General features: G+C 46.9%; 63 protein-coding genes, 1 riboswitch and 1 other annotated feature (2 of these 65 running past the window's edge). Of the genes, 46 read left to right on the forward strand and 17 right to left on the reverse strand.

The window, feature by feature from the left end; genetic code table 11:
• The 11 genes from DRW41_RS17465 to DRW41_RS17515 all read left to right on the forward strand — a co-directional run.
• On the forward strand, window positions 1–485 hold the 3' portion of the coding sequence (locus DRW41_RS17465) for a DNA topology modulation protein (protein ID WP_115453311.1). 40 nt of this gene lie to the left of the window's left edge; only the last 485 of its 525 coding nucleotides appear in the window; its start codon lies off the left edge, out of view; its stop codon occupies window positions 483–485.
• A gap of 97 nt (window positions 486–582) precedes the next feature.
• Window positions 583–669, forward strand: a riboswitch (cyclic di-GMP riboswitch).
• A 100-nt stretch (window positions 670–769) separates the two neighbouring features.
• Entirely contained in the window at window positions 770–1,102 is a 333-nt protein-coding gene (locus tag DRW41_RS17470) for a DUF192 domain-containing protein (protein WP_245959486.1), read from the forward strand.
• Window positions 1,103–1,138: 36 nt separating this feature from the next.
• Window positions 1,139–1,321 (forward strand): Flp family type IVb pilin, encoded by a 183-nt coding sequence (locus DRW41_RS17475; protein WP_115453313.1) that lies wholly within the window; start codon window positions 1,139–1,141, stop codon window positions 1,319–1,321.
• A gap of 295 nt (window positions 1,322–1,616) precedes the next feature.
• On the forward strand, window positions 1,617–2,132 hold the full coding sequence (locus DRW41_RS17480) for an A24 family peptidase (RefSeq protein ID WP_115453430.1): 516 nt from the start codon (window positions 1,617–1,619) through the stop codon (window positions 2,130–2,132).
• Window positions 2,129–2,512 (forward strand): TadE/TadG family type IV pilus assembly protein, encoded by a 384-nt coding sequence (locus DRW41_RS17485; RefSeq protein WP_115453314.1) that lies wholly within the window; start codon window positions 2,129–2,131, stop codon window positions 2,510–2,512. The genes DRW41_RS17480 and DRW41_RS17485 overlap by 4 nt, the downstream gene beginning before the upstream one ends.
• Before the next feature lie 12 nt (window positions 2,513–2,524).
• Complete coding sequence (locus DRW41_RS17490) at window positions 2,525–3,430, forward strand: pilus assembly protein TadG-related protein (RefSeq protein ID WP_115453315.1); 906 nt, start codon at window positions 2,525–2,527, stop codon at window positions 3,428–3,430.
• 10 nt (window positions 3,431–3,440) lie between these two features.
• Window positions 3,441–4,148 carry a Flp pilus assembly protein CpaB gene (cpaB, locus tag DRW41_RS17495; RefSeq protein ID WP_115453316.1) on the forward strand — a complete coding sequence of 236 codons (708 nt, stop codon included), beginning with the start codon at window positions 3,441–3,443 and terminating at the stop codon, window positions 4,146–4,148.
• Window positions 4,149–4,167: 19 nt separating this feature from the next.
• Window positions 4,168–5,025 carry a CpaE/TadZ family protein gene (locus DRW41_RS17500; RefSeq protein ID WP_115453317.1) on the forward strand — a complete coding sequence of 286 codons (858 nt, stop codon included), beginning with the start codon at window positions 4,168–4,170 and terminating at the stop codon, window positions 5,023–5,025.
• The gene (locus DRW41_RS17505; protein WP_115453318.1) at window positions 5,022–6,449 is read left to right on the forward strand and encodes a TadA family conjugal transfer-associated ATPase; all 1,428 of its coding nucleotides are present in this window, start codon (window positions 5,022–5,024) and stop codon (window positions 6,447–6,449) included. The genes DRW41_RS17500 and DRW41_RS17505 overlap by 4 nt, the downstream gene beginning before the upstream one ends.
• A 2-nt stretch (window positions 6,450–6,451) precedes the next feature.
• Complete coding sequence (locus DRW41_RS17510; RefSeq protein WP_115453319.1) at window positions 6,452–7,414, forward strand: type II secretion system F family protein; 963 nt, start codon at window positions 6,452–6,454, stop codon at window positions 7,412–7,414.
• A gap of 3 nt (window positions 7,415–7,417) precedes the next feature.
• Complete coding sequence (locus tag DRW41_RS17515) at window positions 7,418–8,335, forward strand: type II secretion system F family protein (protein ID WP_115453320.1); 918 nt, start codon at window positions 7,418–7,420, stop codon at window positions 8,333–8,335.
• On the opposite strand, the gene DRW41_RS23110 is transcribed toward DRW41_RS17515, so the two are convergent.
• Window positions 8,322–8,468, reverse strand: coding sequence for a hypothetical protein (locus DRW41_RS23110; RefSeq protein WP_181884623.1), 147 nt, complete (start codon window positions 8,466–8,468; stop codon window positions 8,322–8,324). The two genes, DRW41_RS17515 and DRW41_RS23110, sit on opposite strands and share 14 nt — an antisense overlap.
• 19 nt (window positions 8,469–8,487) lie before the next feature.
• Between DRW41_RS23110 and DRW41_RS17520 the strand changes: the two genes are divergently transcribed.
• On the forward strand, window positions 8,488–9,399 hold the full coding sequence (locus DRW41_RS17520; protein ID WP_115453321.1) for a fumarylacetoacetate hydrolase family protein: 912 nt from the start codon (window positions 8,488–8,490) through the stop codon (window positions 9,397–9,399).
• Window positions 9,400–9,490: 91 nt separating this feature from the next.
• A complete protein-coding gene (locus DRW41_RS17525) occupies window positions 9,491–9,847 on the forward strand; it encodes a YisL family protein (protein WP_115453322.1) in 357 nt (118 codons plus the stop codon).
• Between the two features lie 119 nt (window positions 9,848–9,966).
• Here the strand turns inward: DRW41_RS17525 and DRW41_RS17530 are convergent, their stop codons facing one another.
• Window positions 9,967–10,533 carry a DUF2777 domain-containing protein gene (locus DRW41_RS17530; RefSeq protein ID WP_115453323.1) on the reverse strand — a complete coding sequence of 189 codons (567 nt, stop codon included), beginning with the start codon at window positions 10,531–10,533 and terminating at the stop codon, window positions 9,967–9,969.
• Between the two features lie 276 nt (window positions 10,534–10,809).
• Entirely contained in the window at window positions 10,810–12,582 is a 1,773-nt protein-coding gene (locus tag DRW41_RS17535) for an alpha-glycosidase (protein ID WP_115453324.1), read from the reverse strand.
• A gap of 177 nt (window positions 12,583–12,759) precedes the next feature.
• On the opposite strand from DRW41_RS17535, the gene DRW41_RS17540 reads away from it, so the two are divergent.
• On the forward strand, window positions 12,760–14,298 hold the full coding sequence (locus DRW41_RS17540) for an alpha-amylase family glycosyl hydrolase (protein ID WP_115453325.1): 1,539 nt from the start codon (window positions 12,760–12,762) through the stop codon (window positions 14,296–14,298).
• A gap of 156 nt (window positions 14,299–14,454) precedes the next feature.
• Here DRW41_RS17540 and DRW41_RS17545 read toward each other — a convergent pair whose 3' ends face one another.
• Both DRW41_RS17545 and DRW41_RS17550 read right to left on the reverse strand, forming a co-directional pair.
• Window positions 14,455–15,324 carry an SDR family oxidoreductase gene (locus tag DRW41_RS17545; protein WP_115453326.1) on the reverse strand — a complete coding sequence of 290 codons (870 nt, stop codon included), beginning with the start codon at window positions 15,322–15,324 and terminating at the stop codon, window positions 14,455–14,457.
• Between the two features lie 331 nt (window positions 15,325–15,655).
• A complete protein-coding gene (locus tag DRW41_RS17550) occupies window positions 15,656–16,147 on the reverse strand; it encodes a YajQ family cyclic di-GMP-binding protein (RefSeq protein WP_115453327.1) in 492 nt (163 codons plus the stop codon).
• A 159-nt stretch (window positions 16,148–16,306) separates the two neighbouring features.
• Here DRW41_RS17550 and DRW41_RS17555 point away from each other — a divergent pair, with 159 nt between their 5' ends.
• Entirely contained in the window at window positions 16,307–17,170 is an 864-nt protein-coding gene (locus DRW41_RS17555) for a CvfB family protein (protein ID WP_115453328.1), read from the forward strand.
• 62 nt (window positions 17,171–17,232) lie between these two features.
• Here DRW41_RS17555 and DRW41_RS17560 read toward each other — a convergent pair whose 3' ends face one another.
• On the reverse strand, window positions 17,233–17,364 hold the full coding sequence (locus DRW41_RS17560; RefSeq protein WP_115453329.1) for a DUF3941 domain-containing protein: 132 nt from the start codon (window positions 17,362–17,364) through the stop codon (window positions 17,233–17,235).
• A 146-nt stretch (window positions 17,365–17,510) separates the two neighbouring features.
• Window positions 17,511–18,371: a DegV family protein gene (locus tag DRW41_RS17565; protein ID WP_115453330.1), complete on the reverse strand. Its 861-nt coding sequence runs from the start codon at window positions 18,369–18,371 to the stop codon at window positions 17,511–17,513.
• A 227-nt stretch (window positions 18,372–18,598) separates the two neighbouring features.
• Between DRW41_RS17565 and DRW41_RS17570 the strand changes: the two genes are divergently transcribed.
• Window positions 18,599–19,441, forward strand: coding sequence for a YitT family protein (locus DRW41_RS17570; RefSeq protein WP_115453331.1), 843 nt, complete (start codon window positions 18,599–18,601; stop codon window positions 19,439–19,441).
• 94 nt (window positions 19,442–19,535) lie between these two features.
• Complete coding sequence (locus DRW41_RS17575) at window positions 19,536–20,342, forward strand: BsuPI-related putative proteinase inhibitor (RefSeq protein WP_115453332.1); 807 nt, start codon at window positions 19,536–19,538, stop codon at window positions 20,340–20,342.
• Window positions 20,343–20,620: 278 nt separating this feature from the next.
• On the opposite strand, the gene DRW41_RS17585 is transcribed toward DRW41_RS17575, so the two are convergent.
• From DRW41_RS17585 to DRW41_RS17590, 3 genes are all read right to left on the reverse strand, one after another.
• Complete coding sequence (locus tag DRW41_RS17585) at window positions 20,621–20,809, reverse strand: DUF3813 domain-containing protein (RefSeq protein ID WP_115453334.1); 189 nt, start codon at window positions 20,807–20,809, stop codon at window positions 20,621–20,623.
• A gap of 2 nt (window positions 20,810–20,811) precedes the next feature.
• Window positions 20,812–20,964, reverse strand: a complete 153-nt coding sequence (locus DRW41_RS23115) for a hypothetical protein (protein ID WP_181884624.1) — start codon at window positions 20,962–20,964, stop codon at window positions 20,812–20,814.
• A 150-nt stretch (window positions 20,965–21,114) separates the two neighbouring features.
• The gene (locus tag DRW41_RS17590; RefSeq protein ID WP_115453335.1) at window positions 21,115–21,939 is read right to left on the reverse strand and encodes a Cof-type HAD-IIB family hydrolase; all 825 of its coding nucleotides are present in this window, start codon (window positions 21,937–21,939) and stop codon (window positions 21,115–21,117) included.
• Window positions 21,940–22,145: 206 nt separating this feature from the next.
• On the opposite strand from DRW41_RS17590, the gene DRW41_RS17595 reads away from it, so the two are divergent.
• The 4 genes from DRW41_RS17595 to DRW41_RS17610 all read left to right on the forward strand — a co-directional run bounded on the left by DRW41_RS17595 (window position 22,146) and on the right by DRW41_RS17610 (window position 25,117).
• The gene (locus DRW41_RS17595) at window positions 22,146–22,958 is read left to right on the forward strand and encodes a prolyl oligopeptidase family serine peptidase (protein WP_115453336.1); all 813 of its coding nucleotides are present in this window, start codon (window positions 22,146–22,148) and stop codon (window positions 22,956–22,958) included.
• Between the two features lie 62 nt (window positions 22,959–23,020).
• Window positions 23,021–23,329 (forward strand): metal-sulfur cluster assembly factor, encoded by a 309-nt coding sequence (locus tag DRW41_RS17600; RefSeq protein ID WP_115453337.1) that lies wholly within the window; start codon window positions 23,021–23,023, stop codon window positions 23,327–23,329.
• A 64-nt stretch (window positions 23,330–23,393) separates the two neighbouring features.
• Entirely contained in the window at window positions 23,394–23,732 is a 339-nt protein-coding gene (locus tag DRW41_RS17605; RefSeq protein ID WP_115453338.1) for a DsrE family protein, read from the forward strand.
• Between the two features lie 227 nt (window positions 23,733–23,959).
• On the forward strand, window positions 23,960–25,117 hold the full coding sequence (locus DRW41_RS17610) for a TIGR04053 family radical SAM/SPASM domain-containing protein (protein WP_245959482.1): 1,158 nt from the start codon (window positions 23,960–23,962) through the stop codon (window positions 25,115–25,117).
• A 370-nt stretch (window positions 25,118–25,487) separates the two neighbouring features.
• Here DRW41_RS17610 and DRW41_RS17615 read toward each other — a convergent pair whose 3' ends face one another.
• Window positions 25,488–26,192 (reverse strand): Crp/Fnr family transcriptional regulator, encoded by a 705-nt coding sequence (locus DRW41_RS17615; protein WP_115453339.1) that lies wholly within the window; start codon window positions 26,190–26,192, stop codon window positions 25,488–25,490.
• 389 nt (window positions 26,193–26,581) lie between these two features.
• Here DRW41_RS17615 and moaA point away from each other — a divergent pair, with 389 nt between their 5' ends.
• Window positions 26,582–27,598 carry a GTP 3',8-cyclase MoaA gene (moaA, locus tag DRW41_RS17620; protein WP_115453340.1) on the forward strand — a complete coding sequence of 339 codons (1,017 nt, stop codon included), beginning with the start codon at window positions 26,582–26,584 and terminating at the stop codon, window positions 27,596–27,598.
• 278 nt (window positions 27,599–27,876) lie between these two features.
• Here moaA and ric read toward each other — a convergent pair whose 3' ends face one another.
• Window positions 27,877–28,572, reverse strand: coding sequence for an iron-sulfur cluster repair di-iron protein (gene ric / locus DRW41_RS17625; protein ID WP_115453341.1), 696 nt, complete (start codon window positions 28,570–28,572; stop codon window positions 27,877–27,879).
• A 224-nt stretch (window positions 28,573–28,796) separates the two neighbouring features.
• Between ric and DRW41_RS17630 the strand changes: the two genes are divergently transcribed.
• The 4 genes from DRW41_RS17630 to DRW41_RS17645 all read left to right on the forward strand — a co-directional run bounded on the left by DRW41_RS17630 (window position 28,797) and on the right by DRW41_RS17645 (window position 32,045).
• Entirely contained in the window at window positions 28,797–30,062 is a 1,266-nt protein-coding gene (locus tag DRW41_RS17630; RefSeq protein WP_115453342.1) for a molybdopterin molybdotransferase MoeA, read from the forward strand.
• Window positions 30,050–30,586, forward strand: coding sequence for a molybdopterin-guanine dinucleotide biosynthesis protein B (gene mobB, locus DRW41_RS17635; RefSeq protein ID WP_245959483.1), 537 nt, complete (start codon window positions 30,050–30,052; stop codon window positions 30,584–30,586). The genes DRW41_RS17630 and mobB overlap by 13 nt, the downstream gene beginning before the upstream one ends.
• A gap of 186 nt (window positions 30,587–30,772) precedes the next feature.
• Window positions 30,773–31,216: a respiratory nitrate reductase subunit gamma gene (locus tag DRW41_RS17640; protein WP_181884625.1), complete on the forward strand. Its 444-nt coding sequence runs from the start codon at window positions 30,773–30,775 to the stop codon at window positions 31,214–31,216.
• Window positions 31,217–31,328: 112 nt separating this feature from the next.
• Complete coding sequence (locus DRW41_RS17645; RefSeq protein ID WP_115453344.1) at window positions 31,329–32,045, forward strand: YwiC-like family protein; 717 nt, start codon at window positions 31,329–31,331, stop codon at window positions 32,043–32,045.
• Between the two features lie 104 nt (window positions 32,046–32,149).
• Here the strand turns inward: DRW41_RS17645 and DRW41_RS17650 are convergent, their stop codons facing one another.
• Window positions 32,150–32,842, reverse strand: coding sequence for a Crp/Fnr family transcriptional regulator (locus DRW41_RS17650; RefSeq protein ID WP_115453345.1), 693 nt, complete (start codon window positions 32,840–32,842; stop codon window positions 32,150–32,152).
• Window positions 32,843–33,072: 230 nt separating this feature from the next.
• Between DRW41_RS17650 and DRW41_RS17655 the strand changes: the two genes are divergently transcribed.
• Window positions 33,073–33,252: a YjzC family protein gene (locus DRW41_RS17655; RefSeq protein WP_115453346.1), complete on the forward strand. Its 180-nt coding sequence runs from the start codon at window positions 33,073–33,075 to the stop codon at window positions 33,250–33,252.
• A gap of 215 nt (window positions 33,253–33,467) precedes the next feature.
• Here DRW41_RS17655 and DRW41_RS17660 read toward each other — a convergent pair whose 3' ends face one another.
• Entirely contained in the window at window positions 33,468–33,650 is a 183-nt protein-coding gene (locus tag DRW41_RS17660; protein WP_115453347.1) for a YjzD family protein, read from the reverse strand.
• Window positions 33,651–33,825: 175 nt separating this feature from the next.
• Between DRW41_RS17660 and DRW41_RS17665 the strand changes: the two genes are divergently transcribed.
• Window positions 33,826–34,557: a hydrolase gene (locus tag DRW41_RS17665; protein ID WP_115453348.1), complete on the forward strand. Its 732-nt coding sequence runs from the start codon at window positions 33,826–33,828 to the stop codon at window positions 34,555–34,557.
• Between the two features lie 78 nt (window positions 34,558–34,635).
• On the forward strand, window positions 34,636–35,271 hold the full coding sequence (locus DRW41_RS17670; protein WP_115453349.1) for a Rossmann-fold NAD(P)-binding domain-containing protein: 636 nt from the start codon (window positions 34,636–34,638) through the stop codon (window positions 35,269–35,271).
• Window positions 35,272–35,325: 54 nt separating this feature from the next.
• Here the strand turns inward: DRW41_RS17670 and DRW41_RS17675 are convergent, their stop codons facing one another.
• Complete coding sequence (locus DRW41_RS17675; protein ID WP_115453350.1) at window positions 35,326–35,589, reverse strand: hypothetical protein; 264 nt, start codon at window positions 35,587–35,589, stop codon at window positions 35,326–35,328.
• A gap of 190 nt (window positions 35,590–35,779) precedes the next feature.
• On the opposite strand from DRW41_RS17675, the gene DRW41_RS17680 reads away from it, so the two are divergent.
• The 10 genes from DRW41_RS17680 (at window position 35,780) to DRW41_RS17725 (ending at window position 46,279) form a co-directional block, all read left to right on the forward strand.
• Window positions 35,780–36,712, forward strand: coding sequence for a beta-ketoacyl-ACP synthase III (locus DRW41_RS17680; protein WP_115453351.1), 933 nt, complete (start codon window positions 35,780–35,782; stop codon window positions 36,710–36,712).
• Between the two features lie 45 nt (window positions 36,713–36,757).
• Window positions 36,758–37,996, forward strand: a complete 1,239-nt coding sequence (gene fabF, locus DRW41_RS17685) for a beta-ketoacyl-ACP synthase II (protein WP_115453352.1) — start codon at window positions 36,758–36,760, stop codon at window positions 37,994–37,996.
• Window positions 37,997–38,146: 150 nt separating this feature from the next.
• The gene (locus DRW41_RS17690) at window positions 38,147–38,917 is read left to right on the forward strand and encodes a DUF2268 domain-containing putative Zn-dependent protease (protein ID WP_115453353.1); all 771 of its coding nucleotides are present in this window, start codon (window positions 38,147–38,149) and stop codon (window positions 38,915–38,917) included.
• 169 nt (window positions 38,918–39,086) lie between these two features.
• On the forward strand, window positions 39,087–40,115 hold the full coding sequence (locus DRW41_RS17695; RefSeq protein ID WP_115453354.1) for an ABC transporter ATP-binding protein: 1,029 nt from the start codon (window positions 39,087–39,089) through the stop codon (window positions 40,113–40,115).
• 26 nt (window positions 40,116–40,141) lie between these two features.
• Window positions 40,142–41,122, forward strand: a complete 981-nt coding sequence (locus tag DRW41_RS17700) for an ABC transporter ATP-binding protein (RefSeq protein WP_115453433.1) — start codon at window positions 40,142–40,144, stop codon at window positions 41,120–41,122.
• 99 nt (window positions 41,123–41,221) lie between these two features.
• Complete coding sequence (opp4A, locus tag DRW41_RS17705) at window positions 41,222–42,925, forward strand: oligopeptide ABC transporter substrate-binding protein (RefSeq protein ID WP_115453355.1); 1,704 nt, start codon at window positions 41,222–41,224, stop codon at window positions 42,923–42,925.
• Between the two features lie 262 nt (window positions 42,926–43,187).
• Window positions 43,188–44,153, forward strand: a complete 966-nt coding sequence (opp4B, locus tag DRW41_RS17710; RefSeq protein ID WP_115453434.1) for an oligopeptide ABC transporter permease — start codon at window positions 43,188–43,190, stop codon at window positions 44,151–44,153.
• Between the two features lie 13 nt (window positions 44,154–44,166).
• The gene (gene opp4C, locus DRW41_RS17715; protein WP_115453356.1) at window positions 44,167–45,078 is read left to right on the forward strand and encodes an oligopeptide ABC transporter permease; all 912 of its coding nucleotides are present in this window, start codon (window positions 44,167–44,169) and stop codon (window positions 45,076–45,078) included.
• A gap of 150 nt (window positions 45,079–45,228) precedes the next feature.
• Window positions 45,229–45,444, forward strand: a complete 216-nt coding sequence (locus tag DRW41_RS17720) for a YuzI family membrane protein (protein WP_181884626.1) — start codon at window positions 45,229–45,231, stop codon at window positions 45,442–45,444.
• A gap of 88 nt (window positions 45,445–45,532) precedes the next feature.
• The gene (locus DRW41_RS17725; protein ID WP_115453357.1) at window positions 45,533–46,279 is read left to right on the forward strand and encodes a YjbA family protein; all 747 of its coding nucleotides are present in this window, start codon (window positions 45,533–45,535) and stop codon (window positions 46,277–46,279) included.
• 234 nt (window positions 46,280–46,513) lie between these two features.
• On the opposite strand, the gene trpS is transcribed toward DRW41_RS17725, so the two are convergent.
• Window positions 46,514–47,503 carry a tryptophan--tRNA ligase gene (trpS, locus tag DRW41_RS17730; protein ID WP_115453358.1) on the reverse strand — a complete coding sequence of 330 codons (990 nt, stop codon included), beginning with the start codon at window positions 47,501–47,503 and terminating at the stop codon, window positions 46,514–46,516.
• Window positions 47,504–47,567: 64 nt separating this feature from the next.
• Window positions 47,568–47,788: a binding site (T-box leader), on the reverse strand.
• 468 nt (window positions 47,789–48,256) lie between these two features.
• On the opposite strand from trpS, the gene DRW41_RS17735 reads away from it, so the two are divergent.
• The 5 genes from DRW41_RS17735 to DRW41_RS17755 all read left to right on the forward strand — a co-directional run bounded on the left by DRW41_RS17735 (window position 48,257) and on the right by DRW41_RS17755 (window position 54,036).
• The gene (locus DRW41_RS17735; RefSeq protein ID WP_115453359.1) at window positions 48,257–49,888 is read left to right on the forward strand and encodes a peptide ABC transporter substrate-binding protein; all 1,632 of its coding nucleotides are present in this window, start codon (window positions 48,257–48,259) and stop codon (window positions 49,886–49,888) included.
• 278 nt (window positions 49,889–50,166) lie between these two features.
• Complete coding sequence (locus DRW41_RS17740) at window positions 50,167–51,102, forward strand: ABC transporter permease (protein WP_115453360.1); 936 nt, start codon at window positions 50,167–50,169, stop codon at window positions 51,100–51,102.
• A gap of 2 nt (window positions 51,103–51,104) precedes the next feature.
• Window positions 51,105–52,019 (forward strand): ABC transporter permease, encoded by a 915-nt coding sequence (locus tag DRW41_RS17745; protein ID WP_115453361.1) that lies wholly within the window; start codon window positions 51,105–51,107, stop codon window positions 52,017–52,019.
• A gap of 13 nt (window positions 52,020–52,032) precedes the next feature.
• Window positions 52,033–53,100: an ABC transporter ATP-binding protein gene (locus DRW41_RS17750; RefSeq protein ID WP_115453362.1), complete on the forward strand. Its 1,068-nt coding sequence runs from the start codon at window positions 52,033–52,035 to the stop codon at window positions 53,098–53,100.
• Entirely contained in the window at window positions 53,101–54,036 is a 936-nt protein-coding gene (locus tag DRW41_RS17755; RefSeq protein ID WP_115453363.1) for an ABC transporter ATP-binding protein, read from the forward strand.
• 156 nt (window positions 54,037–54,192) lie between these two features.
• Here DRW41_RS17755 and DRW41_RS17760 read toward each other — a convergent pair whose 3' ends face one another.
• Entirely contained in the window at window positions 54,193–54,375 is a 183-nt protein-coding gene (locus tag DRW41_RS17760; RefSeq protein WP_115453364.1) for a hypothetical protein, read from the reverse strand.
• A gap of 554 nt (window positions 54,376–54,929) precedes the next feature.
• On the opposite strand from DRW41_RS17760, the gene spxA reads away from it, so the two are divergent.
• Entirely contained in the window at window positions 54,930–55,325 is a 396-nt protein-coding gene (gene spxA, locus DRW41_RS17765; RefSeq protein ID WP_115453365.1) for a transcriptional regulator SpxA, read from the forward strand.
• Between the two features lie 398 nt (window positions 55,326–55,723).
• Window positions 55,724–56,054 carry the 5' portion of an adaptor protein MecA gene (mecA, locus tag DRW41_RS17770; RefSeq protein ID WP_115453366.1) on the forward strand. The gene runs 329 nt beyond the window's last position, so 331 of the gene's 660 nt are visible here — the first part of the coding sequence; it begins with the start codon at window positions 55,724–55,726; its stop codon lies beyond the right edge, outside the window.

Below are 56,054 nucleotides of genomic sequence, written 5' to 3' on the forward strand. Positions count from 1 at the left end.
AAAGCACGTTTGCCAGGAAACTGGGCAAAAAACTTGGTAAAAAGGTTTATCATTTGGACGCCCTCTTTTGGAAGCCGGGCTGGGTTCCGATGGACCGGAACGATTTTCTCCACCTGCAGAATGGCATCATGGAAGGCGACGAATGGATCATTGACGGAAACTTCGGCGGCACGATGGATGCCAGGCTGGAAAAAGCCGATACGGTCATATTCCTCCATTATTCAACAATCCGCTGCCTCTACAGGGTTGTAAAAAGAAGGATTCAATACCAGGGAAGGACAAGACCCGATATGGGCGAAGGCTGTCCAGAAAAATTGGATTTGGAGTTCATTTCCTGGGTCGCCGGGTATAACCGGAAAAAGGCTCCCTTCATACTTGAAAAGCTTGCTGAATTGAAAGGTAAGCAAATTTATATCTTTACCCGTCCTTCGGAGGCCGAAACTTTTTTAAGGGGGTTAAACGATAAAATAATACAAAATAACTAGCGATTTTATGGCAAAATAATACAAAAGCACTATATTCAATCGTATTTAAACATTTTATGATGTGTGTAAGAGAACAGTCGACAATCTGCGCGCTGTATCTCGATAAAGGCAAAGCTGATGAAAATCAGTGACGCAAAGCTACAGGGGCTAAGGCACGTTTGTGCTATGCCAGCCAGTTACCGAAAGATCAGGGTGCATCATAGGTGTGTTTATTTACCAATGACCCCCCTTTCGGTATAGGCGGGGTCATTTTATTTTACAGGAGGTGAAGAAGGTTGAAGGTCGTGAATCTGTCGAACGGGACGGAAATTGCAGATTCGGTAGCAAACGCCGACAGTTTTTTCAAAAGGCTGAAGGGCCTGATGTTTACAAAGGATCTGCCCGCGGGTCACGGCCTTATCATACAACCCTGCCAATCCATCCACACATTCTTCATGAACTATCCAATCGATGTTGTGTATTTGGACGGAAACAGCATCGTCGTGGGCATTGACGAAAAGATATCGCCCGCAAAAATTGGAAAGGTCCGCCGGAAAGCCCGCTCAGTACTAGAATTGCCGGCGGGTACCATACAGAATACGGACTTGAAAGTGGGACATTGTTTATCTATTAAATAATAAAATTAATTTTAATTTAAAAGGAGCTAATCAAACATGATGAATAAAATGAAAGCATTGCTAACTGAAGAACAAGGACAAGGTATGACTGAGTACGGTTTGGTATTGGGAGTTATCGCGATTGGTGTAGTTGGGCTGCTTGTAGCATTCAAAGGAAAAGTTCTTGCTATTTATAAAGAAGTAACTGATGCATTGGGCGTAACTCCTACAAATCCATAAAAAATGTTCGGAAGTACAGGTTGATTGAAGCGGAGGGCACCGACTCCGGCGGGATGCAGCGGCAAGGTGGAGACCCCACAGGCGTTAGCGCCGAGGAGGCTCCACTGACGCCCCGCGGAAAGCGTGTGCCCGGAGCGGAAATCAACCGCAAGGTTTCAGTGGACACTATAACCTTATGATTCAACCTATATAATTCAAAAGAGTGTTTTGTAATGTAGTAGGTAAGCCTTGCGTTTGAGGAGTCAACGTGGGGCTTTTTTCAATCAGAGATTTGCCCGGAAAAGAGGTTTTTAGAGTGATAAATGCCATTTTACTGTTTCTGTTGCTTGCCATTTGCACTGTGACCGATGTGAGGGAGCGGAAAATATACAACAAGGTCCTGCTGCCTTTCCTGCTCGTGTCGCTCGCGGTAAATGGGGTGGCAGGCGGGCTTGAAGGATTGACGAACTCCGTGCTCGGTCTCCTCGCCGGCTTCTGCATCCTTCTTATCCCTTACTTGCTGGGGGGGATGGGAGCGGGGGACGTTAAACTCCTCGCTGTGATCGGGGCATTGATGGGAGCGAAATTCGTCGCGTTATCAGCTATTTATATGGCGCTTGTGGGTGGGGTTTTCGCATTATTCCTGATCGTGTTCCGCAAAAGCGCCAAGCAATTGCTTAAAGGCGTTTTTTATTCACTAATCGGATTGATGAACGGACTAAAAATCCCGCTGATGTACGATAACGATGCGATGAAACAGACATATCCTTATGGAGTCGCAATCGCGATTGGCGCCGCCATTCAATTTTTCCGGGCCGGGATGATTTTATGAGGAAGAGTGAATCAGGCCAATCACTCGTGGAGACAGCACTTGTCCTGCCCCTTTTATTGTTATTGGTAATCGGGATCCTGGATTTCGGCAGAGTAACATATTCGTATGCCCACCTCCACATGGCCGCTCAGGAAACAGTCCGAAAAGGCGGATTGGGGAAATCCGACACGGAAATTGCAACTTTTGCAAAAAATTATGTAAAACTTGGGGATTCAAGCAAATTAATCGTGGAAATCACCCCGCCCGGGTCATTAAGGAAATCCGGTGATTATGTGAAGGTAAAATTAAAATATCCAATTAAACTATATACCCCGTTTTTATCAAGTCTCTTTCCAGCCCCGCTTTATGCCCAGACTGATTCTACAATCCGAGTTGAGTAGGGGGGACGGAGCATGGGGAATTTTTTAAAAGAAGAAAAAGGAGTCGCCATAATCTACGTCGCGCTGTCAATGGTTGCACTGCTTTTCATCACGGGGCTCGCCCTTGACGGCGGAATGCTCTATATGACGAAAAGCAAGCTTCAAAAGGCCGCGAACGCCGCTGTACTGTCCGGCGCTCAGGAACTGAACAATTCAAATGAACAAGTTAATAAAATCGTGAATAGGATCCTCGCCGACCATGGCGAATCGGGGTCACGGGAAAGCCTGCAAATTGTGAAGGAGAAAAAAGTGCGTGTCGGCCTTCTAAAAAAGGTGAAACCGGCCTTCGTGGGATTGTTCGGGTTTGAAACAGTCGATGTCAGGGCTTCGGCGGCTGCCTCGCTCGCCCCAATGGGCAGGGCTGCTGGAGTCGCGCCGCTTGGCGTGCACGAAGATACCCCGCTAAATTATGGCGCAGTTGTAAAATTAAAAACAGATGCATCTGGATCTTCCAGCGGGGTTTTCGGCGTCCTGGCCCTAAATGGCCCAGGTGCCAAAACGTATGAAGAAAACCTTCGCTACGGGTATCAGCAGGAAATCAAGGTGGGGGAAATCATCCCAACCGAAACAGGTAATATTGCCGGTAAGACGAGAACGGTTGTTCAGGAATTGATTAATGGATGCACATCCGCTATCGGGGATTTATCCGACCGGGATTGCTCCAGGGTTATCCTCATTCCGGTTTACAAACCATATCAATTCGATTCGAATCAGTTGAAAACAATTCAAGTAACCGGGTTTGCCTATTTTTATATCACGGAACCAATGAGCAGTACTGATACATCGATCACAGGGATGTTCATCAAGTGGCCAGGAACCGGTTTTTACGAGGAAGGCAGTATTGACCGAGGCGCGTATGTTATCAGGCTGACAGAGTAGGTGGGAAAAAATGCGTTCGAAAATGGTGTTAATACTGGCCCTTGCCATGGGGATGATTACAACAGTCTTGTTCTACCAATACATGGCGAAGTTTGACAAAAAGGAAACGACTTCCGCGCCGACGATTGAAATCGTCGTCGCAAAAGAAAGAATCGAGAAGAACGAAAAAATCACGGCGGAGAAACTTGATGTCATCCAGATTCCTGAAGAAAGCGCCTTGCCACAGACGCTCTCCTCCATTTCACAGGCTGAAGGAAAGCTTGCTGACGCCATGATTGAAAAAGGCGAACCAATTCTTGGCCACAGGCTCGTTTCCCAAAAAGAAGAAACGGTGTATGTTTCCCGCAAGGTGAGGGAGGGGTACCGTGCTGTATCGGTTTCCTTTAACCTGCCCCAGTCCGTTACGAATTTAGTCGAACCTGAAGATGAGGTTGACGTGATTTTTTCAAAAGAAGATAAAAAAGCAGTCGATGTGCCCGATTTCAGGGCGAGTATTTTGCTTGAAAAAGCGAGGGTATTGGCTGTCGGCAGGAAATTCACATTTCCTGAAAATACCAAGGAACCTTATGTGGAATATACGGCTGTCACGCTTGAACTAATGCCTGCAGATGCTGTGAAGCTTGTCAAGGCATCCCAAGATGGGAGTCTTCATTTAATGCTGCGCACAAGGCCGATTATGAAGGCGGATGCGAACCCTTCGGAAGGAAATGAGAGTTAAGTGATGGAAGGTGATGGAGATGGCGGGGTTTGATGAAAAGACAACAAGAGAGGGCGGCACTCCGGAAACCCGCGGAAAAATGATTGCCGTCTGCAGCGCCAAAGGCGGGATTGGCAGGACGATCCTCTCCGTCAATCTGGCTGTCTCATTATCGAAACGAAATCACTCCGTTGCTGTTTTGGATGGCGATTTTCAGTTCGGGGATGTTTCGCTGGCAATGGATTTGCAGCACACATTCACGATAAAAGAAGCGATGGACGGAATTGGATCACTTGATGAACATCGACTTGAGGATTATTTGAGCGTCCATGGGAGTGGAGTCCGTGTCCTGCCCGCGCCGGAGCGGCCAGAATATGCCGACATCCTTACAAAAGAGGCTGTTTCCAAAATGGCGGATTTTCTATTGATGAAACATGATTTTGTCGTCTGCGATACTGGCGCTGGATTGAATGAACAGACCCTAAACCTGGTTGAGAAGGCGGATGAAATACTAGTTGTCGCAACCCTTGAGATGGCCGCGATGAAAAACACGAAGCTGCTGCTTGAAACGCTTGATATCCTCGGGCTTCGCGATAAAGTCCGTGTTGTTTTGAACCGTGCCAATATGGAAAGTGTTATTAAAGCCGAGGATGGGGCAAGGATTCTTGGGGAGGAAGCGCCCATTTACATCCCGAATGATTTTCAGACATGCTCAAGGTCCCTTAATATGGGAAGCCCATTTGTGATCGCTAATGCGAAATCGGATATCGCCAAGGCTGTTTTTAAAATGGCTGAACTAATTGCATCCAACAAGGCGGGGGAAGGGATTGGGAAAAAGAAGGAAAACCCTTTATCCCTGTTCCCCTGGAAACGTAAGAAAGGGGGAATATCAAAATGAAGCTGCTTGACCGCATCAATGAGAAAACCAAAACAGCAGAGCCAATTCCCAAACCTGCCGCGGAGCAATCCATTCCGGAAAAAGAAATGCAAAGGGCGGAAACACCTGAAATCCCAAAAGCAAAAGAAACTCCCCGTGAGCAGCATATAGAGCCGATCCGCCAAAAACAAGTTGATAAGCAGCAGGAATTGAAAAGCATCCTTCATAAAAAAATCCTCCACGAACTGAAGGATGAAGAAGTGGAAGCAATCATTCCGAAGCTGGATTCAATGGCGATGGAAGTGATCAAAGAAGATGAATCATTCCGGGGGATTGTCGATAGGAAAATCGTTGTTGCCGAACTGACCAATGATTTGACGGGATATGGCCCGATCAATCCGCTGCTCCTCGATGAAGAAGTTTCCGAGGTCATGGTCAACGGGCCGAAGCAGGTTTATTGTGAGCGGAAAGGCAAGCTTGTCTTGACGGATATAACATTCCGCGACAACGAGCATGTGATGAACGTAATCGAGAAAATCGTCGCTCCCATTGGGCGAAGGATTGATGAAAGCTCGCCGATGGTCGACGCCAGGCTGCCTGACGGGTCCAGGGTTAATGCAATTATCCCTCCACTCGCTCTGAACGGCCCGACGATAACGATAAGGAAATTTTCCAAGGATCCTTTTCAAATAGAGGATTTAATCAACTTTGGTACGGTTACGAAAGAAATGGCGGTTTTCCTTGATGCGTGCGTCAAGGCGCGGCTGAACATATTTGTCAGCGGCGGAACGGGTTCGGGAAAAACAACGACCCTGAACGTGCTTTCGAATTTCATCCCGAATGACGAACGGATTGTCACGATCGAGGATGCGGCGGAGCTTCAGCTTGGCCAGGATCATGTTGTTTCACTTGAGTCAAGGCCGCCGAATATTGAAGGGAAAGGCGCGATTACGATCCGCGACCTTGTCAGGAACTCGCTCAGGATGAGGCCGGACCGGGTCGTTATCGGCGAAGTGCGCGGAGCGGAGGCGCTGGATATGCTCCAGGCTATGAACACTGGGCATGACGGGTCGCTTGCGACGGGACACTCCAACTCTCCGAGGGATATGATCTCTAGGCTTGAAACGATGGTACTGCTTGGCGGGGTCGAGCTTCCGGTCAAAGCTATCCGCGAGCAGATTTCCGGTGCGCTTGATGTAATTATCCAGCAATCAAGGCTGAAGGATGGTTCGAGGAAAATTACGAATATTACCGAGGTCCAGGGCATGGAAGGCGATGTGATTGTCCTTCAGGATATATTTGTATATGAGCAGACAGGCGTGGATGCTTCCGGAAAATATATCGGAAAACTCGTCCCGACAGGCGTGCGCCCGAAGTTTTATGAACGGCTCGAGAATTCGGGTATCCATATTCCGCCAAGCGTGTTCATCGAAAGGGAGGGTTAACGGTGAAAGCGGTTCTTCTCCTGCTTTTTCTCTTCTCTTCCTTTCTTTTATTCTATGGGTTACTCCAGCTCTTCTTTTTTCGGAACCAAAGGATTGAAAAAAGGATGGAGAGGTATTTGTCCTCCTCAGCGGAGGTTGAAATCGGAGGCAATGACATTGACCTATTCGCAAGGTACACCGCGGCAAGGAAAAACCTGACCAAAAAGCTTCTTACAAAAAAGAAGAATAATAAACTTGAAACGATGCTCGCCAGGTCCGGGGTGCCTCTAAAGCCGGACGAGTTCATTACATTCCAATGGATCGCGGCGGGTTTATCCGGATTGCTTCTTGTCCTGTTTTTCAGCCACTGGCTATTATTTTTTCCAGGGTTTTTGATTGGGTATTTGATTCCTGGCTTTATCTTAAAAAAGAAAGAAAAAGAGCGGATTGATAAATTCAATGAAGGGCTCGCAGATATGATTACAACCATCATTGGCTCCTTGAGGGCGGGCTTCAGTTTTCCGCAGGCATTAAAATCGGTTGCCGATGAATCGGACTCTCCAATTAAAGAGGAAGTCGAATCCGTAATCAAGTCTATGCAATACGGAAGCAGCATTGAAGATGCGCTGAATGAGCTGAAGGAACGGATGCCGAGTGAAGACCTTGACTTAATGATTCAGGCCATCCTGATTCAGAGGCAGGTGGGAGGGAACCTGGCGACAGTCCTCGAGAAAATCGTTGAAACTATTCGGGACCGGACAAGGATTCAGAGGCAAATCAAAACACTCACCGCCCAGGGGAGGATGTCGGGGGTCGTCATTGCCCTTCTTCCGTTATTCCTTGGAGTGGCGCTTTATTTTATCCAGCCCGATTTTATGAAACCGATGTTTACCCATCCAATCGGAATTGGGATGATTGTGGTGGGGGCGGTATCCTGTATGATTGGTTTTCTGTTCATTAAAAAAATCACGAATATTGAGGTGTAGCAGTTGGTCTACCTCACTTTTTTCCTGGCTGCCACTTTACTGGTGTATGGGATTTTAAACGTTGGAACAAAGAAAAAGGAACATGTGGACAAGCGGGTTTCCGTTTACATCACAGGCGGGCATGATAAAAAAGATCAAATTGAGGAGAAAGGCGAACAGCTTTCCTTTTACGAGCGATTCTTTAAACCCGGCCTGAATGATTTCAAAAAAAGTTTTAAAAAGAGAATGCCTGGCGAAAAGGAAGCGAAGATTGAAAGAAAGCTGGAACGTGCCGGTTTTCCTTTCGGGATGACGCCGGTTGATTTCAGGCTTTTACAGGCGGCGACAAGCATCGTATTCCCAATCATTTTTGCCGGATACAGCATGCTGCTTGGCCTTGGTTCATCCACTGTCTTCTTTGGGGTGCTGGCAGGTATCGCCTTGGGTAATATGTTTCCTCATTTTTATTTAAAACAAAAGACGAAATACCGGGAGAAGATGGCGCTTAGGGAACTCCCTGACACGCTCGACCTTTTAACGGTAAGCCTTGAAGCGGGGCTTGGTTTCGATGCCGCGGTAAGCAAGCTTGTCTCAAAAAAGGAAGGAATCCTCGCGGAAGAGTTCCAGCGTTCGCTTGAAGAAATGAGGCTCGGCAAGCTTCGCCGGGAAGCGCTTGGCGGCGTGAGGGATCGGCTTGAAGGAGTCGATCCTGTTAAAAACTTCATAAGCAGCATCCTTCAGGCGGAAAAACTAGGAATCGGGATGGTGCAGGTCCTGCGGGCCCAATCGATTGAAGTACGTGAACAAAGAAGGCAGCGCGCGGAGGAAGCCGCCATGAAGGCGCCTATCAAAATGCTGTTCCCGCTCGTCCTGTTCATCTTCCCAAGCCTGTTCATCGTCCTCCTCGGCCCCGTTGTCATGCAATTTATTAAAGGTTTTTAAAATAGAGAATCACATCCCAAACGGTATGCCCAAGACGGAAACCAGCCCCAACGGCATTTTGAAAAAATAAAAGATTTGAAAACCTTCCTCTTAAAACGGAAGGTTTTTTTCGATATACTAAAGAAAATGCCATTTTAAGGAGCGCTAACTGTATGAAACTAGCAACTGTCCTGCATGATGAAGAAACGATTCCAGTTCTCGTAAACAAGGACGGACAAACCTTTCTGCCACTGAAAGCCGCGTCTGAAAAACGTTCGGGTGAAGGAGATAGAATCCCGGAAACGGTCCTAGGAATTATCCAGGGAGGTGAGTCGGTTAACGGATACATACAGGAACTTTTGAGTTGGGCTACTGAAGACGGCGATGGCCAAACCATGTGGCTACCTCTGAAGGAAGCGAAACTTTTGGCCCCGATTCCGCGGCCATTAAAGAATGTTTTTTGTGTGGGGAAAAACTATGCCGACCACGCGATTGAAATGGGCGGCCCCGAGGATATCCCTGAGCACATCATGGTCTTCACGAAGCCTCCAACGGCGGTGATTGCTGATAGGGAGGAAATTCCTGTGCATCGTGGCATTACAGAACAACTTGATTATGAAGGCGAACTGGCGATCATCATCGGAAAAACGGGAAAGGCGATTCCCAAAACGGAAGCTCTTGATTATGTGTACGGCTATACAATTGTAAATGATGTCACTGCAAGGGATCTTCAAAAGCGCCACAAACAGTTCTTTATCGGCAAAAGCCTTGATGGCACCTGCCCAATGGGTCCATGGATTGTGACGGCGGATGAGGTCGGTGATGCCGGGAACCTGAATATACGGACCACTGTGAACGGGGAAGTAAGGCAGGATTCCAATACGAAGCATTTTATTTTTTCGATAGAACAAATTATCGAGGATCTATCAAAAGGAATGACCCTCGAGCCGGGGGATATCATTGCGACAGGTACGCCTGCCGGGGTCGGAAAAGGGTTTAATCCTCCTAAATTTCTAAAACCCGGGGACACCATTGAAATCGAAGTTGAGAAAATCGGCGCGCTCCGGAATACTATCTCGGAATAGCCATGGGTTTCCACTTTTGCCATCATATATTTAGGATTTTCATAGCGGCTATGGTATGATAATAGCGAAAATCTTAAAGGAGGCAAAGTTGATGCCACACGCCCATATTACAACCTGGGTATTAGGCGCGATTTTATTTTTCGTCGCCCTATCCATGTACAAAGGCGGGAACCAAAAAGGCGCGAAAATTACCCATATGATTTTAAGGGTTTTTTACCTGTTAATATTGGCAACCGGCTTTATAATGCTATTCTCACTTAGTAAAATTAGTTTGCTTTATGTTTTAAAAGCGGCGGTAGGCCTTTGGATCATCGCCATTATGGAATTTCTTCTGATGAAGACCGGCAAAAGGGAACCGAGGAAAGTCCTCTGGATTCAACTCATTATTGCTTTCATTCTTGTCCTGCTCCTTGGCTTTAGCCTTCCATTGGGGTTTGACTGGTTTTAAAAAGCTGCCATTTGGCAGCTTTTTTAAATAAAGCGGAATGAAGCAGGAGGGGGCCAATGCTTCAGGAACAGGACCACGGCCGCCTTGGTCTTGGCATCTATTCGAAAAACGATTTTCCGCTAAGAGGAGGCAAGTTTCTCGATGATGAGCCTTTTCCCGGTATTCAAAGTAAATTCAAACCGGTCGCTTTCTTTTTCGTAATAGCAAAAATGGTGCTGCACACCGCAAATTTCTTCCTGATTGTCGAAAATCATAAAGTTAACACCGCTTTTCGGGGACTGTTCACCCAGGAAATTAAGGTGGTTGTAGCAATAAAGGCAATCGTATATTGAAAATCCAAGTGAATTCAGCGTTGTGACAAATTGGAAAAAGGCGTCATGATGGATTCGCTCCAAAAGCCTCTCAAGAGAATAAACGAGATGCTTCCTTACCCTTACCCGGTCATTGTCTTTGAGGAACAGGCAATCATCCCCGAAGGAAATCTTCCCCGCTTCGACGAGAATTCCCTTCCTCCAGCGATTCAGCCGGAATAGTTCAATCTCCTGAAGAAGATGCTCCTCAAGCAACGAAGCCTCATCCGTTTCTTTGTCAAAAAATACCCATTGTTCATTAATAAGTTCGATCGATCCTTCCGTATAGGCCCTTGCCTGGGCTTCATACATTTTGTCGCGTTGCTGTCGATTCATCACTTTACCTCCGTGAACGGTGCTACTTCTTTTTTTGACATAAACCTATGGATTTATAACCGCCCGTAAAAAATCAGGAAATCGGGAATCCCTGGAAAAGGAAAAACAACATCCTGTCAATCATGGAGGGGTGGATTAGGGCAGTGCCATGTGCGATCATAGAAAAGCACTTCGTACTATTCTATTCATCCGCCGGACAATCAGATACAGGGCGAAAACCGCAATTTTAACATTGCCGGAAAAATAAAAAACCAGCCTGTGCGGCTGGCCTCTTCCTTAGTTGCTGTTTTCCATTTCGATTATCACGATACCGTTTCCGGATAGGTTTATGGTCATTTCACCGGATTGCGATCCCTGGACTCTCTGCCCAGTGAATAAATCAATGGCGCTGGAAGCAGTATATTCCGCCGGAAGCCGGTATACTGTGGACTGGCTGGAGGTATTTAAAACAATCACGATTGTTATATCGCCTTCCGACCTGGCATACGCAAGGCAGTGATTTTTTTCGCCGGATGGAAGGAAGAACAGCTCTCCGCTATTCGCAAGGATTGGCCTCTCTTTACGCAAGGCGATTAGCTTTTTAATGTGTTCCGCCAAATCGCGGTTTTGCAGGCCCGGGTTCCATTCCATGCATTTTCGGCAGCCTGGGTCAAGTTCTCCGTCCAGCCCGATTTCATCACCATAATATATGCAAGGCGTCCCAGTGAACGTCAGCATCAAAGTGAAGATTTGTTTCACTTTATGAATATCCCCGCCACATTCGGTCAGAATCCTCGGTGTATCGTGGCTTCCCACCAAATTGAAGGAGACGGCGTTCACATTTGCCGGATACATGTGAAGGACCCTGGTCATATCTTCAGCGAAGGTTTTGGGAGTTATCGTTCCTTTTGCGAAAAGGTTCAGGACATTCGTTGTAAAAGGATAATTCATGACCGCGTCGAATTGGTCGCCCCGCAGCCATGGCATGGAATCGTGCCAGATTTCACCCAGTATATATAAATCCGGTTTTATCGCTTTTAGTTCAGCGTGGAACCTGCGCCAAAAAGCGGGGCTTACTTCGTTGGCGACGTCAAGCCTCCAGCCGTCAATATCGAATTCTTCCAGCCAGTAGCGCCCTACCTTTATCAAAAAATCAGCGACCTCGGGGTGGTCGGTGTTGAGCTTTGGCATTGAAGGGAAAAATCCGAACGTATCATAGTTTGGCTTAGGTTCCGTTACAACGGGAAAATTCCAAATATGGAACCAGTCTTTATAAATTGATTGCTCGCCTTTTTCCAATACATCCTGAAACTGTGGAAAGTAATATCCGCTATGATTGAATACAGCATCAAGCATAACCCGTATCCCGTTCTTATGGCACGTTTCCACAAGTTCCTTCAATGTTTCTTTCGTACCAAATGAAGGGTCGATTTCAAAATAGTCGATGGTGTCGTATTTATGGTTCGAATACGCTTTAAAAATAGGTGTCAGGTAGATTCCGTTGATGCCGAGGTCCTTCAAGTAATCAATATTTTCTATAATGCCCCGCAGATCCCCGCCAAAAAAATTATCAACCTCTGGGTCAGCGCTTCCCCATTCTAGCGTTCCATCCGGGTCGTTGGTTTTATCGCCATTGGCGAAACGTTCAGGGAAAATCTGGTACCAGATTGTATCCTTCACCCAGCCGGGAGGTTTGAACACTGCTGATGAGTGAACATAAGGAATGGCAAAATAAAATGCAACGTTTTCCGGTGCCTCATCAGCGTATCCTTGCTCCCCATATACAAACGTTTCACGCCCATCGCTCAGTTTGAATCCGTAGCGGAGCCTTCTGTAGGGAGGTGAAACCACCGCGGACCAATAGTCGAATAAGGTATCCGTCCCAGTTTTTTTCATCCCTGTTTCCGTATACTGCCAGGCGCCATCTTCAATTGCATAGGGGTCGCCATGCAAGAGAAGGACAGAAGTGGCATCCTCCTTCTTCGTTCGAATCCGGATATGTAGTTCCTCCTTTCCGGATGGATACGCAAAGTGGTCCGTCGGGCGATGGAAAATGGCTTCTTTTAACATCCTGTCAGCTCCCCATTAGATTCTTGGTACGTAATGAGTAGTTACCCACATGCAGAAAAGTCAAACTATTCCAAATGGCCTTCTGAAAAAGAGGACATATGGTACAATACTATGTGGACATAGAAAGGATAATAAAATGGCGGGAATGGTTGCCTGCCAATAGGGGGATGGATCGGCATGAAGGCCAGACTGGCGGCATGCTTCCTGGTTTCTCTCCTTCTTTTCGGCGTATTGCCTGTGCACGCGATTGAAAAGGATGGACGGAAATGGCAGGACGAAACGATATACTTTTTAATGGTTGACCGCTTCAACAACGGCAGCCAGCTGAATGATAAAAATGTGAACGCGAAAGATTCATTGGCATACAATGGCGGCGACTTCCTGGGAATCATCGACCGGCTGGACCACATTAAGGATATGGGCTTTTCGTCCATTATGCTGACACCGGTTTTCGATAATGTGGAAGGAGGCTACCACGGGTATTGGGTGAACGATTTTTATAAAACGGAAGAGCACTTCGGGACGCTGAAGGAGTTTAAAAAGCTTGTCAAGAAAGCCCATGAGTCGGGGCTGAAGGTGCTGATCGACTTCCCGGCCAATAGCGCAGGCCCTGACAGCAAGCTCATGAAAGAAAAAGGGCCGGAATGGTTCCATGAGGAAAGTGCTGTGGTGGGGCTGGACAAGGACGCACGGCTGAATGGCTGGGTTGATGGTCTTCCTGATTTCAACCATGAAAATCCGGAGGTTCGAGCCTACCTCATTGATGCGGCGAAATGGTGGGTCAAGGAAACCGATATTGACGGTTACCGCCTTGATTCTGCTGAACATGTGCCTGCAAGCTTCTGGAAGGAATTTTCCGGAGCAGTGAAAGCTGAAAAGGACGGTTTCTATTTGATTGGGGACCTTGGCCCGGAAAGCCGCAACCTTTACGGAGAATACAAGGATGCTGGGTTTGATACCTTTTACGATTACCCGCTTTTGGATGAACTTCGCAAAGGACTTGTGAAGCCAGACAGAAGTTTTTCAGGGGTTTTGGAAAACTGGGGGGAAAATATGGGCATAGTGGAAAACCCGCATGAAATGGCTGTTTTTTTTGACGACCACAAAATGGCCCGGTTTACGAGGGAAATGGTCAATGTGAAGCAGTTCCCCGGCAGCCAGTGGAAGCAGGCGCTTGCGTATATGTACACAACGCCTGGAATCCCGGTTGTCTATTACGGAACGGAAATTGCGGTTGATGGCGGCGATGCTCCGGATAACAGCCGGCTGATGAATTTTAGGGCCGATAAAGAGCTGATCGACCATATCACCAAGCTAAGCGAGCTGAGGCAGAAGCTGCCATCCCTGACAAGGGGAACGATGGAGAAGCTTTACGAAAAGGATGGGATGGCCGTCTTCAAGCGCGTCTATAAGGGAGAAACAGCTATTATTGCCATCAACAATACGAGCGAGACCCAATATGTCAACTTGTCTCCCGAACAGGTAGACCCCGATGGGAACGAACTCAGAGGGCTTTTGATTGACGAAAAAGCTGAAGGGAAAAAGGATGGATTTACAATTGTCCTTGACCGGGACGAAAGTGAAATATTTGTCCTCGCTGAAAAAATGGGGTTGAACTACCCTTTCATTGCGGCAATAGCGGCAATTTGGATATTCTTCATCTGGTTTTTCATTTTCCTTGCGAAGCGCGGGAAAAAGCAAAACCCTAAGGTATAATGTAATTACAATCAAAAGCCGGACCCGGTTTGAAATTAGGGCCCGGCTTTTATTTTCGGATGCCTGCAGTGCTACAGGCTGAATGAGGAGCAGGAATGAATTCCAGCCCCTGATTATTTTTTGGCCTGGCATTGGCCTCTGCCAGTTCTCCGTTAATTATCCGTTTACGATTTTACCGCCATTCACATGGATCATTTGGCCGCTGACGAAGGAAGACTCATCGGAAGCAAGGAAGACGTAAGCCGGCGCGAGTTCGAATGGCTGGCCGGCGCGTCCCATCGGCGTATCGGTACCGAATTTTTCAACCTTTTCGGCTTCAAATGTCGATGGAATAAGCGGCGTCCAAATCGGGCCTGGCGCAACCCCATTTACCCGGATGCCATCCTTGGCGAGCGACATCGACAGCGAACGGGTGAAAGAGACGATTGCTCCCTTCGTAGCCGAATAATCGATTAACGTTTCATTCCCGGCATAAGCTGTTATCGAAGCCGTGTTAATAATCGACGCGCCTTTTTTCAAATGGGGAAGTGCGGCTTTTGTTAAATGGAACATCGAGAAGATATTCGTGCGGAACGTCTTCTCTAGCTGTTCGGTACTGATATCAAGTAAGCTTTTTTGCGGATGCTGCTCCCCGGCATTGTTGACGAGAACATCGAGTTTCCCGAGCTTTTCAATCGTTTTTTCAATGGCGGATTTGCAAAACGCCTCGTCGCCGACATCGCCTGGGATCAGCAGGCATTTCCTGCCTTCATCCTCGATTTGCCTCCTCGTATCGTCCGCATCGGAATCCTCATCAAGGTAGACGATTGCCACATCGGCCCCTTCCTTCGCGAAGTAAATGGCCGCGGCCTTGCCGATTCCGCTGTCTCCTCCAGTAATCAAAGCTACCTTATTGGAGAGCCTGCCGCTGCCTTTATAATTGGGGTCCACATGAATCGGTTCAGGATTCATTTTGTTTGTGAGCCCGGGCTTTTCCTCCTGATGCTGCGGCGGGAAACCACCCTTTGGCAATTTCTTTTCGTCCATGTTACCTGCCTCCTTTGTTTTAGTCCTACTCCACATAATTCCTTCTTTTGGACAGAAACTAACATGGGAAAATATAGTAGGGTGATTAAGGAGGCGTGGGGCTTGGTTATGGCGAGTTTTCGAGAATGGCGGACAGTTGACGGATTTTGGGCGTGAAAACAGTTTTGGAGGATTTTTAGGAGTGAAAGTGTCTTCATCGGGGTTATGAAGACAGTTTTGAAGGATTATCGTGGTTGGAAGTGTTTTCATCGAAGTTATGAAGACAGTTTAGGCCCGTTGTCCAAACCAAAACTGTCTTCATACATGTAATTTGATGCACTTTTAAAAAAGCTTAGCGGTAGTTCATGAATTGGACGTCGACAGTTAAGTCTGCTTCCTTTACCGCGGAAATGATGCGCTGCAGGTCATCGCGGCTTTTGGCGGTGACGCGGATTTGGTCATCCTGAATCTGGCTTTTCACTTTCAAGCCGCTGTTTTTAATGATGGTGTTGATTTTCTTGGCATTTTCCTTGTCAATTCCCTGGACGAGCTTCGCGCGCTGGCGGACGGTCCCGCCGGATGCGCCTTCCATTTTGCCATAGTCCAAATTCTTGACCGGGACGCCGCGCTTGATCAATTTTCCAAAAAGGACATCCTTCAGCTGTCCCAGCTTGTATTCGTCGTCTGACACAAGGACAAGCTCTTCCTTATCAAGGGTCACCTGGCTTTTCGATCCTTTAAAATCGTAGCGGGTCTGAATCTCTTTCATTGTTGCCGTAACGGCGTTTGTGACTTCTGAAAAATCGACTTTGGATACAATATCGAATGAGCTATCTTTTGACATAGGGAACCTCCCGAACAGTTTTTCATTATTGCTTCCATTATAGTAGAATATAGAAAGCGAAACAACAGATGGCAGCGGTGAGCCATTCTGGAAAAATGCAGCTTATTAAGGAGGGCGTTTTTAGCGCCCAATTCATGATATGGACGGAGGAAGAAAAAAGTGGCATTACTTGAACTAGCAGGGCAGAAGGTTACATTGGAAGTTGCCCGGAAGGCTGCGTATGGCTATTTTTTAACAGATGGCGAGGAAGATGTGCTCCTTCACAGCAATGAAGCTGCAGCAGAGTACGAGGAAGGGGAAAAGGTCGAGGTATTCCTTTATCCAGACGCGCATGGCCGCGTTGCAGCGACATCAAAAATGCCGACGATTACCGCTGGTGAATACGCCTGGCTGAAAGTCGTTGATACAAAGGCCGGGGTGGGAGTGTTCCTGGATATCGGCATCCAGAAGGACATCCTGCTTGGCGAGGAGGATTTGCCGGTACATAAGGAGATATGGCCGACAGTCGGCGATATGGTGTACGCGACGATCCGGGTGAACCGGCAGTACCGCCTTTACGCAAAACTTGCGACTGATCCGGTAATCCAGTCGATCTCGACAAAAGCAACGAGGAAGGACTTTAACAAAAATGTCCAGGGGCCTATTTACCGGACAGCTAAGGTGGGGAGCTGGATTTACACGCTGGAGGGATTCCGCGGCTTCATCCATGAATCACAGCGGGCGGAAGAGCCTCGCCTTGGACAAAAGGTCGAGGGGCGGATCATCGATGTGAAAGAGGATGGAACGGTAAATGTTTCGCTTCTTGCGAGGAAACAGGATGCAGTCGAGGAGGATGCCGCTTCCATCTACGACTACCTGCTTTCCCGGAACGGTGCGATGCCATATAGCGACAAGAGCATGCCCGAGGATATCCAGGAGCGGTTCGGCCTCAGCAAGGGAGCATTCAAACGGGCCATCGGCAAGCTGATGAAGGATGGGAAAGTGTACCAGGAAGGCACTTGGACGTATAAAAAGGAAGAGTAGTCACTCGTGGCTGGAGCGCGATGAAACCCCAGCGTTGTAAAAAAAGGCCCTGATTCGGGCCCTTATAAATGGTCGGTCTTTTTTGAATAGGAATTCTTTCCGGCTTTCCTATTCTTTTCACGCATCATATTTTTTTCATGGCGGAGGGCGTTGTTGTCCTTCGCCTTTTTGTCGTTATCCGAAGTATACGGCATATGGAAAACTCCTTTCCCGAAGATACAGGTATAGCTTCTGTAGTCCGGGAAAGGAGTATTCGGTGAGGCATATTGTAATTTTTGCAAGGACGTGTGAATTCGTTCAATAGAAACTTCTTGCGATATCAAGTTTGGAAGCATCCGAACTACTTCGGTGGTTCGTTCAAAAAGAATATCGCAATTGTGCCCGGGCCGGTATGCGCGCCGATGACTGCGCCAATTTCAGTAATATAGACGTCTCGCGGCGAAAATTCACTGACAATCAGCCGCTTCATTTCCTCGGCGGTTTCCCTGTCATCGGCATGGCTGATGCCAATTTCCTGGGAGGCCAGGCCGTTGCCGCGTTCCTTCATCACTTCGACAATCCTGCGCAAAAGCTTTTTCTTGCCGCGGATTTTTTCTAGTGGAACGAGTTTTCCATCTTCAACATTTAACAGTGGCTTAATATTCAGAAGTCCGCCAAGGAAAGCGGATGCCTTTGAAACACGGCCACCCTTTGCCAAATAATCCAGGTCTTCAACTGTAAACAAAGATTCCATATGCCTGCTTCTGAATGCGACATCCTCGAGGATTTCTTCCTTGGATGCCCCGGCAGCCGCCAGTTTCGCCGCTTCCTTCACTACAAGCCCATAACCTAGCGAGGCACATTTTGTATCAACGATGGTCAGGTTGAAATCAGGATACGATTCCTTTACTTGCTCAAGGATCATTGCCGCTGTTTGATACGTTCCAGAAAGCTCGGATGAAAACGCTATGTAGATGCCATCTTCTTTATTCTTTGCCATTTCGGTGAACGTACTTTCGAAACCGAGTGGAGACGCCTGGGATGTTTTCGGTACCTTCCCGCTGCGTATTGCACTATAAATCGTTTCAGGCGAAATGTCCCGCAAATCCTCGTATTCCTTATCATCCACGTGAACTTTCAATGGGAAAAGGCCAACGTGATTCTCCTCGTAAAATGCAAGCGGCAAATCACATGCGCTGTCGGCAAACAATCTAAATGCCAATACACTCACCCTGCCTTCACAATCTTCTCTTTTTCCCCAGTTTATCGGACTCACCCCAAAAATACAATCATGTAAGGACATAAATGAGAAAAAAGGGGAATTATACAAGTAGACAGTAAAAATGCGAACAGTGCCTGTCACTACCCGAAATTTGTCGAAATGCGAACTGTGCCTGTCACTACCCGAATTTTGTCGAATTGGCAGAGTGGAAGGAAGGGGAGGAATGGATGGTTTGGCTGCATGTGAAGAAGATTGTGGTTGTTTTGATTGGGGCGCTGCTGAATGCGATTGGGTTTAATTTGTTCCTCATCCCGGCGGATGTGTATGCCGGCGGTTTCGCAGGCGTAGCCCAACTTCTCTCCAGGGTCCTGACTGAAGTTACGCCGCTTACCGTATCGACTGGTTTCTTGCTGTTCCTGCTGAACATCCCGGTTACGATTTTGGGCTGGCTGAAGGTAGGAAAGGCGTTCACCGTATACAGTTTCATAAGTGTGGCGTTGATGTCCCTTTTCCTTGAACTCATCCCGGTGATTCACATTTCGAACGATATTCTTTTGAACGCTGTGTTTGGCGGGGTCATTTCGGCGATAGGAGTAGGCATAACATTGAAATGGGGCGCGTCGACCGGCGGACTCGATATCATCGCGATGATTTTGTCCAGGATGAAAGACAAGCCGGTCGGGACGTATTTTTTCGCGCTGAATTCGATCATCACGCTTACGGCTGGGTATTTATTCGGCTGGGAAAAAGCACTCTATACAATGGTAAACCTGTATGCTTCAACGAGGGTTATCGACGCCATCCATACAGGCGCCCAAAAGCTGACCGCTTTGATCGTTTCAAAAAATGCGCCTGAGCTGAAAAAAGCGATTCAAACGAAGCTTTTCCGTGGCATCACATCAATCCAGGCAAAGGGGGCATTCACAAACGAGGACAAAGAATTCTTGATGATCGTCATAACCCGTTATGAACTTTTTGACTTGGAGCGGATCATCAAGCAGACCGATCCCCAGGCGTTTACGAATATTGTGCCGACAACGGCAGTAATTGGTTTCTTTCGGAAGGATTGACGAATGATAAATGAGATGGCAAGGAATTACTTGAACGGTTAGGTCAATGAAGTAAGGGCTGGAGTTGCCAGAAACTTAATTAGGAGGAATCGCAGTGTATCTTACGATTGCAACATGGCTTCTTTTATCGTTTTGGCTGCCCCTCGCGCAAAATGGCCAGGGAAGCACGGATGGGCTGAAACTGAACGTACAGGCGGAGGCAGGCGAGGAGCAGGCGATAATTCAAATACACCTCGTGAACAGTGGCACACAAACGGCGAGGCTGCAGTTTCCGACATCGCAATTTTATGAAATTACCGTGCTTGATGAAAACGGCAGCGAAGTGTTTTTGTTTTCAAAAGGGAGGGCATTCCTCCAGGCGCTGCAGACTGTGACGGTTCCTGCCGGCGGATCGAAGGAGTGGAAGGAAGAATGGGACTACTCGTCTGACGGGATCCGTGTGCCGGCGGGAACCTACAAGGTCATTGTAGAGCTACTGCCGACAAGTATTGACGGAAAGGCTCCCGGACTGGCTGCCTTGAGAGCGGAAACGGCTGTCTCCATTCCAGCACCGAACCAGGATGGAACCCGGGCGGAAGAGCCGGATGAGCAAACCATTTTTATGGAAGTAAAGGCAGAGGGGACAAACGGCAGCTACAAAGTAACAGGCAAGGCCCGCCCCCATTCCGGAGAGTTCTTTTATACTGTCGAGGATGGGCATAGCCAGCTCATTCCCGAGACGAAACTTTCAAGCGGGGCATCGTATCCCGACTGGGCGGAATTTGAAATCGTAATCAAAGTACCGTCTGGAAAACTTCCGAAAAATGGAGCACTGATCCTAAATCTCTATGAAAAGAAAGAAGGCTCCATATTGGGCCAGCCGCTCGCAGTCATTCTTGAACAGTTCCGGGGAGCAGAGTAAGCAGGCCGCTTTCCATAGATAGCTGACACGTAATTCTTACTGTATGGCAACCAAAGATAAATAGACGGACTCAAATCCGTATGAGTGACATTGTTTGGGCGAAAACCGAAAAGGAAGTCACTCAAATCCCGGGCAAGATGGCAGTTTTAAAAAATGAAAAGGCCGGACCCTTGAAGGTGCCGGCCTTTCCGCTGCTCATAAAGTCCATTTTGATAAAAGCGGGAGGCCCGGAATGGAAAACCGGGTTGTCCGTTAGTTAGGAGTTGCTGATTGCGGCTTTAGCCGCCAAGCCCATCGAGCTGCTCCTGCATTTCCGCCAGCTGCTTTTGCTCGGCAAAGGTGGAATTGGCATAGGCGGAGCTGAGCGCGTTTTTCGCTTTTGCGACCGCTTCCTGCCGTTCTCCGGGAGATGATTCCAATGCCTGGGCGGTGTACTTCCTGGCCTGTTGAAAAAGCTGGTTTGCCATCGCTAAATACCTCCGTAAGAGGATTCCCCGGCGTTATCCAGCTTGCGGGCCTCTGCTTCCGCATAGGTGGTATGGTACGGGATGCGCTGACTGTGCCTTGCAACTGCGTCTGCGCCTTGCTTAACAAAGCGTTTCGATTTGGTGCGTCTGCCCATTCGAAATCCCTCCATTTTATGAGCGTTTATTCGAAACAGACTGGCTGCTTCATTGTTTAGTATGCTCGTATCGTAAGGAGGATAAAATGGAAAACCCTTCCGGGCGCGGGGGCCCCGAAGGGAGTTTTTCCAAAAAAGCCGTTAAAAATCCTAGTAAATGCGCTTTTTCAAATTCAGGGTTTCTTCGAGGTAGACGGCGATTCCGTCTTGCTCGTTGGTGAGTGTGATGTCGTTGGCGATGGTTTTGAGCTGGCTGATGGCGTTGCCCATTGCGACGCCGCGGCCAGCGTATTCAATCATTTCCAGGTCGTTGTCTTCGTCGCCGAATGCAATGACGCGCTCGGCGGGGATTCCGAAGTAGTCTGCAACGCGTTTTAGCCCGACGGCTTTGTTCATGCCGCTTTTGACGATTTCGATGACGTGCCAGGGGTCGGCCCAGCGCCTATGGTCGATGACTTCGGCGTGGACGTCGCTTAAGTGCTTGCGGATTGTTTGGACATGTTCCTCGTCGGTATGGATGAGCATGGCCGTCGGCGAGTCCTCGAGGTATTCGGCAAGGTCACCGGAGGTTATCCGCGGGTTGCCGAAGCTGAAGATGTCGAGGAGCTTTTCGTCGTGGTAATGGAAGTATACATCGTCGATGACTTCCGCAATGATATTGTGGAAGGTGAACGAACGGCACGCCTCGACTATATCTTTCGCGACCCTGATATCGAGTGGTGTATGATAGGTGCCCCACGACTTGTCTGTTGGATGATGGACGAAGGCGCCGTTAAAGTTGACGATAGGGGTGTCAAGCTGAAGTTCATGGTAGTATGGTTCGCTTGAGCGATAGGGCCTTCCGGTCGAAATCATGACGATGTGGCCCTGTTCCTTGGCCGCCATTATAGTTTGCTTTGTTTTTTCGGAAATGACTTTATCGTCTGTAAGAAGTGTTCCGTCCAAATCCAGTGCGATTAAGTGTCTATTTGCCATAGTATCTCCTTTTTGGTCGTTATTTCCCTGTCGCCAAGGTATACCTTTATGAAAGCCGCAGCAAAAATGATAAACTAATACTGTACTCATTTTTTGGGCTTACCACAGTTACTATGTTACCAATTATACAGCCTGCCTGTAAAAAAAATCACATTGCCGTTTGTTTAGATTCGGTAAACTTATTATGAAGTTTGGAGGTCTCATCTTTGGTCGTTATCCGCAAAGAGTTTGTAAACAGTATTCCCGTTCTCGAAGTTGTCCAGGAAAAGAAGCTGGCGGAAAAGCTGCCATTGGCGATTTTTGCCCATGGTTTTACGAGCGCCAAGGAAAATAACCTCCATATTGCTTATCTTTTGGCAGAGCGGGGTTTCCGCGCCGTCCTTCCGGATGCCCCCTATCATGGCGAGCGTGATGAGGGTTTTGGTGAGGTTGAGTTGTCGGTAAGGTTTTGGGATATTGTAATAAAAACCATCCATGAAGTAAATACCGTGAAGGACTTTTATGTGGCTGGCGGACTTGCGGCTTCAGGGGAAATCGGCCTGGCTGGCACGTCGATGGGTGGAATTGTCACGCTCGGAGCTTTGACCCAGTACGATTGGATTGGCGCGGCCGTGAGCTTGATGGGTTCGCCTAGCTACCGGGAAATGGCCGGATGGCAGGTGGATGAATTGCGGAAAAGGGGGCATCAGCTTCCGATTTCCGACGAAGATCTGGCGGGCCGGATTGAGGCTCTTGGAGTGTACGATTTAAGCCTCCAGCCTGAAAAAGTCGGGGGGAGGCCATTGCTATTCTGGCATGGGGAAGCGGATACGGTGGTTCCTCACCATTATGCGTGGGAATTTTACGAAAAGCAGCTGAAAGATCAGCAGCGGAACGGCGATATCGCCTTCATTTCCGAAAGGCATGCCGGGCATAAGGTTACCCGAAAAGGGACATACGCCCTTGTGGACTGGTTCGTTAGCCATTTAGGCAGCGGGCGGGAATCAGCGGCCGAAAGGAAAGCAGCGGTTGAGCTTTAAGTAGTGGAGTTTGCGGGAAAGTAGGACTTTTCCGTTTAAAATAAGTAAAGGAGAGATGGAAGATGGATCAGGAATTAAAAGATAATATTATGGGTGCCCTCGAGCTCGTCATTGACCCGGAAATCGGGATTGACATCGTTAATCTTGGGCTCGTTTATGACGTTGAAATGGATGAGGAAGGAAAGGCAACCGTCACGATGACGCTCACTTCTATGGGCTGTCCGCTTGCGGGAACAATTGTGGACCAGGTGAAGCGCGCGCTTGCGGATATTCCAGAAATCAATGATGTCGATGTCAACATCGTGTTTAACCCTCCTTGGTCAAAGGACATGATGTCTCGCTATGCGAAAATCGCGCTTGGCATTAGATAGGAAGCAAAAGACTGGAAGCTCCCGGCATTAAAGGGTCCAGGGGCAGTTCAAGGAGGGAAAACAGTTGAAGAATAAAGTTATTTTGGCAACCTCTACCCAGCTGGGCAGGGGGGACGAGCAGCTTGGCGAGAGCGTGCTTGAAACATTCTTTACACTTCTTAAGCAGAGGGAAGACTTGCCGCGGGCGGTATTTTGCATGAACTCGGGCGTGTATCTGATGACGGACGATTCTTTTGTTTCCGTGCACTTGAAGGAACTTGAGCAGAAAGGTGTGGAAATCCTCGCCTGTAAAACATGCGTGGATCACTATGGCCTTGAAGAAAAGATCACTGTCGGAAAAATCAGCACGATGGGCGATTTCATTAGCCTTGCTTCGGAACACGAGGTCCTCACCATATCCTAAATCAAAAACAGCAGCCGTTGCGCTGCTGTTTTTAATTTGATTTGCAGTAGCCAATGGTATTGAAAGAAGAATGAACAAAAGGATTCATCCCCTAACGTCAGCCCCTTTCACAAAGATGCCATATTATCCGGTTTTGGTGTGACGGATGTCACTTTATGGTCGGGTGGGTGATTTTATAATACTAGTAATAAGGCTAGTGGGAACCAGCCGTTCAGGAGGCGTATGAAATGGCTTTTAACCCGGAAATGATGATGAAGAAGAACCAATATGCGAGGGATTTCAACGAGAATCCATTCATTGTGATTTGGGAGTTGACGCGCGCGTGCCAGCTGAAGTGCCTGCACTGCAGGGCCGAGGCACAGTATATGCGTGATCCGCGAGAACTTTCATTTGAAGAGGGGAAACACCTCATTGATCAAATATATGAAATGCAAAATCCAATGCTTGTGTTTACAGGCGGGGATCCGCTTATGCGCAAGGATGTATTTGACATAGCCAAGTATGCGGTCGAGAAGGGCGTACGGGTATCGATGACCCCGAGCGCGACACCGAATGTTACAAAGGAAGCGATTGAGAAGGCGAAAGAGGTTGGCTTGTCTCGCTGGGCGTTCAGCCTTGACGGGCCAAACGCGGAAATACACGACCATTTCAGAGGGACCGCTGGCTCTTTTGATCTGACGCGCGAACGAATCAAGTATCTGCATGAACTTGAAATACCTATACAAATCAATACAGTTATTTCCCGATATAATATTGATTACCTTGAAGAAATGGCGAACCTGATGGAAGAGCTTGAATGTGTCCTGTGGAGCGTGTTCTTCCTTGTTCCGACAGGCCGCGGGCAGGAGAGCGATATGATTTCCCCTGTCCAGCATGAGCATGTGTTCCGGTGGCTGTATGACTTGAGCAAACGTGTGAAATTCGATATTAAAACGACTGCAGGGCAGCATTACCGCCGCGTCGTCATTCAGCAAAAAAAGCGCGAAGCAAAAGAGCAGCAGGGCAAAATCGAATATTTGAATGCATTGACCGCCCACGGGCTGACCGGCTCAATCGATGGCCTTGGCCGGGCGCCAATGGGAGTAAATGACGGCAACGGTTTTGTATTCATCTCCCATATCGGCGATGTATACCCAAGCGGGCTGCTACCGATTAAGGCGGGGAATGTCAGGGAAACTCCGCTCGCGGAAATTTACCGTGAATCGCCGATTTTCAAATCGCTCCGCAATCCCGATGAATACAAGGGAAAGTGCGGCGTTTGCGAATTCCGCCATGTGTGCGGAGGTTCCCGTTCACGGGCGTACGCGATGACAGGCGATTACCTGGAAAGCGAGCCATTCTGTGTCTATATCCCAAAAGCGATGCGGGAAAAGCAGGTGCAGTAGACTTTTCGAAAATCCTGTCATTGGCAGCTGAGCCGCATTTTAAGTTTTTTAAAAAAACAGTGGTGCCCAGCGCAACGGGCCATCTGTTCATATAAAAACGGCGGCCGGAACGAGATTCTCTCCGGCCGTTTTTTCTTGGAGAGAGGATGGCAGCGCAAGACTAGGTACCCGGAAGGGTTGAAATGAGTCAGGGATGAAGTGCGAAGCTGGTCGTGGCAGCCCCGATTGAAATGAAATCAGGGATGAGGGAGCTTGACGGGGTTACAGCTGCCGGAGGCCAACTGTGTGGGTGCAGGGGGTGTGGAAGCCTGTGGGCCTGGGCCCATTTTTACAAAAGGCAAAAGAAAAAAGGATGGGGGTTCCATCCTTGTTATTCGATGCTGCAGTATACGGCTGGGCAGTTTTCGCAGCCTATTTCGAGCTTTAGGTATTCAAGGTCGTGGATCGTTATTTTGCCTTTTTTGATTGAGATGAGGCCGTCGCGTTTTAGTTCGCTGAGGATCCTGTTTGTGCTTTCGCGGGAGGTGCCGCAGAAGTTGGCGAGGTCCTGGTTGGTGAGCGGCAGGTCGATCAGGATGCCGTCCGGCTTGTGGATGCCGTAGCTGTTGGTCATCCGGATGAGTGTCGAGAACAGGGCGCCGCGTTTTCCGTTTAATACGAGGTCACGGAATTTGGTCTGGGTTTTCCGGAAATGGTCGCTCATCCATTTCATGAATTCGAATGCGAGCGTGCTGTTTTGGAATATCTCGGTTTCAATGACTTCTTTGCGGATCGCGGCGATTTCGCCTTCCTCAAGGACTTTGGCGCTTAGGAGGTATTTGGGGTTGGAGGTGAACAGCGTCAGTTCGCCGCATATGTCATTTTCACCGCAAATCCTCAGGGACAGTTCCCGTCCATCGGAGGTAATTTTGCTGATTTGGACTTTGCCGGAGAGGACGATGTACAGTTCTTCGGCTTCCATTCCTTCCTGGAATAGGTACGTCGAACGTTCGGACCTGAATTTCCTATCGGCGAATCGCAATAGCTCTTTTATTTCAATCGAGTGGGTTGGTTTCATAGCTTTTAAAGCTCCCATTTTGCCACCTCTTTACTGTTTTATTTGGTCAAGGATTGTCTGTGATTTTTGTTACTTTCATTGTATATCAGTTTCATTCATTGGAAAGTTGATAACAATGACAATATAGTGAAAACTGGAAGGAAATATTTTTTGGACAAATAATGAATTTTATTTGAATTCTGCATCCAAGCTTGTCCTCTTCTACCAAAAGAGGGTAAAGGTATGCTAGAATGAATAGATAATAAAGTTAACAATATGTATATGTGGATTATCGGTATGTAGTAGCCTAATAGGCGTCCGCCCAAGTCCGTTGGGTCAGTGTTAGCGGGGCGGTTTCGGAGTGCTGATGGTTTCCTTGAAGACAGGGAAGCGGTGTTGGCTATATCCTGAATATTGGAGTTGATAAAATGGAAAAGTCCATTATTAAAGATAAGTTGAACAGGCCGCTGCGGGATTTGAGGATATCGGTTATCGACCGCTGCAATTTCCGCTGCCAGTACTGCATGCCGGCGGATAAGTTCGGTCCGGACTTTGTTTTCCTGCCAAAAAGCGCATTGCTGACATATGAAGAGCTTGAACGAATCGCAAAGATATTTGTCGGGCTCGGGGTGGAGAAAATCCGCCTGACTGGCGGTGAGCCGCTCTTGCGCAAGGATTTGCCGATTCTCGTAAAAAAACTTTCGCAAATTGAAGGGCTGAAGGATATCGGCCTGACGACGAACGGGGTGCTGCTGCCGAAGTTTGCGGAGCAGTTGAAGGCGGCCGGGCTAATTCGTGTGAATGTTTCGCTCGACAGCCTGAACGATAAGCTGTTCGGTGAGATTAACGGGCGGAATGTCGGCACACAGCCTGTCCTGGATGGAATCGCCGCTGCGCGGAAAGCGGGCCTTGGCGTCAAGGTGAATATGGTTGTGAAAAAAGGACTGAATGACCAGGAAATTCTTCCGATGGCGGAGTATTGCAAGGAGAATGGCTTGCAGCTCCGCTACATTGAATACATGGACGTGGGCAGCACGAACGGCTGGAAGATGGATGATGTTGTTACGAAAAAGCAGATTTACGAGGTTCTTAAAGGGAAGTTCGAGCTTGAGGCGCTTGAGCCGGCTTACTTTGGCGAGGTGGCTAAGCTTTACCGCTATAAAGGGACCGATAGTGATGTAGGTTTCATTACGTCTGTTTCGGAATCGTTCTGCAGCAGCTGCACTCGATCGCGCCTGTCTGCAAACGGGCAAATTTTCACGTGTTTGTTCAACGGGAACGGGCATGACATCCGCAATTTCCTTAGGAATGGGGCGACTGATGAGGAACTTGCCGAACGGATCACTTCGATTTGGCAGGGGCGCGGAGACCGTTACTCGGATGAACGGACAGAGGAGACGGCAGCGACTAGGAAGAAGATTGAAATGTCCTATATTGGAGGATAAATATGAAGAGGCTTGACCCGGCTGCGCGCCGGGCGGCCTCTTTTTTTAAATTTTTTAACGGGGTGCCGTTGAACCGTTATTTATGCCGGATAACCAAGATAATGCCAAACCACGAGTTAATTCTGTCTTAAGGAAAAATTCTTGGAAAATGCATAACAACTTCGAATAATCATCCGCGATTCGGATTGAAGCACCAACCCCGGTTAATAATGATCGTCCAAACAAAAAAGCCTGCCGGCTAATTGGATAGTCGGGCAGGCTTTTATTTTCCCAAAAACTTAAAAATACCTTGGGAACAAGATGTTGTTTTCGAGATGGACGTGTATGAAGGTTTGCCCTTCGAGCATTTCAAGCCGCTTGTAGACGAGGCGGTACGTGCCGCACGCATCGGCCGGAGGTGTGAAATCGGATGTGATTTCGCGAAGCTCTTTTAATATCGCTCCGGCATGGTCGTGTTCTTTTTCAAGCTCTTTGATATAATTGAGCGCCTGTTCACGGTCTTCAACCGTATCGGCGTCGAGCTGCCTGATTAAAGGGAAGACGGTTTCTTCTTCTTTGGCAACGTGCTCGAGCATTTCTTTTTTCAGCTCGTAATAAAGCTCATACACTTTCATCAGTTCCGGGCGGTGGCCGCCATGGACACGGGAAACTTTTGTGACATATGGACTTAGGTTCAAAAATTCCTCACGGAGCGGGTTATGGTATTCGGAAATGACGTGGTCGATGATTGTGTCCGAGGCAGAGTCGGTCCAAACCTTCAGGTCGGTCTCCCCGCCGCTGCTTTTCTCAATCACTTCGGCCAGGTTTGCCATCAGGTTTCCGATATCGACGCCGCCGGCAGCGGCCGCCTCCGCAATCGGCGTTGCACCGCCGCAGCAGAAATCAATCCTTACACTTTTAAATACATCGGCTGTTTTTGGAAATTCATTGACGAGGTCCCTGACAAGAGTTTGTTCTGAGTATGTTTGCAACATATTTTTATATCCTCCTTGTAAAAGGTAATAAATATTTTCTTAACTTTAGAATACGACACTCTTCCAGGTAACATGGTGACGCGCATCACACCTGAGAACTTTTTTCAATGTGAGCTTGATTTTGCCAAAAAACGTCCACATTCCTGATTTGCCATCAATCAGGGTTTCGGCTACCCTTATAATGGAGAAGGAATATGTAGAGAGACGGTGCAGGAGATGATGAGATGGTTGAAATGAGGAGGCCGATTACGATCGGCGAAGCAGTAAAGCGCATTATGGATTGCAAGCCAACGGGTAAAACCGAATTTATATCGATTAATGAAAGCTTTGGGCGCTTCCTATCCGTAGATTTGGCCGCTACAAGCGATGTCCCGCACTTTACAAGGGCACCGTATGATGGTTTTGCGGTCCGGTCTGTGGATACACAGGAAGCTGGGCTTGATCATCCGGTCGAATTCGAGGTGATCGACCATATCGGCGCGGGCCAAACGACCTCGAAAGTGCTCGGTGAGAAGCAGGCGGTCAGGATTATGACAGGGGCGATGATGCCGGAAGGGTCCGATGCGGTCATGATGCTTGAGCTCGCCAAAACTGCCGAGCGCGATGGCAAAAATTATATGACGATCAAACGGAAAATCAAAAAGGGTGAAAATGTTTCCTTTCAAGGGGAGGATGCGAAGGAAGGGGAAGTCCTTGTAAAAAAGGGTACCCTTATTAATCCCGGTATCCAGGCGATGCTTGCAACGTTCGGATATGCAAGCGTGCCTGTCGCGAAAAAGCCTGTGGTCGGCCTTTATGCAACCGGGACGGAACTGCTTGGCGTGGATGAACCACTCGTCCCAGGCAAAATCCGTAACAGCAATTCGTATATGATTGCCGCCCAGATTGAACGTGCCGGTGGGGAAGTGGAATATTTCGGGAGCCTACCGGATGATTTCGATACATGTTTTGAAGCGGTGAAAAACTCGCTTGATAAAGTCGATATGCTTGTAACGACAGGCGGCGTTTCGGTCGGGGATTACGACTACCTGCCGGCCATTTATGAAAAGCTCGGGGCGGAAGTTCTGTTCAATAAGGTAGCGATGCGCCCAGGGAGCGTCACGACCGTTGCTGTCCATAATGGCAAGCTTTTGTTCGGGCTGTCGGGAAACCCGTCCGCATGCTATGTAGGATTCGAACTGTTTACAAGGCCGGTCATTCGGACAATGCTTTGTTCCGAAAACCCGCATTTACGCAAGGAATTGGCGGTGCTGGATACGAATTTCCCAAAGGCAAACCCGTTTACACGATTTGTCCGCAGCACGGTTTTTTTCAGGGAAGGGCGCCTGATTGCAACCCCAAGCGGGCTTGATAAATCGAATATTGTGATGAGCCTGGCGGGGGCGAATTCCCTGATGATTTTACCCGGTGGGACGAGAGGGTTTGAAGCGGGCATGGAGGTCGATGTACTCCTGCTTGAAGACCAGGAAGGAAGCGAATGGCCATGGTAAGGCCATTCGTTTTTCAGGTGGCGGGCTATCAAAACAGCGGGAAAACGACTCTTGCGGAGGAATTGATCCGGCGGCTTAAGGAAGCTGGCGTTGACGTGGCGTCAATCAAGCACCATGGCCACGGAGGCAAGCCCGACATTCCATCGGAGAAGGATTCCAGCAGGCATATCGACGCCGGAGCCTCAGCTGCACTAGTTGAAGGAAATGGCCGGCTTATCCTTCATTCCGAAAAGAACGCGTGGCCGCTTGAGGACCAGATTAGGATCCTTTCCACCTTCGATCCTGAAGCGATTTTGATAGAAGGACATAAATATGCCTCCTATCCGAAAATCGTCCTGATCAGAAACCGTGAAGATGAAAAAGGCTTGCTCGGACTTGAAAACATCATCGCGGCTGCTTACTGGGATACAGAGCCGCAGACCGATGCGGGATTCCCTTTTTTTTCGATAAAAGACAACAGGACCCCTGAAAACCTTACAAAATTAATCCTAGAGCAAATGGAGTGCCAAGCACCGCAGAACTAAAGGTGCCTGGCACTTTTTACTATAAAAATAAGAAGTAAAATGGCAGCTTGGCTAAACTGGCGCTTGCGCTTTTCGTTGTCAAGGGAATTTTTTTTGACATGAGTTACTTTTGTCACTGATTTGTCACGTTTCGTTCGTTAGAATGGGAGATGGTTGTGATCTCAGGGGGAGTGACGACGGATGGAGTTGTTGCACTGGTTAGTATGGCTGGTTTATCCATATACGGTGGCCGCGGTATTGGGAATGGGGATTGTATGGAAATATGATACCCCGGAATATTTCGGGGAAATGCAGCGAAAGTCCGGCCTGATCCTGAACAAAACGGTTAAAGTACTGTGGTTGCTGACAACGGTGACCGGCATCGGCTTGATTGCGTTTTATCGGGCAACAGATGAATTTGCGACTATGTTCGGATGGCTGATCGGCTTTTTGCACTTTAGCCCGGATATGGAACTTTTGAAGCATGCCTCTCTATTGCTGCGAATCCATCTAATTTTGCTGTTTACTTTTTTGTTGTTTTTTTCATTTACGAAATACGTTTCAATCGTGTTTAAGCCAATCCATCTTTTGCAAGCGCTTTCCTCCGGGAAAGGAAGGCGAGGAAATCCTGCCCGATTCCCAAGGGTTTAATTCTTGTTGCCATTTTCGACACTTTTGCACTTCAATATGTGATGCATTTCACTTTCCAGCTATTATCGTTGCCTTATAGTGAAGGTAAGATGCTAAGCAAGAGGTGTTGAAAATGAAACTATTTATGCCAAAGCAGCATGGCGCCTGGGCGATGGTTATCATTCCATTCTGGCTCGGGGCGATTTCGGGAGGTTTTCTGTGGGAGCACATTCCATTCTTTTTTGGGTGGCTGCTGCTTTACTTAGCGACGTACCCGATGCTTCTCCTATTTAAAAAGAAGAAACTTCAATTCCATGCAAAATGGTCGCTTATTTATCTCATTCCAGCTATATTGCTGCTAATGTTCCCGTTAGTTGAACGGCCGTCGGTCACATTGTTTGGTGTGATGATGCTGCCTTTTTTCACAATTAACGCCTTCTTTTCGTCAAAAAACAAAGATAGGGCCCTAATGAACGACTTCAGTGCCGTTTTTGCTTTTTCGCTAGCTGGAATTGCGAGTGCGTATCTGCATTCAGGAAAAGTAACTGAAGAAGCCATTCTCGTTTTTATTGCCTCATCACTGTTCTTTATAGGCAGCACGTTTTTTGTGAAAACGATGATCAGGGAGAAGCGGAGCATCCAGTACAAATGGATATCCTGGTGCTATCATGCCCTAGTCGTGGCGGGATGGCTAGTTTTTGGCCAATGGATAGTCGCGCTCGCATTCATTCCAAGTTTGGCAAGGGCCATCGGCTTTTATGGAAAGAACCTTACTCCGAAACAAATCGGCATTTTTGAAATTATCAACTCGGCGATTTTTTTCATCCTAATCGCAAGTTCGCTCATTTAAAAGTAAGGCATATTAAAGGACAGAGTTGATTTTTAACTGAGGCAAAAATATTTCAACGAACCATACAGCAAGAAAAAGCCAGCCGGGCTCACCCGGCTGGCTTTTTAGTCTATATTGCATATTTCCTTTGGACAGTTTTCACAATCGATTTCCTTTTTTAAATACGGGAGCTGATGGATCGTGATGATTCCTTTATTTATTGAAATGACTCCCTTTTTCCTGAGCTCACTAAGGAGGCGGTTCACAACTTCCCGGGAGGTTCCGCAAAAATTGGCGACTTCCTGGTTTGTAAGGAGAAGGTCAATCATAATTCCGTTATTCGTTTTAACTCCATAACTGTTCGCCATACGAATCAATGTAGAATAAAGCGCTCCCTTTTTTCCATGAAGGACGAGGTCGCGGAATTTTGTTTGCGTCTTCCTGTAATGCTGGCTCATCCATTTCATGAACTCCAATGCCAGAACCTGGTCGCTGGCAAGCTTTGCTTCAAGGGCATCCTTCATGATGACGGCGACTTCCCCGCTTTCGGTAACCTTGGCGCTTAATAAATTTTTTGGGGTCGAGCAAAATATATTCAATTCGCCAATCAAATCACCCTCTGAGCAAATCCGTAAAGTTAGCTCCCTGCCATCAGGGATTATCTTGCTAATTTGGATCAAGCCGCTTAAAAGGATGTAAATCTCTTTCGAAGGGGATCCTTCCTGAAAAAGAAAATGCCCTTTTTCTATCTTTTGGATATGATGGGTTAGCTTAAGCAATTCGGTCAATTTCGCGGGCGCTCCTGCATAGGATTGCATGTTGGCCACCTACCTTCAGCACAAATCGTGCAATTGTTATTTATTACTATAATTATATTGCTAACGAAGGAAAAAAACTATAAACCCGGAGAAAGGTTCATACAAACGTCAAATTCGACAATTATTTCTCGGGAAATAATGACAAAAATTCCCCTTAATCAAGAAAAAACGCAGAGAAATAATAAAGAATAGGGGCAAATGTCCCCTTTAAGCTGAAAGGAGGAAATGAAATGGGGCAGAACCATCAATTTAAACCCGGCCAAAAAGCACCCAACAACGGAACGTATATTGAAATTGGCGATTCGGGAAGCCCAGTGACGAATCCAAGGAAAATCCATCTTAAAAAAGGGCAGCCATTCCCTGAAGCTTCCAACCATGAACGGATCTGGTCTTATACGAGGAAACCGTAGCCCAGAACAGAAAAAAGCCATCCAATTCGGGTGGCTTTATGTCTTTATCAGTATATTTTTCCTATACGGGGTTGAACGCTACTCATCCCGGGTATGGAAAGGTAATGGACAACAGCCTGACGAACAACAAAAAATAAAACATTTGATTACAGACCTGAACCCGCCCCGAATACAAAGTAAAAAGGCCATCCTGTTCGGGATGGCCTTCACCGTTTTTAATGATTGTCCACAGGTTCATTAGGAATGATTGCTGGTACAACTAAGATTAAAATGGTCGTAAGCACACCAAGCAGCGCGGCGTTTTTAAAATCGAACGCAACCCCAATCATAGACGTTACCACATAGGAAAGCATTTCTACTAAAAGCAAAACCCAAAACAGCGTCCAGAAGTATCTCATACCGTCACCTCATACCGTATTATCTTTCTCATCTTATCATATAAGGAAAAAAGAAGAAACGCAAAAAGGACAAAACAAAAGAAAATGGCAGGATGGAATTGAGGAAAGTCCCCATTTCATTCCTTAAGAGTTTACATACACTAATACTGGAAAATGGCAGAAGGAGTTTTTTCGTATGGATTACAGAAGCTTTCAACTGGGGAATCAATGGAGCACCATCTACTATCCTATAAAGCCGTCCGGCTTTGGTGTATTAATTCTTGGAGACGATAGGCACTTTGTAAATGAGGAGACAAGCTTCTGGAATCAAAATACCGGAAAAAGGGAAATCCTTTCGACCCTCCGTGAAGCGGGTTATACACTTTTCACATCGAATCTTTACGGAAAGCATTGGGGCTCGGAAAGGGCTGTCCTGCTTGCTGCCATGCTTTATGAAATTGTGATGAAAAATGAAATCCTGAATACAAAAATCCACATTCTTGCGGAAGGAATGGGCGCTCTGGCCGCCTTGAAGCTCTCCAAGGAATTGAAAGGAAAAATCAGGTCTATAGTCCTAATCAATCCAATCCTGTCTCTCGATTATCACATTGAACTGGAAAAAGAGCAGAAGTTTTTTTACAAAAAGGTTCTTGGAGAAATCGGCGAAGCTTATGGTGTGGATAGGTTAACGGCCGAACGTATGATAAGGGAGGAAGGGCCTCCGGACATTGATCGTGGCGTCCCAATCCGTATTTTCCATATCCTTACTGGCGGGAGAACCTATAAAAATGCCAGGGCATGCAAAAATTTCCTTTCAGGCCTTCAGCCGAAACCGCCTATAACTGAAAGCTATATGCTTCCGGAAAAAGCCGGCCAGCTTGGGATGGAGATTTCGAGATTCATGTCGAGGTATGAAAAGGTTCTTTAACTTGTGAAGAAGGTGGAATTTTTCTCTCGGGCCGCATACGATACAATAAGGCCCGGCTTGCTGGAAGGGAGGAGAGCAATGGAAGGAGCTTTGATCATTGGTGTATTCGAACGGCTTGGTTTCCATCTATGCAAAAAATTGCTGGAGATGGGCTATGAGGTCAGGGGGATATCCTTAAATCCCTCCCCTGATGGAAGCGAGGAAGACATGGAACTTGAAATCGGGAGAAACAGCAATTTTGAAAAACTGCCGATTGAAAGCGCACGGGCACTTTGCGGGAGGGACCAAGCCCTGATTTTCTCACTTTATGACCTTTACACGGAGCGGAAAATTACCCGTCCACATAGTGAACGCCTTGCGGGCGACTTGGAAGAGCTTATCCGGCTGAATGATAAGTGGGATTCAGTCGTGCTGCTGATTCCCGATAGTCTTGGCAGGCAACATCCGGAAGAGTGTGAAATCAATCCCATCGAGAAGGCGGTCGAATTAGCGGAGGGTTCGGCTGAAAGAGTATTACGTGTAATTTTGCCGTCAAATGGCAATACCCGTCCGGTTGAGGAACAATCCGCGAAAAAGAACATCTGTCAAAATGCAGGCCAGACGCCAAGCGAGAGTTGTGAAGGTTCTGATTGGCGGGAAGCCGCGGAACGGATTGCGCTGCTGATTGACCAGGGGGAAACGGGGACAAGGATATTGGAAGGAATTTATAAATAATGTTTGAGCCTTTGGTTCATCTTAATTAAAAGAAACAGCTGCCAAATGAGGCAGCTACTTCTTTTTCCAAAACTGCTGGATAAACGGATAAACTTCCGAAAAAACAGGCTTAAGCTGGTCCGCTAATCCGACCATGCCGTCAATAATCTCCATCAGCTGGATATAATTGATTGGGACTCCACCAGGCTGAGGCTCCTTGGTAGGTATCGGACCTCCCGTGCCTTTTTTTAATTCGCCGCCACCCCATTCACCGCCAAACATCATCCGGCTGAAAGGATCGGATTGGCGCACCCCCTGGTTCTGTTGATTGCCGTCCATTTTACCCCTCCTTAAATCCATCCTTACTCCCACTATATGTTTTCATATGGGAAATGGACGGCCCAATGAATAGGCAATCCGGTAAATAACTATTGCAAAATGAGTTTTTTATTTGCTAAAATTAGTACCAAGTCATAATATTTGATAATAAGTAAAGTTGGATACATTACACTATAAGGAGATGGCCGCGATGCGAGCTGGCATAGTTGGTTTAGGAAAATATGTCCCCCAAAGCGTTGTAACGAATTTTGACCTCGAAAAGAGGATGGATACGTCCGATGAATGGATTCGGACCAGAACAGGAATTGAAGAAAGAAGGATAGCCGGGAATGGTGAGGATACGTCGGATATGGCATATAATGCCGCCCGCATGGCGATTGAGAATGCGGGAATCTCTCCCGCGGACATTGATATGATCCTCGTTGCGACGGTAACTCCCGATAGGCCGTTCCCGTCGGTTTCTTGCATGCTCCAGGAGAAGCTTGGGGCCGTAAACGCAGCCGCGATGGATGTGAGCGCCGCGTGCGCTGGATTCATGTACGGCATTGTTACCGGGAAACAATTCATTGAAACAGGTGTTTATAAACATGTACTGGTCGTCGGGGTTGAGAAACTTTCGAAAATCGTCAATTGGGAAGACCGTAACACGGCTGTCCTTTTCGGCGATGGCGCTGGCGCCGTTATACTCGGCCCTGTATCGGGTGACCGGGGCGTGCTCTCATTCGAACTCGGCGCTGATGGGACAGGCGGAAAACATCTTTACCAGGATGAGGCTATCATAATGAATGGACGCGAAGTGTTCAAGTTCGCGGTCCGCCAAATGGGAGAAAGCAGCGTCAACGTCCTTCATAAAGCGGGTCTGGAAAAAGATGATGTTGATTTTTTGGTCCCTCATCAGGCGAATATCCGGATTATCGAGGCTGCCCGGCAGAGGCTGGAATTGCCCGTGGAAAAAGTATCCTATACAATTAGTAAGTACGGGAACACCTCGGCGGCATCAATCCCAATCTCGTTGGTCGATGAGGTCGAGGCAGGAAAAATCAAAGACGGCGATGTAATCGTCATGGTTGGATTCGGCGGAGGGCTCACATGGGGAGCCATCGCCATCCGCTGGGGTAAATAGTAGTTGCAACGAACATAAATGGTACGGAAAAGGAGTTGGCTTTTCGTGACAAAACGTAGGGTAGTGATTACAGGGATTGGGGCTGTAACCCCACTTGGGCTTGATGCCGAAACAACCTGGAAGAATATCGTCGCAGGCAAATCTGGAATTGGTCCGCTGACCCGTATCAACGCGGACGATTTCCCGGCTAAAGTAGCCGCGCAAATCAATGATTTCAACCCTGAAGAATTTATGGAGAAAAAAGAAGCCAGGAAAATGGACAGGTTCACTCAATACGCTGTTGCCGCTTCCATTATGGCCGTGAAGGATTCCGGGCTTGCAATCGTGGATGAGAATGCCCATCGGGTAGGCGTCTGGATTGGTTCTGGAATCGGCGGGATGGAAACGTTTGAGCAGCAATTCGAAGTTTTCCAGAACAGGGGCTACAGAAGGGTCAGCCCCTTCTTTGTCCCAATGATGATTCCCGATATGGCGGCAGGCCAGGTTTCGATTATGCTGGGAGCGAAGGGATTCAATTCCTGTACCGTGACAGCATGCGCGACAGGGACGAATTCGATTGGGGATGCCTTCAAGGTCATCCAGCGCGGCGATGCGGATGCGATGGTAACCGGAGGAACAGAGGCGCCGATTACAAAGATGGCTGTAGCTGGTTTCTGTGCGAATACGGCACTTTCAACCAATCCGGATCCTGCGACAGCGAGCAGGCCGTTTGATAAAAACAGGGATGGCTTTGTCATGGGCGAAGGCGCCGGCATTGTGGTCCTTGAAGAATTGGAACACGCGAAAGCACGCGGGGCGAAGATTTACGCTGAAGTAGTAGGGTACGCAGCTACAGGCGACGCCTATCATATCACTGCGCCTGCTCCAGGGGGAGAAGGCGGTGTACGCGCAATGAGGATGGCAATCGAGGATGGCGGCCTGAATCCTGAGGACATTGATTATATCAATGCCCATGGTACGAGCACCGACTATAATGACAAGTTTGAAACAAATGCGATAAAAGAAGTCTTCGGGGAACATGCATACAAGCTCGCCGTCAGCTCGACCAAGTCGATGACCGGGCATTTGCTTGGGGCCGCTGGAGGAGTCGAAGCCATTTTCACAGCACTGGCAATCAGGGATTCGGTCCTTCCTCCAACAATTAATTATGAAACCCCAGATCCTGAATGTGATCTTGATTATGTTGTGAATCAATCCAGGCAAGGGGAAATCAAGGCTGCAATCAGCAATTCGCTTGGTTTTGGGGGACATAACGCGACTCTTGCCTTCAAAAAATATGAATAGGCCATGATCTGGCCACCCGAAAATTAAAGTTATATCAAAACCAGTCTGTACATTCGGTTACAGGCTGTTTTTTTTTGTCCATAATGGCTAATTTCCGGATGGGACCCCATAGGATAATAGGAAGCGCGTAATGAGGAGGGATATACCCAGATGGCAATCATTCGGACTGACGAATGGCTTGAAAAGGATTGGCGCCGTCCAGAAGTGTTGTGCGAGCGGCTTGAAGCTTACTTTCCAGGAGGGAAACCAAGGGGGATTTACAGGGAATTGTTGACTTTTGGCATATATAGGCCATCAGCGAACATCGGGAACGAGGTGCGGCGGCTTATTGAAAAGGGCGTATGGGAAAAGGCTGAAGAGCTTTTTAGAAAGTACCGGGCCAAATGGAAGGGCCCCGATATTCCAATCTTCATTTTCCCATCCGCGAAAAAAACGGGATTCCTCCGCAAGTCCGCTCCGCAAAAATCCGGAGTCTCTTATCCTGATAAACTATTTCTCTTCCTCCCGGATTTTGAAGACAATAAAGAATTGGAGGCCCTATTTGTCCATGAATACCATCATACGTGCAGAATCAACGCTATAGGCAAAGATGTCCGGGAAAACACCCTGCTTGAATCCATGGTCATGGAGGGCCTTGCGGAATATGCCGTTAAGCATGAATGCGGTGAACAATACCAGGCCGACTGGTGTTCATTATATAGTGAAAAAGAACTCAACCAATTCTATAAAATATTATTGCAGAATAATCTTAATATAAAAAAGTCAGACAAGGAGCATGATCGGCTCCTCTTTGGAGGGAATGGCATACCAAGACTTTTGGGCTATTGTTATGGTTACTTTTTAGTGAAGAATTATTACAAAAGTCACGGGTTTAGTGTAGAGAATTCTTTCCAAATTAAAGAAACTTCTTTCTTTTTGTAAAAGATTTACCTTTTTTAAAGGAGGAAAATCCTGTAGGAACGGCTTTTCCTCCTTTTCCAGCATCTAGATAAAAAATAACAAAAAACTCTTGCAATTGTAACAAATTTGTAATAGTATTTTATTTAAATATAGTGAATTGACAGAAAATTTCGGAGTAAGAAGGTGTCGTATGAGCACAAAAAACATCCAGCAAAGCGGAACACCATTACTGGAAGTCAAAAACCTGGAAACAGCATTCGATATCGACGGAACGTTTTATAATGCCGTCGACAATGTATCGTTTTCGGTCAAGCCACGCCAGATTGTCGGGGTTGTAGGGGAATCCGGATGCGGGAAGTCAGTCATGAGCCTGTCAATCATGCAGCTTCTTCCCAAAGGAATCGGTAAGATCAAGTCCGGGGAAATCGTCTTCGATGGCATTCACATAGAAAAAATGGACGAGAATCAGGTTAATAAAATACGCGGCAAGGATATCTCGATGATCTTCCAGGAACCAATGACATCATTGAATCCTGTATTCACAATCGGGTCGCAAATACAGGAAGTTCTTTTGAACCACCAGAAAATTTCCAAGAATGATGCCCGTCAAAAAGCAATCGCGCTTTTGAAGAGCGTTGGCATTTCCAGGCCGGAGAAAATCGTTGATGAGTATCCTCACCAGCTGTCGGGCGGGATGAGGCAGCGGGTCATGATTGCGATTGCGATTGCCTGCCAGCCAAAACTCCTGATCGCGGATGAGCCGACAACGGCATTGGATGTAACCGTACAAGCCCAGATCTTGGAGCTTCTCAAAGAAATCCAGGAAGTTAACGACATGTCCATCATCCTCATTACCCATGATCTTGGCGTTGTGGCGGAGATGTGCGATGAGGTCATCGTCATGTATGCCGGCAGGATCGTTGAACAAACCGACGTTGAAACGCTTTTCTACAATCCAAAGCATCCATATACAACACTGCTGCTTGGCGCGATTCCAAAAATGGAAGATGAAGCCGACCGGCTCAGCTCCATCCAGGGGATCGTCCCATCGATTACAAACATGAAAAAGACAGGCTGCAGGTTTGCCAACCGCTGCCCGATGGCTATGCCGGAGTGCCAGACCGTAACGCCGATCCTCGCCGATAACGGCGACGGGCACAAGGTTGCGTGCCTGCTCTTTGAAACCAGCAGGCCAAAGGAAGGAGCGATCAGCCAGTGAGCGGTACAGCAACGGAAGCTAGTAAAATGAATACCGGTGCCGGCAAGGAGAATTTGCTCGAAATCCGGAATCTTAAAACCTATTATCCTGTCAAAGGCGGCTTTTTCAAGAGAACAGTCGGAAACGTCAAGGCGGTCGATGATGTTTCATTTGAAATCAAAAAGGGCGAAACGCTTGGCCTTGTAGGGGAATCCGGCTGTGGGAAGTCTACAGCGGGACGCACGATTCTCAGGCTCCTGAAGCCTACCGACGGAAAAATCATTTTCGACGGGAAGGATATCACCAATGTCAGTGGAAAGACCCTCAGGGAAATCCGCAAGGACCTCCAGATGGTATTCCAGGACCCATACGCATCGCTTAATCCGATGCAGATGGTAGGCGATATTATCGCGGAGCCAATCTATAACTATACGAATAAACCAAAGGAAGAGCTTAAAAAAGAAGTAATGGATCTTCTTGAAAAGGTCGGCCTTCCTGAGGACGCATATTATAAATACGCCCACGAATTCTCCGGTGGGCAAAGGCAAAGGGTCGGCATCGCAAGGGCGCTCGCCTTAAGGCCGAAGCTCATTATCGCTGACGAGCCTGTATCCGCGCTTGACGTTTCTGTCCAGTCGCAGGTATTGAACTTGCTGAAGGACTTGCAGGAAGAATTCGACCTGACATTTTTATTCATCGCCCACGATTTGAGCGTCGTAAAGCATATGAGCGACCGGATCGGGGTTATGTACCTGGGGAATATGGTGGAAATTGCCGATAAGGACAGCCTTTATGCGGAACCGCTCCATCCTTACACCCAGGCGCTGATATCCGCCATTCCTTCTCCGGATCCGAGGAATAAGAAGGAGCGGATCATACTGACAGGGGATGTACCAAGCCCATTGAACCCGCCATCCGGCTGCCCGTTCCATCCACGTTGTCCAATGGCAATGGAGCAATGTTCCGTAACAAAGCCTGAATTAAAGGAGGTGAAGCCCTCTCACAGAGTCGCTTGCCACCTTTATTAAAAACACGGCGAATGCCATTGCGTGAGGCGTGTTTAATAAAAGTGTCCAAAATTCCGTTCTGGGCGCTTGCAATACCAATACTTATATGGGGGGACCACAATGAAGAAAAGTTGGTTATGGCTGTCTGCGCTAGTACTAGTTTTATCCATGTTCCTGGCGGCATGCAGTGGAGGAGAAAAGACTGATAGCAAAAAGCAAGGAGACAACGGCGAGAAAACTTCCGAGCCAAAAGACGGCGGAACGCTTGTTTACTCGCTTGACTCAGCACCAGAAGGAAAGTACAACCCGAACTTCTATGGAACTGCAACTGATGCAGAAGTAATTGATTTCTTTGACGAAAACCTCATCGACTATGATGAGAACCTGAAAGCCCAGCCTTATATCGCTTCTTGGGAAACAGACGATAACAAGGTTTATAAGTTTAAAATTAAAGAAGGCGTAAAATGGCATAACGGTGAAGAACTTAAAATTCAGGACTGGGAATTCTCGATCAAAGTCCTTGCTGACAAAGATTATGATGGTCCCCGTTACGTAAACGTCCAGGACGTAGTTGGCGTACCTGAGTACAAGGATGGCAAAGCAGATTCCATTTCCGGAATCAAGATCATCAACGATTATGAAATGGAAGTTACGTTTGACAAAGCACGCGTGAACAACCTGGAAAACTTCTGGACATATGCAATGTCCCGCAAAGAATTTGAAGGAATCGCTGTTAAGGACATGATGGCTTCCGAGAAGGTCCGCACAAAGCCAGTCGGCCTTGGACCATTTAAGGTATCCAAAATCGTCCCAGGAGAATCCATCGAGTTTGAGCGTTTCGATGATTACTTCGGCGGCAAGCCTCATATTGAAAAAGTAGTTATGAAAGTAATCGATCCATCCCTTACAGTGGGTGAATTGCAGAACAATACGCTAGACATGACTGGGTTCCACCCAAGCATCATCGAGCAAGTTGAAGCCCTTGACAACATCAATGTTGTGAAATACCCTGGCCTTTCCTATTACTATGTAGGTTTCAAGCTTGGCAACTGGGATGGCAAGAAAAACGTTATGAACGAGCCTAAGTATCAGGATAAGGCACTACGCCAGGCTATGTACTATGCAATTAACCGTGATGAGTGGGTTAAAGCGTTCTTCTTCGGAGTAGGTAAGCCGGTTAACCGCCCTGTTCCTACAAACCACTGGATCGCGGCTGACAATAAAGAGCTTGAGCAGTTCGAATACGACCCAGAAAAAGCGAAGAAAATCCTTGACGATGCAGGCTGGAAGGATGTTGACGGTGATAAATTCCGCGAAGATCCAAATGGCAAGCCGTTCGTAGTTAACTTCGCACATTATGCAACACAAAACCCAACATTCGAAGCACGCGCGAAGGCTTTGACACAGTACTGGGAAGAAATTGGCCTAAAAACAAAGCTGACGATGACAGACGCTGGCCTTTACTACGATATGCTTGAAAAGTCCGACAAGAAAATGGAAGTATTCTTCGGCGGCTGGTCAACTGGCACAGATCCAGATCCATCCGGCCTTTGGAAGTCCGATGCGCTTTGGAACTACCCTCGCTGGGTAAGCGAAAAGAGCGACCAGCTTCTTGACGACGCTCTTGATATGGAAGTAGTGGGAACAGATTCCGATAAGCGTAAGGAACTTTATATTGAGTGGCAGAAGCACTTCATGGATGAACTTCCTGCGCTTCCAATCGCGGAGCTTGAAGAAATCGTTGCCCTTAACAAGCGCGTTAAAGGCGTGAAGTACGATGTTTCCGGTTCAAACCGCCCGAACGAATGGTGGCTTGAGCAGTAAGATGGAAGTCCTCCAGTGGGGTAACCCGCTGACGGGAATGCCCGTTTTACTAACGCTTTACTAGAATGATTGATTAAAAACTTTTTGGTTTGAAACTAACCGCGGTTCACCGCCGCGGTTAGTTTTAATTGTAAATGCCTGTAAGGCATGGGGCAGCAGGCCCTACCCGAAACTTTAGATTGCTGTACCACTGTTTTGAGGTGGGGCATTGCTGTTGAAATTGAACGGCAGCCAAGACGCAGCAAAGGTAAGGAGAATGCATATGTTGAAGTATTCGCTCCGAAGATTATTGGGAATGATCCCAATGTTGCTCCTTATCTCCATTGTGGTTTTCACTTTGGCGAAATTAATGCCAGGGGACTCCTTCAGTGGAGAAATAGATCCGAATAACACAGACCCACAATATATTGAAGAAATGCGGCAAAAAATGGGGTATTACGATCCTCTCCCAGTTCAGTACTTTAACTGGATTTCAGACTTTGTCCAAGGGGATTTCGGTAAATCAACACGGTTCAAGATAGATGTTGCGGATGTAATAAGTGAAAAGGTACCTAACACCCTTTTGCTTGGAGGTACGGCAATCCTGATTACGTACATCCTGGCATTCCTGATGGGAACATATGCAGGCCGCAAGCCTTATACACTGGCAGACAACTTGATTGGCGGGTTTAACTATCTTGGACTTTCAATCCCATCATTTGTTGCCGGGGTATTCGCCATATATATCTTCGCCTTTACGCTGAACTGGTTCCCGTCGAATGGATCAGTCGATATTACAATAGCTAACGGCACGTTTGAATGGTACCTGAGTAAGTTTCACCACGTATTGCTTCCTGCCCTTGTGCTTGGAATGCTAAGTACTGCCAGTTATACGCAGTTTCTTCGGAATGATATCATTGAAAACAGCCGCAAGGATTTTGTAAGGACTGCTAGGGCAAAAGGAACACCGGAAAAGCGCATTTACAATGTCCATATTTTGCGGAATTCCGTTATCCCGCTCATTACCTTCCTTGGCTTTGATATTGTCGCTATTATTAGCGGCGCCATCATTACAGAAACGATCTTTACCTATCCCGGAATCGGCCAGCTGTTTCTTCAGTCAGTAAGTACCAGGGATTATCCGGTCATGATGGCTTTGACCATGTTGTTTTCCTTTTTGACATTGGTCGGCAACCTTGTTGCGGATATTCTATACGGCGTAGTCGATCCGCGTATCAGGCTGGATTAAGGAGGGAAAGATAATGGAAATTGCAACTCGAAAAGAAGCGGAATTGAATGTAGGGCCGCCGAAAAGAAGTTTATCTCCGCTGGCTCTTGCCCGTAAAAAATTCCTTAAAAATAAATTAGCTATGGTAAGCCTTATTTTCTTAATAATCGTAAGTATTCTTTCATTCCTAGCACCATTTATCACAACCGCGGATGTTACCCGTATCAATATCGGAGAAATGTCGCTTAAACCATCAGCCGACCATTGGCTCGGTACCGACAAGAGCGGAAGGGATGTTTTCACCAGGCTGCTGTATGGCGGACGTATTTCTTTGATGGTTGGCCTTTCTTGTACATTTTTTGTCATATTCCTCGGTACACTTGTAGGGTCTATTGCTGGCTATTTTGGAGGAACTGTTGACAGCTTGCTAATGAGGTTTACTGATTTTGTCTTGAACTTCCCGTTCCTCGTTTTTGTTATCGTCCTTAACGCGATCCTGTTTGGGATGGTCTCGGGGGTATGGGTGTTGGTTGGAACCATTAGTATTCTAAACTGGGGTGGGGTTGCGCGGATTGTACGAAGCAAGATTCTTGCGGAAAAGGAGAATGAGTACATCACAGCGGCAGTTTCGATTGGTTGCTCGCCTTTTAAAGTTATCACCAAGCATCTATTGCCAAACGTCATGTCAACGATTATTGTTCAGGCGACAATTTTGTTTGCCGGCATGATTGTAGCCGAATCGGCGCTGAGCTACCTTGGCTTTGGGGTGCCGCAGGAAGTCCCAAGCTGGGGGAATATGCTTTCTTCAGCAAATGAGCCGGATGTGCTTAAAGGGAAACCATGGATTTGGGTTCCGCCGGCATTGATTATCACAACGACAATCTTGTCGATTAACTTCATCGGAGAGGGCCTGAAAGATGCTTTCAACCCTAAATCACGGAGATAAAATCTACCATCCAAAATGGTAGATTTTTTTGTTTTGGCAAAAGGCTCCTGCGCCATGGATGGACATAACCCATGCCAATCAATCATACATATGTGTTAAAAAGAATTCGGACATGCAGGAGGGGCCGCATGGACAGGAGAAATGGGGATTATGGCGATTAGAGTGTTTTTTTTGCTGACGGGTTTTGGTTTTTCGGTCTCCGGGGGAATCAGCCTGGTCGCTTATTTGAACGTATTCGCAGCCGGGATGGGGTATTTGGATTACTTCCAATTCATTTCAAGCAGGCCAGAATGCTACCTTCTTCCGGCCGGGATGGCCATTGTCGCGTTAAGCATATTTCTGCCCGGAAGAATTGAAGACGATTGAGTGGATTCATCGTGCAAATAAGGAATAATTTAACTTGACGCTGCCTATACTGATTGACAAATGGATTCTTGAAGTGAGGGGTCGGTCAATGTTATATCTTCATGATGTCTGGGTGAACTGGTTTGAGGGAGAAGAAAATGGCTATAATGTATGCCATTTTCACGAGTGGAGAAAAGATGACGGCGTTGAATTGCTTGACCAGGTACCGCTCTTAAAAGTGGAGCCGATCCTGTTTCGTTACATTGAAAACGACCTTGCGCCATTGCCTCAGCAGCTTCTCGATGATATTTATCAAAAGGCTTATTTGCGGAAAAATCATGAGCGGGTCCAGCTTGAGTATTGTTTTATCATTAGTGACGGAGTTGACATACTGGCCATTGATACAATTGGCTACAACATTCCGGTGAGGAAAAGCAGGCTCATTCCAAGGCAGGAACAGCTTGTTTATGAAATGCTCGAAAATCAGGAGCCAGCCGTTTACAAATTTAAGCCCGAAATGGATTCAAAAGAATTCCATATACTTTCTCCTGAACCTGAATTAATGACCGGTTTGACACGGAAGGAAAGGCAGCTCAAACAGCTGTTGTTCATGGCGCTCGATCAGCTCCTATCATCCGCGAATGAGGCGGAAATCCGCTATTGGTACACAGAATGGTCTCCTGAAAATTATGAAGCAATCCAAAAAATGAACTTTGACGAAGCATGGAAGCAGCTTTTTACAAATTTGAAACCAGGTTGGAGCAGGAAACATGAACATTTCTGTGAAAACCTTATTAAAGGACAGCCTTTTTTTGAAAAACTTTGGGAAATGGAGCATGGCCCAAAGGTAAATTAATCGATTATACCAGGAAGGCCTTTAGAGGGGAACAATCATTAAAATGGACAGTATTAGTCTCTGAAAATGGGGAAAAGGCGAGTTTCTTCTATATTAACTGTAGTTGGGGTAAAATGGATAAGGGTAGGAAAATATTCTGAAGTAATAATTTTTATTTTTAAAACAAAGCGGCGAATTTTGAAAGAGAGGCTCCCTTTAGGAGATGCCCCTCTTTTTGTTATTTTGTAAGGCTTATTAACGGCGCTTTCTTCCAAGCCCCATCGCGTTTTCCATTTTCTTAAGCATCTTTGAAGCCGCCTTGTTTGCCTTTTCAGCGCCGCGGTCGAGGATGTCGTCAAGTTCCGAGGATTCCATCAAGTCATGGTACCTGTCCTGGATAGGCTTAAGGGCATTGATGACAACCTGGGCCAACTCAGCTTTGAACTCCCCGTATCCTTTTCCTTCATATTCTTTCTCGATTTCCGGAATCGGCTTCCCGCCGAGAATCGAATAGATGGTTAGAAGGTTCGAAACCCCTGGCTTGTTGTCTTTGTCGAATTTGACAACGCCGTCGGAGTCGGTCACCGCGCTTTTTATTTTCTTTTCGATGAGCTTCGGTTCGTCTAGGATGGAAATAAACGATTTTGTATTAGGGTCCGACTTGCTCATTTTCTTGGTCGGTTCCTGGAGTGACATGATTCTCGCGCCGACTTCCGGAATCCGGACATCGGGAATGGTGAAGATCTCCCGGTATTTTTTATTGAATCTTTCTGCCAGGTCCCTAGCCAGTTCCAAATGCTGTTTCTGGTCCTCCCCGACTGGAACAAGATCCGCGCTGTAAAGCAGGATATCAGCGACCATCAATGGAGGATACGTAAGAAGCGCGGCTGAGACAGCATCTTTTCCGGCCGATTTGTCCTTGAATTGAGTCATTCTTTCAAGTTCCCCAATATAGGAAATACACTGCATCATCCATCCGGCCTGGGCATGGGCGGGCACTTCGGATTGGATAAAAAGGGTAGCGCGTTCCGGATCAAGGCCGACCGCGAGATAAAGAGCGGCAAGGCTGCGGATGTTTTTCCTTAATTGGAGCGGATCCTGAGGGACAGTAATCGCATGCTGGTCTACTATACAGAAATAACAGTTGTATTCTTCCTGAAGCTCGACGAACTGCTTTAAGGCGCCGATATAATTTCCAAGGGTAATTGTGCCGCTTGGCTGAATGCCGGAAAAAATTGTTTTCATGAAGAATTCCTCCTTTTATATACTTTTTTCAAGATAATAAAAAAAGACCATTCCTCCCCATCATGATAGGGACGAATGGTCCGCGGTGCCACCCTAATTGCTAAAAAGCCACTTTTTACCCCTTGCAGGGGAAGCCTTGTTAACGCCTGGCGCGCGCCGGAATATACTCGAATTCCATTCCGGGGCTCAAAAGCCCATTCCCGGCAGCCGGTTGTTTGTTCACACCATCCACAAACTCTCTGTAAACCAATAGCTGGCAGTACTATTCTTTCTCAAAGCCGGTAATTTTATTGTAGTACTAAAATACATCAAAAAGCTCGGGAAATCAAGTAAACAAGAGAGGAAAAACAAGGAGAAAGCGGGAAGTCTTTAGGAAATTCCTTACAAGTCTTCCAACGTAATGCTGCATCATTATTCTGAAATAGCATCCTGTGTCCCATTTTCTGCTTGCATTAAATATTTAAACTATTTATAATAAACGTAACAAACGAGCACGTTACGATTTTGTCTCATTTATTACATTTGTATGTTCTAACGCCGGAAAATGCGAAAAGCCAGTTTATAACTTCTGGAGATGAATGAATCTGCAAAGCTATAAAGTCGCTTTTTTTATTGATTTTAATGGCTGATTTTTTTTCTTTCTAAAAAATTATCAGACTATTTAATTATTACTTCCGGGGAAAACAAATGTAGTTGGATGGAAGGACAGGTCTCAATGCCGTTTGCGGACATTAAAACCAGGGGGGTAAGACCGTGAAGAAAAGATTTTCAATCTTTTTCAGTATGCTGCTCGCAATGAGCATGTTCCTTGCTGCCTGTAACGGCGGCGACAGCGCCAGCGGAGACAAGGACAAAAAGAAAGAAGACGTTCCACAGGAAATGAAAGTAAACATCAACTCAGAGCCGTTCTCCCTTCACCCGGGACTTGCTAACGACGCAACTTCAGGCGGCGTATTGCTTCAGACTTTTGAAGGCTTGACCCGTATCGACAAGGACGGAAAGCCGCAGCCCGCGATGGCTGAAGATATCCAGGTTTCTGACGACCTGACACAGTACACGTTCAAGCTTCGTGATGCAAAATGGACAAACGGCGACCCTGTAACTGCCAACGACTTCGTTTATGCATGGAGATGGGCTGTGGATCCTGCCAACCAGTCACAGTATGCTTACCAGCTATACTATGTGAAGGGCGGCCAGGCTATCAATGAAGGCAAAGCCAAGCCGGAAACTCTTGGCGTAGAAGCTAAGGATGAGAAAACTCTTGTGGTAACACTTGAAAACCCGACTCCTTACTTCCTTGAGCTGACTGCGTTCTACACTTATTTCCCTGTAAACGAAAAGGTAGCAACAGCGAATGACAAATGGTACACAGACGCTGGCGATTCCTATGTATCCAACGGTCCTTTCAAAATGACTGAATGGGCGCACCAGGACAAAATCGTCATTGAAAAGAACGAAGACTATTGGGATGCTGATGCTGTCAGCCTCACAAAAGTTGAAATGTATATGATCAACGATCCGAGCACTGAGCTATCCATGTTCGACAACGGCGAACTTGACTGGGCTGGTTCTCCATTCGGAACCCTTCCAACAGATGCTCTTAAGCAGCTGAAGGACGACGGCAAATTGAACATCAAGCCGATCGCTGGTACCTACTGGTATAAGTTCCAGACAGAAAAACCGCCTTTGAACAACAAGAATATCCGTAAAGCACTTGCCTATTCGATCAACCGCCAGGCAGTAGTAGAAAATATCACTCAGGGCGGACAGGTGCCTGCGATGGCAATCGTTCCTCCTTCCATGATCAAGGAAAATGACAAGGGATATTTCAAAGATCAAGATATTGATAAAGCGAAGGAATTCCTTGCTGAAGGCTTGAAAGAACTTGGATTGAAGGATGTTTCCGAGCTTCCTCCAATCACACTTTCCTACAACACTTCAGAAGCACACCAAAAGATTGCACAGGCAATCCAGGATATGTGGAAGAAGAATCTTGGCGTTGAAGTAACTCTTGACAATGCCGAGTGGGCTGTTTACATCGACAAGATGCATAAGGGAGATTACATGGTTGGCCGTATGGGCTGGCTTGGCGACTTCAACGACCCAATCAACTTCCTTGAACTTTATCGCGACAAAAATGGCGGCAATAACGATACTTTCTGGGAAAATGCTGAGTTTAAACAGCTTCTGATCGATTCCCAAAAAGAAGGCGACGCCAACAAACGCCTTGAAATGCTAAAGCAAGCCGAAGCAATCTTCATGGACGAAATGCCGGTTGCTCCAATCTACTTCTATACAAACGTTTGGGTTAAGAAAGACAACCTGAAGGGTGTAGTCGTATCCGGCCTTGGAGATGTCCAGCTGAAGTGGGCTAAATTCGAATAAGCATATCTAAATATGGTTTACAACTTAGGCAAGGTATATGGGTGTATGATACCCATATACCTTCCTTTCTGATTTAGGGTTTATTTGATGAATATTCTGAAGTATAGAAAAAATAGGCATTGAGCGGGACTTGGCGTTTGAATGCCAAGTTTTTCTAAGCTTTCAGAGTGTTTTGAAATAAATCCCGATTCTGGCAGACTTTTTATCTATTCCTAAAACTTGGCATTATCCTTGTTTTTTAAGGAAAGCTAAAAAGTAAACAATGGAGGTGGGCACTTTTGGTTAGATACATCTTTAGAAGATTGGTTTTTATGCTGCTTTCCCTTTACCTGATCATTACAGCCACGTTTTTTCTAATGAGGCTGGCACCGGGCAACCCGTTTACATCCGAGAAACAATTGCCTCCTGAAATTGAAAAGGCCTTGAATGAACATTACGGTTTGGACCAGCCATGGTATGTCCAATACGGTGAATATTTGGGGAGAATTGCACAGTGGGATTTTGGGCCATCATTTAAGTACAAGGCAAGGACTGTTAACGACCTGATTGATACAGGGTTCCCTGTATCGCTTGCCCTGGGGCTTGAAGCGATTTTAATTGCCGTATCACTTGGAGTCCTCCTCGGTATAATTGCTGCGTTAAGGCATAATAAATGGCAGGACTACGGCGCGATGATTTTTGCGGTAATGGGAATTTCTGTTCCTTCATTTATCATGGCATCCATCCTGCAATACATTTTCGCTATCAAACTGCAAATCCTGCCGGTGGCCCGCTGGGATTCATTTGTCCATACAATACTGCCTGCCGTTGCGCTCGCATCCACGCCAATGGCGTTCATTGCCCGCCTGACCCGCTCAAGCATGCTGGAGGTTATGTCAAATGACTACATCCGGACTGCAAAAGCAAAGGGCCTTAGCGAAAGGGCGATAACAGTAAAGCATGCTATCAGGAATGCGCTGCTTCCAGTCGTTACGTACCTTGGTCCGCTTTCAGCGGGAGTCATAACAGGAAGCTTTGTCATTGAAAGGATTTTTGGCATACCTGGACTTGGATCACACTTCGTAACATCAATCACCAACCGCGATTATACAGTTATCATGGGTGTTACCGTATTCTACAGTATCATTTTGCTGACGGCCATTCTCCTCGTCGACATCGCGTATGGCTTGATTGATCCGCGGATTAAACTGGCCGGCGGAAGGAAAGGAGAATAACCATGCAGATTTCAAAAGATAAATTCCAGATTGTTGGTTCAAAGGCACATGAAGCGGAAAAGATTTCGAAACCGAGCCTTTCTTTCTGGAAGGATGTTTCCATCCGTTTCCGTAAAAACAAGCTTGCCATGTTTGGCATTGTTCTCCTGATCCTGTTGATTTTCATGGCAATCTTTGGACCACATATGACAGACCATGATTATCGGACAAACGATTTGATGAATACGAATAAGGCACCAAGCAGCGAGCATTGGTTTGGCACCGATGACCTTGGCCGTGACGTGTTTGCACGTACATGGGAAGGTGCAAGGATTTCATTGTTCATCGGCGTCGCGGCGGCACTCGTCGACTTTTTCATTGGAGTATTCTATGGCGGACTCGCTGGCTATAAGGGCGGGCGAACCGACGATTTAATGATGCGGTTTGCGGATATCCTTTGGGGTGTTCCGTATTTGCTTTTGGTAATCCTGCTCATGGTCGTTCTTGGACAAGGAGTCGGAACAATGATCCTCGCTATGACGATAACGGGCTGGATCAATATGTCGCGGATTGTCCGAGGGCAAGTGTTATCCCTTAAAAACCAGGAGTTTGTACTTGCTTCAAGGACATTAGGAGCGGATTTGCCGAGGATTATGAGTAAGCACCTCATTCCGAATACGATGGGTCCAATCCTCGTAACAATGACGTTATCAGTTCCATCCGCTATCTTTACGGAATCATTCCTGAGTTATTTGGGGCTTGGATTGACGCCGCCGCTTGCGAGCTGGGGAACAATGGCGTCCGATGGATTGCCTGCCCTTAAATATTATCCTTGGCGCTTGTTCTTCCCGGCTACGTTCATCTGTTTAACCATCTTTGCCTTCAACGTAATCGGCGACGGATTGCGCGACGCATTAGATCCAAGACTACGGAAATAAGGGGGAATGAGAAATGACGAAATTGCTTGAAGTGAAAAACCTGGAAGTCTCATTCCAGACTTATGGCGGAGAAGTAAGAGCTGTCCGCGGCGTCAGCTTTGACATTAATAAAGGTGAGACTCTTGCGATTGTAGGGGAATCAGGTTCCGGTAAAAGTGTTACAGCACAAACAATCATGAAACTGATCCCAATGCCTCCAGGCAAAATAAAAGGCGGCCAAATCCTTTTTAACGGGGAAGATATTGTTCCTAAGAAGGAAAAGCATATGGAAAAAATCCGCGGAAAAGAAATGAGCATGATTTTCCAGGATCCAATGACTTCTTTGAATCCTACGATGAAAATTGGGCGCCAAATCATGGAGGGGCTTATTAAGCACCAAAACATGAGTGCTGCGGCGGCAAAGGAACGGGCGGTGGAAATGCTACGCCTTGTAGGGATTCCAATGCCTGAACGGCGCGTCAACCAATACCCGCACGAATTTTCCGGCGGTATGAGGCAGCGGGCGATGATCGCGATCGCGCTTGCGGCTAATCCACAGCTCCTGATTGCCGATGAGCCGACTACAGCATTGGATGTTACGATCCAGGCGCAAATCCTCGACCTTATGAAAGACCTGCAAAGCAAAATGGATACTTCCATTATTTTTATCACGCACGACCTCGGTGTTGTCGCGAACGTGGCAGACAGGGTTGTCGTTATGTATGCAGGACAGATCGTTGAAATGGGGACGGTGGATGAGATTTTCTACGATCCGCGCCATCCATATACATGGGGACTGCTCGCGTCCATGCCAAGCCTCGACAGTGACGATAAATCGGAGCTCGCCGCAATACCGGGTACGCCTCCGGATTTGACAAATCCTCCAAAAGGGGATGCGTTCGCGGCCAGGAACCCTTATGCAATGGCCATTGATTTCGAACAGGAACCGCCAATGTTCCAGATTTCGGAAACCCACTTTGCGAAAACATGGCTCCTGCATCCCGATGCTCCACAGGTAGAGCCGCCTGAAGCAGTCAAAAAACGGATGAGGAAACTGGCCTCTGCGTTCGATGAGCCAAGGCTTGTCAAGGAGGGGAAATAGATGGCTGAAAAATTGGTTGAAATAAAAAACCTGAAACAGCACTTCAATGTTGGACGGCCAAATATGGTTAAGGCTGTTGATGGTATATCATTCGATATTTACAAAGGTGAAACCCTTGGTTTGGTAGGGGAGTCCGGATGCGGGAAGTCAACAACCGGTAGGACGATCATCCGCCTTTATGATGCGACCGATGGACAGGTTCTTTTTAACGGCGAAAATGTCCACGGCCATAAATCAACAAAGAAATTAAAAGAGTTCAACCGGAAAATGCAAATGATTTTCCAGGACCCGTACGCTTCGCTGAATCCCCGCATGACGGTGGCTGATATCATCGCGGAAGGGATTGACATCCATGGGCTTGCCAAGGGCAGGAAGGCCAGGATGGAACGGGTATACGAATTGCTTGAGACGGTCGGCTTGAACAAGGAACACGCGAACCGTTACCCGCATGAATTTTCCGGAGGACAAAGGCAGCGTATCGGGATTGCCCGGGCACTTGCGGTTGAGCCAGACTTTATCATCGCCGATGAACCAATTTCTGCGCTTGACGTGTCAATTCAGGCACAGGTTGTCAACCTGTTGAAAAAGTTGCAAAAGGAAAAGGGCTTAACGTATCTGTTCATCGCCCACGATCTCTCGATGGTCAAGTACATCAGCGACAGGATCGGCGTTATGTATTTCGGAAAGCTGGTTGAATTGGCACCTGCCGAGGAATTGTATAAAAACCCGCTGCATCCGTATACAAGATCGCTACTTTCAGCGATACCACTTCCGGATCCGGACAGTGAACGGACGAGGAAACGGATTCCTTACAACCCAAGCGTCCACAATTATGAGGAGAATGAAGAACTCGAAATGAGGGAAATCGCTCCGGGCCACTTCGTTTATTGCTCCAAGAAGGAATTTGAGCAATACAAGGCGCAGTATAAAATGTAATTGTGCGGCTTCTTCCCCTCCGACAAGGACATGGGAAACCCGTTCGGAATCTCTCAATAAAACCAAGAAAACGGCCCAAATGAGGGTCGTTTTTCTTTCCATTTTGATGGCCATTAAAAAACCGCGGAACCAAACCGATTCCGCAGCCCTCATAAACTATTTTCTTCCGCCGACTTCCTTCCAGCCGTTTACAAACTTTGAAGCCTGGTCAGTGAATTCAGTGCGCTTGTTTCTTCCAAAGATATTCTCCCCAATGCCGTTGGTGATGACGCCCATTAACGCCGTAATCCCAACAATCAAAACAGTGACAATAGCAAAATCCATCAAATATGCTGCCATGTATGCTTCCCCTGCCCCTCTCTTGTAGAAACACTTATAATTTTGCCTTATACACCCATTTTAAAAGAAAGTGGCGGAGATTAAAAGGAAAAGAATCGACATTCTAGCAAACAATCAAAAACAGATGCAGATTTTTCATTTAAAAAATTAATTGAGAATCAAAAAAAAATGAAAAAACAGGTTTAACCCGTTTTCGGGGCGGGTATATGATTGTATGTTTTAATTTTTTCCATATAACGTACATAAAAGGACACTGCCTTTCGAAATTTATAGTAGCTTTAGGAGGATGAGTAATCATAAAAATAAATTATTTTATAAAATTCATGAAACTTTTTCCTTCTTGATTCGTCTTATATTACGTAACAAGGAAAAGAGGGTTTGTTCCTGCCAAAATAATATTTTTAAAAAGTAATACCCCTTTTTGTCCCACTGTTGTATAATTAATAATATATATTCCTTAATTGTAGTTATTTTAATTTATTATCATTACAATAGTAAATTACAGTTTTAATCCATAATAGATGGCTTTATTTTTAGAAGGAGTGTGAAAACCTATGGTAACGCTATACACTTCACCAAGCTGTACATCGTGCAGGAAAGCTAAAGCATGGTTGGAAGAACATGAGATTCCATACACAGAACGGAATATTTTTTCCGAACCATTATCGATTGATGAAATCAAAGAAATCTTGAGGATGACCGAGGACGGAACGGATGAAATCATTTCGACCCGCTCCAAGACGTTCCAGAAGCTTGATGTAAATCTGGAAAGCATGCCGTTGCAAAACCTTTTTGAACTGATCAAGGATAATCCTGGCCTATTGCGCCGCCCAATCATTCTCGATGAGAAGAGGCTGCAGGTTGGCTATAACGAAGATGAAATCCGCCGCTTCCTACCAAGGAAAGTGCGCACATTCCAGCTTCGCGAAGCTCAGCGCCTTGTCAACTAAAAGCACCCCCAGGGCCTCCAACACTTGGAGGCCCTTTCAATTTTCCCTCAATTTCCTTTCTAGAGTTCCCTTCTTACCGGTAATTTCCCAGTGAAAAATAATTGTTAATTGTCCGAGCCTTTGATAAACTAAAAGGAAACCTTTATTCAGAATTGATTATCCAGCCATGGCAAATTGACCTTAGTGGCCCTCCGCCAATGTGAAAATCAGCCTGAGCGATTTGCTCATTTTTTAAAAAATGGCGTGTTTTGTTTCCCTAAATGCCTGATTTATCATAAAATAAAGGTACAAGACGCCAGCCGGAATAAACAGCCCGAATAAGGGTAATAGATAGATAATATCATCTGCATGGGGGTAATCAGTCCCTTCACTCTTGCTGCCGGAAGGGAGAGTTAAAGATGGAGATAGAACGGATTAATGAGAATACCGTTAAGTTTTACATCTCGTATATTGATATAGAGGAAAGAGGCTTTGACCGGGAAGAGATATGGTATAACCGTGAACGAAGCGAAGAACTTTTCTGGGAAATGATGGACGAAATCCATCAGGAAGAGGAGTTCACCGTGGAAGGGCCGCTCTGGATTCAGGTGCAGGCGCTCGATAAAGGCTTGGAAGTCCTTGTAACGAAGGCGCAGCTGTCCAAGGACGGCCAGAAGTTCGAACTGCCTGTCCCGAATGACAAGCTGAAAGACCTTCCTGTTGATGAGCAAATCGAAGACATGCTTGACC

The sequence above is a fragment of the Neobacillus piezotolerans genome, from assembly GCF_003362805.1.
GTDB lineage: Bacteria > Bacillota > Bacilli > Bacillales > Cytobacillaceae > Bacillus_D > Bacillus_D piezotolerans.

Excerpts from the sequence above, each read along its gene's own strand:
- DRW41_RS17475 (WP_115453313.1), top strand. The coding sequence starts at position 1,139 with ATGATGAATAAAATGAAAGCATTGCTAACTGAAGAACAAGGACAAGGT.
- DRW41_RS17485 (WP_115453314.1), top strand. The coding sequence starts at position 2,129 with ATGAGGAAGAGTGAATCAGGCCAATCACTCGTGGAGACAGCACTTGTC.
- DRW41_RS17490 (WP_115453315.1), top strand. The coding sequence starts at position 2,525 with ATGGGGAATTTTTTAAAAGAAGAAAAAGGAGTCGCCATAATCTACGTC.
- cpaB (WP_115453316.1), top strand. The coding sequence starts at position 3,441 with ATGCGTTCGAAAATGGTGTTAATACTGGCCCTTGCCATGGGGATGATT.
- DRW41_RS17500 (WP_115453317.1), top strand. The coding sequence starts at position 4,168 with ATGGCGGGGTTTGATGAAAAGACAACAAGAGAGGGCGGCACTCCGGAA.
- DRW41_RS17505 (WP_115453318.1), top strand. The coding sequence starts at position 5,022 with ATGAAGCTGCTTGACCGCATCAATGAGAAAACCAAAACAGCAGAGCCA.
- DRW41_RS23110 (WP_181884623.1), bottom strand. The coding sequence starts at position 8,468 with ATGGCATTTTCTTTAGTATATCGAAAAAAACCTTCCGTTTTAAGAGGA.
- DRW41_RS17520 (WP_115453321.1), top strand. The coding sequence starts at position 8,488 with ATGAAACTAGCAACTGTCCTGCATGATGAAGAAACGATTCCAGTTCTC.
- DRW41_RS17525 (WP_115453322.1), top strand. The coding sequence starts at position 9,491 with ATGCCACACGCCCATATTACAACCTGGGTATTAGGCGCGATTTTATTT.
- DRW41_RS17530 (WP_115453323.1), bottom strand. The coding sequence starts at position 10,533 with ATGAATCGACAGCAACGCGACAAAATGTATGAAGCCCAGGCAAGGGCC.
- DRW41_RS17535 (WP_115453324.1), bottom strand. The coding sequence starts at position 12,582 with ATGTTAAAAGAAGCCATTTTCCATCGCCCGACGGACCACTTTGCGTAT.
- DRW41_RS17540 (WP_115453325.1), top strand. The coding sequence starts at position 12,760 with ATGAAGGCCAGACTGGCGGCATGCTTCCTGGTTTCTCTCCTTCTTTTC.
- DRW41_RS17545 (WP_115453326.1), bottom strand. The coding sequence starts at position 15,324 with ATGGACGAAAAGAAATTGCCAAAGGGTGGTTTCCCGCCGCAGCATCAG.
- DRW41_RS17550 (WP_115453327.1), bottom strand. The coding sequence starts at position 16,147 with ATGTCAAAAGATAGCTCATTCGATATTGTATCCAAAGTCGATTTTTCA.
- DRW41_RS17560 (WP_115453329.1), bottom strand. The coding sequence starts at position 17,364 with ATGCCGTATACTTCGGATAACGACAAAAAGGCGAAGGACAACAACGCC.
- DRW41_RS17570 (WP_115453331.1), top strand. The coding sequence starts at position 18,599 with ATGGTTTGGCTGCATGTGAAGAAGATTGTGGTTGTTTTGATTGGGGCG.
- DRW41_RS17585 (WP_115453334.1), bottom strand. The coding sequence starts at position 20,809 with ATGGCAAACCAGCTTTTTCAACAGGCCAGGAAGTACACCGCCCAGGCA.
- DRW41_RS23115 (WP_181884624.1), bottom strand. The coding sequence starts at position 20,964 with ATGGGCAGACGCACCAAATCGAAACGCTTTGTTAAGCAAGGCGCAGAC.
- DRW41_RS17590 (WP_115453335.1), bottom strand. The coding sequence starts at position 21,939 with ATGGCAAATAGACACTTAATCGCACTGGATTTGGACGGAACACTTCTT.
- DRW41_RS17600 (WP_115453337.1), top strand. The coding sequence starts at position 23,021 with ATGGATCAGGAATTAAAAGATAATATTATGGGTGCCCTCGAGCTCGTC.
- DRW41_RS17610 (WP_245959482.1), top strand. The coding sequence starts at position 23,960 with ATGGCTTTTAACCCGGAAATGATGATGAAGAAGAACCAATATGCGAGG.
- DRW41_RS17615 (WP_115453339.1), bottom strand. The coding sequence starts at position 26,192 with ATGGGAGCTTTAAAAGCTATGAAACCAACCCACTCGATTGAAATAAAA.
- moaA (WP_115453340.1), top strand. The coding sequence starts at position 26,582 with ATGGAAAAGTCCATTATTAAAGATAAGTTGAACAGGCCGCTGCGGGAT.
- ric (WP_115453341.1), bottom strand. The coding sequence starts at position 28,572 with ATGTTGCAAACATACTCAGAACAAACTCTTGTCAGGGACCTCGTCAAT.
- DRW41_RS17630 (WP_115453342.1), top strand. The coding sequence starts at position 28,797 with ATGGTTGAAATGAGGAGGCCGATTACGATCGGCGAAGCAGTAAAGCGC.
- mobB (WP_245959483.1), top strand. The coding sequence starts at position 30,050 with ATGGCCATGGTAAGGCCATTCGTTTTTCAGGTGGCGGGCTATCAAAAC.
- DRW41_RS17645 (WP_115453344.1), top strand. The coding sequence starts at position 31,329 with ATGAAACTATTTATGCCAAAGCAGCATGGCGCCTGGGCGATGGTTATC.
- DRW41_RS17650 (WP_115453345.1), bottom strand. The coding sequence starts at position 32,842 with ATGCAATCCTATGCAGGAGCGCCCGCGAAATTGACCGAATTGCTTAAG.
- DRW41_RS17655 (WP_115453346.1), top strand. The coding sequence starts at position 33,073 with ATGGGGCAGAACCATCAATTTAAACCCGGCCAAAAAGCACCCAACAAC.
- DRW41_RS17660 (WP_115453347.1), bottom strand. The coding sequence starts at position 33,650 with ATGAGATACTTCTGGACGCTGTTTTGGGTTTTGCTTTTAGTAGAAATG.
- DRW41_RS17665 (WP_115453348.1), top strand. The coding sequence starts at position 33,826 with ATGGATTACAGAAGCTTTCAACTGGGGAATCAATGGAGCACCATCTAC.
- DRW41_RS17670 (WP_115453349.1), top strand. The coding sequence starts at position 34,636 with ATGGAAGGAGCTTTGATCATTGGTGTATTCGAACGGCTTGGTTTCCAT.
- DRW41_RS17675 (WP_115453350.1), bottom strand. The coding sequence starts at position 35,589 with ATGGACGGCAATCAACAGAACCAGGGGGTGCGCCAATCCGATCCTTTC.
- DRW41_RS17680 (WP_115453351.1), top strand. The coding sequence starts at position 35,780 with ATGCGAGCTGGCATAGTTGGTTTAGGAAAATATGTCCCCCAAAGCGTT.
- DRW41_RS17690 (WP_115453353.1), top strand. The coding sequence starts at position 38,147 with ATGGCAATCATTCGGACTGACGAATGGCTTGAAAAGGATTGGCGCCGT.
- DRW41_RS17695 (WP_115453354.1), top strand. The coding sequence starts at position 39,087 with ATGAGCACAAAAAACATCCAGCAAAGCGGAACACCATTACTGGAAGTC.
- DRW41_RS17700 (WP_115453433.1), top strand. The coding sequence starts at position 40,142 with ATGAATACCGGTGCCGGCAAGGAGAATTTGCTCGAAATCCGGAATCTT.
- opp4A (WP_115453355.1), top strand. The coding sequence starts at position 41,222 with ATGAAGAAAAGTTGGTTATGGCTGTCTGCGCTAGTACTAGTTTTATCC.
- opp4B (WP_115453434.1), top strand. The coding sequence starts at position 43,188 with ATGTTGAAGTATTCGCTCCGAAGATTATTGGGAATGATCCCAATGTTG.
- opp4C (WP_115453356.1), top strand. The coding sequence starts at position 44,167 with ATGGAAATTGCAACTCGAAAAGAAGCGGAATTGAATGTAGGGCCGCCG.
- DRW41_RS17720 (WP_181884626.1), top strand. The coding sequence starts at position 45,229 with ATGGCGATTAGAGTGTTTTTTTTGCTGACGGGTTTTGGTTTTTCGGTC.
- DRW41_RS17725 (WP_115453357.1), top strand. The coding sequence starts at position 45,533 with ATGTTATATCTTCATGATGTCTGGGTGAACTGGTTTGAGGGAGAAGAA.
- trpS (WP_115453358.1), bottom strand. The coding sequence starts at position 47,503 with ATGAAAACAATTTTTTCCGGCATTCAGCCAAGCGGCACAATTACCCTT.
- DRW41_RS17745 (WP_115453361.1), top strand. The coding sequence starts at position 51,105 with ATGCAGATTTCAAAAGATAAATTCCAGATTGTTGGTTCAAAGGCACAT.
- DRW41_RS17750 (WP_115453362.1), top strand. The coding sequence starts at position 52,033 with ATGACGAAATTGCTTGAAGTGAAAAACCTGGAAGTCTCATTCCAGACT.
- DRW41_RS17755 (WP_115453363.1), top strand. The coding sequence starts at position 53,101 with ATGGCTGAAAAATTGGTTGAAATAAAAAACCTGAAACAGCACTTCAAT.
- DRW41_RS17760 (WP_115453364.1), bottom strand. The coding sequence starts at position 54,375 with ATGGCAGCATATTTGATGGATTTTGCTATTGTCACTGTTTTGATTGTT.
- spxA (WP_115453365.1), top strand. The coding sequence starts at position 54,930 with ATGGTAACGCTATACACTTCACCAAGCTGTACATCGTGCAGGAAAGCT.